General features: G+C 56.1%; 61 protein-coding genes and 1 riboswitch (2 of these 62 running past the window's edge). Of the genes, 24 read left to right on the top strand and 37 right to left on the bottom strand.

Features of this window, described 5'->3' with window-relative positions:
• Together H7849_RS26215 and H7849_RS26210 are read right to left on the bottom strand one after the other, a co-directional pair.
• On the bottom strand, positions 1-97 hold the start of the coding sequence (locus H7849_RS26215; protein ID WP_186743380.1) for a phospholipase C. Its footprint begins 1,514 nt before the window's first position; 97 of the gene's 1,611 nt are visible here — the first part of the coding sequence; it begins with the start codon at positions 95-97; its stop codon lies beyond the left edge, outside the window.
• A gap of 316 nt (positions 98-413) precedes the next feature.
• The gene (locus H7849_RS26210; protein WP_186743379.1) at positions 414-1,277 is read right to left on the bottom strand and encodes a GAF domain-containing protein; all 864 of its coding nucleotides are present in this window, start codon (positions 1,275-1,277) and stop codon (positions 414-416) included.
• A 249-nt stretch (positions 1,278-1,526) separates the two neighbouring features.
• Between H7849_RS26210 and H7849_RS26205 the strand changes: the two genes are divergently transcribed.
• From H7849_RS26205 to rplS, 8 genes are all read left to right on the top strand, one after another.
• Complete coding sequence (locus tag H7849_RS26205) at positions 1,527-2,066, top strand: TOBE domain-containing protein (protein WP_222439742.1); 540 nt, start codon at positions 1,527-1,529, stop codon at positions 2,064-2,066.
• 226 nt (positions 2,067-2,292) lie between these two features.
• Positions 2,293-3,261 carry a hypothetical protein gene (locus tag H7849_RS26200; RefSeq protein WP_186743378.1) on the top strand — a complete coding sequence of 323 codons (969 nt, stop codon included), beginning with the start codon at positions 2,293-2,295 and terminating at the stop codon, positions 3,259-3,261.
• A 217-nt stretch (positions 3,262-3,478) separates the two neighbouring features.
• Positions 3,479-4,651 carry an AAA family ATPase gene (locus tag H7849_RS26195; protein ID WP_186743377.1) on the top strand — a complete coding sequence of 391 codons (1,173 nt, stop codon included), beginning with the start codon at positions 3,479-3,481 and terminating at the stop codon, positions 4,649-4,651.
• 128 nt (positions 4,652-4,779) lie between these two features.
• The gene (rpsP, locus tag H7849_RS26190) at positions 4,780-5,022 is read left to right on the top strand and encodes a 30S ribosomal protein S16 (RefSeq protein ID WP_186743376.1); all 243 of its coding nucleotides are present in this window, start codon (positions 4,780-4,782) and stop codon (positions 5,020-5,022) included.
• 184 nt (positions 5,023-5,206) lie between these two features.
• A complete protein-coding gene (locus H7849_RS26185) occupies positions 5,207-5,494 on the top strand; it encodes a KH domain-containing protein (protein ID WP_222439741.1) in 288 nt (95 codons plus the stop codon).
• A 170-nt stretch (positions 5,495-5,664) separates the two neighbouring features.
• On the top strand, positions 5,665-6,237 hold the full coding sequence (rimM, locus tag H7849_RS26180; protein ID WP_186743375.1) for a ribosome maturation factor RimM: 573 nt from the start codon (positions 5,665-5,667) through the stop codon (positions 6,235-6,237).
• A gap of 72 nt (positions 6,238-6,309) precedes the next feature.
• Complete coding sequence (trmD, locus tag H7849_RS26175; RefSeq protein ID WP_186743374.1) at positions 6,310-7,122, top strand: tRNA (guanosine(37)-N1)-methyltransferase TrmD; 813 nt, start codon at positions 6,310-6,312, stop codon at positions 7,120-7,122.
• A 46-nt stretch (positions 7,123-7,168) separates the two neighbouring features.
• A complete protein-coding gene (gene rplS / locus H7849_RS26170; protein WP_349627445.1) occupies positions 7,169-7,522 on the top strand; it encodes a 50S ribosomal protein L19 in 354 nt (117 codons plus the stop codon).
• Positions 7,523-7,902: 380 nt separating this feature from the next.
• Here the strand turns inward: rplS and H7849_RS26165 are convergent, their stop codons facing one another.
• Both H7849_RS26165 and H7849_RS26160 read right to left on the bottom strand, forming a co-directional pair.
• The gene (locus H7849_RS26165) at positions 7,903-8,061 is read right to left on the bottom strand and encodes a hypothetical protein (protein ID WP_186743373.1); all 159 of its coding nucleotides are present in this window, start codon (positions 8,059-8,061) and stop codon (positions 7,903-7,905) included.
• Between the two features lie 33 nt (positions 8,062-8,094).
• The gene (locus tag H7849_RS26160; RefSeq protein ID WP_186743372.1) at positions 8,095-10,692 is read right to left on the bottom strand and encodes a serine/threonine-protein kinase; all 2,598 of its coding nucleotides are present in this window, start codon (positions 10,690-10,692) and stop codon (positions 8,095-8,097) included.
• A 296-nt stretch (positions 10,693-10,988) separates the two neighbouring features.
• Between H7849_RS26160 and rnhB the strand changes: the two genes are divergently transcribed.
• Positions 10,989-11,753 (top strand): ribonuclease HII, encoded by a 765-nt coding sequence (rnhB, locus tag H7849_RS26155; RefSeq protein ID WP_251106501.1) that lies wholly within the window; start codon positions 10,989-10,991, stop codon positions 11,751-11,753.
• A 46-nt stretch (positions 11,754-11,799) separates the two neighbouring features.
• The gene (locus H7849_RS26150; RefSeq protein WP_186743371.1) at positions 11,800-12,546 is read left to right on the top strand and encodes a PIG-L deacetylase family protein; all 747 of its coding nucleotides are present in this window, start codon (positions 11,800-11,802) and stop codon (positions 12,544-12,546) included.
• A gap of 67 nt (positions 12,547-12,613) precedes the next feature.
• Here the strand turns inward: H7849_RS26150 and H7849_RS26145 are convergent, their stop codons facing one another.
• From H7849_RS26145 to H7849_RS26080, 14 genes are all read right to left on the bottom strand, one after another.
• A complete protein-coding gene (locus H7849_RS26145; protein WP_186743370.1) occupies positions 12,614-13,678 on the bottom strand; it encodes an HlyD family secretion protein in 1,065 nt (354 codons plus the stop codon).
• Entirely contained in the window at positions 13,678-14,439 is a 762-nt protein-coding gene (locus H7849_RS26140; RefSeq protein ID WP_186743369.1) for an ABC transporter ATP-binding protein, read from the bottom strand. Before H7849_RS26140 ends, H7849_RS26145 begins: the two co-directional genes overlap by 1 nt.
• Positions 14,440-14,557: 118 nt before the next feature.
• A complete protein-coding gene (locus tag H7849_RS26135; RefSeq protein WP_186743368.1) occupies positions 14,558-15,682 on the bottom strand; it encodes an ABC transporter permease in 1,125 nt (374 codons plus the stop codon).
• Between the two features lie 2 nt (positions 15,683-15,684).
• Positions 15,685-16,365, bottom strand: a complete 681-nt coding sequence (locus H7849_RS26130; RefSeq protein WP_186743367.1) for a TetR/AcrR family transcriptional regulator — start codon at positions 16,363-16,365, stop codon at positions 15,685-15,687.
• Positions 16,366-16,568: 203 nt separating this feature from the next.
• Positions 16,569-16,919, bottom strand: coding sequence for a MoaD/ThiS family protein (locus tag H7849_RS26125; RefSeq protein WP_186743366.1), 351 nt, complete (start codon positions 16,917-16,919; stop codon positions 16,569-16,571).
• Positions 16,909-18,180, bottom strand: coding sequence for a threonine synthase (gene thrC, locus H7849_RS26120; RefSeq protein WP_186743365.1), 1,272 nt, complete (start codon positions 18,178-18,180; stop codon positions 16,909-16,911). The genes H7849_RS26125 and thrC overlap by 11 nt, the downstream gene beginning before the upstream one ends.
• A 166-nt stretch (positions 18,181-18,346) precedes the next feature.
• Positions 18,347-18,460: riboswitch (SAM riboswitch) on the bottom strand.
• Positions 18,461-18,648: 188 nt separating this feature from the next.
• Positions 18,649-20,133: a DNA sulfur modification protein DndB gene (locus H7849_RS26115; protein WP_186743364.1), complete on the bottom strand. Its 1,485-nt coding sequence runs from the start codon at positions 20,131-20,133 to the stop codon at positions 18,649-18,651.
• A gap of 639 nt (positions 20,134-20,772) precedes the next feature.
• Positions 20,773-21,174 (bottom strand): TA system VapC family ribonuclease toxin, encoded by a 402-nt coding sequence (locus H7849_RS26110; protein WP_186743363.1) that lies wholly within the window; start codon positions 21,172-21,174, stop codon positions 20,773-20,775.
• On the bottom strand, positions 21,171-21,428 hold the full coding sequence (locus tag H7849_RS26105) for an AbrB/MazE/SpoVT family DNA-binding domain-containing protein (protein ID WP_186743362.1): 258 nt from the start codon (positions 21,426-21,428) through the stop codon (positions 21,171-21,173). The genes H7849_RS26110 and H7849_RS26105 overlap by 4 nt, the downstream gene beginning before the upstream one ends.
• A gap of 46 nt (positions 21,429-21,474) precedes the next feature.
• Positions 21,475-21,678, bottom strand: coding sequence for a hypothetical protein (locus tag H7849_RS26100; protein WP_186743361.1), 204 nt, complete (start codon positions 21,676-21,678; stop codon positions 21,475-21,477).
• Positions 21,679-21,768: 90 nt separating this feature from the next.
• Positions 21,769-22,158: a VOC family protein gene (locus tag H7849_RS26095; protein WP_222439739.1), complete on the bottom strand. Its 390-nt coding sequence runs from the start codon at positions 22,156-22,158 to the stop codon at positions 21,769-21,771.
• A gap of 25 nt (positions 22,159-22,183) precedes the next feature.
• Positions 22,184-22,834 carry a cysteine hydrolase family protein gene (locus H7849_RS26090; protein ID WP_186743359.1) on the bottom strand — a complete coding sequence of 217 codons (651 nt, stop codon included), beginning with the start codon at positions 22,832-22,834 and terminating at the stop codon, positions 22,184-22,186.
• A gap of 901 nt (positions 22,835-23,735) precedes the next feature.
• A complete protein-coding gene (locus H7849_RS26085; protein WP_186743358.1) occupies positions 23,736-23,924 on the bottom strand; it encodes a hypothetical protein in 189 nt (62 codons plus the stop codon).
• A 244-nt stretch (positions 23,925-24,168) separates the two neighbouring features.
• A complete protein-coding gene (locus H7849_RS26080; protein WP_186743357.1) occupies positions 24,169-24,672 on the bottom strand; it encodes a DinB family protein in 504 nt (167 codons plus the stop codon).
• On the opposite strand from H7849_RS26080, the gene H7849_RS26075 reads away from it, so the two are divergent.
• Positions 24,671-25,123, top strand: a complete 453-nt coding sequence (locus H7849_RS26075; protein ID WP_186743356.1) for a hypothetical protein — start codon at positions 24,671-24,673, stop codon at positions 25,121-25,123. The genes H7849_RS26080 and H7849_RS26075 overlap by 2 nt on opposite strands.
• 977 nt (positions 25,124-26,100) lie before the next feature.
• Here the strand turns inward: H7849_RS26075 and H7849_RS26070 are convergent.
• Both H7849_RS26070 and H7849_RS26065 read right to left on the bottom strand, forming a co-directional pair.
• Positions 26,101-26,499, bottom strand: a complete 399-nt coding sequence (locus tag H7849_RS26070; protein WP_186743355.1) for a hypothetical protein — start codon at positions 26,497-26,499, stop codon at positions 26,101-26,103.
• A 71-nt stretch (positions 26,500-26,570) separates the two neighbouring features.
• Positions 26,571-26,885 carry a hypothetical protein gene (locus H7849_RS26065; protein ID WP_186743354.1) on the bottom strand — a complete coding sequence of 105 codons (315 nt, stop codon included), beginning with the start codon at positions 26,883-26,885 and terminating at the stop codon, positions 26,571-26,573.
• 311 nt (positions 26,886-27,196) lie between these two features.
• Between H7849_RS26065 and H7849_RS26060 the strand changes: the two genes are divergently transcribed.
• On the top strand, positions 27,197-27,847 hold the full coding sequence (locus tag H7849_RS26060; protein ID WP_186743353.1) for a hypothetical protein: 651 nt from the start codon (positions 27,197-27,199) through the stop codon (positions 27,845-27,847).
• Between the two features lie 29 nt (positions 27,848-27,876).
• Here the strand turns inward: H7849_RS26060 and H7849_RS26055 are convergent, their stop codons facing one another.
• From H7849_RS26055 to H7849_RS26045, 3 genes are all read right to left on the bottom strand, one after another.
• The gene (locus tag H7849_RS26055; RefSeq protein ID WP_186743352.1) at positions 27,877-29,010 is read right to left on the bottom strand and encodes an acyltransferase family protein; all 1,134 of its coding nucleotides are present in this window, start codon (positions 29,008-29,010) and stop codon (positions 27,877-27,879) included.
• A 63-nt stretch (positions 29,011-29,073) separates the two neighbouring features.
• A complete protein-coding gene (locus H7849_RS26050) occupies positions 29,074-29,382 on the bottom strand; it encodes a hypothetical protein (RefSeq protein WP_186743351.1) in 309 nt (102 codons plus the stop codon).
• 105 nt (positions 29,383-29,487) lie between these two features.
• The gene (locus H7849_RS26045) at positions 29,488-29,850 is read right to left on the bottom strand and encodes a response regulator (protein ID WP_186743350.1); all 363 of its coding nucleotides are present in this window, start codon (positions 29,848-29,850) and stop codon (positions 29,488-29,490) included.
• Between the two features lie 213 nt (positions 29,851-30,063).
• Here H7849_RS26045 and H7849_RS26040 point away from each other — a divergent pair, with 213 nt between their 5' ends.
• Positions 30,064-32,103 (top strand): M13 family metallopeptidase, encoded by a 2,040-nt coding sequence (locus tag H7849_RS26040; RefSeq protein ID WP_186743349.1) that lies wholly within the window; start codon positions 30,064-30,066, stop codon positions 32,101-32,103.
• 421 nt (positions 32,104-32,524) lie between these two features.
• Here the strand turns inward: H7849_RS26040 and H7849_RS26035 are convergent, their stop codons facing one another.
• Positions 32,525-33,817 (bottom strand): GRP family sugar transporter, encoded by a 1,293-nt coding sequence (locus tag H7849_RS26035; RefSeq protein ID WP_186743348.1) that lies wholly within the window; start codon positions 33,815-33,817, stop codon positions 32,525-32,527.
• Entirely contained in the window at positions 33,817-33,906 is a 90-nt protein-coding gene (locus H7849_RS26030) for a translocated intimin receptor Tir (protein ID WP_186743347.1), read from the bottom strand. Before H7849_RS26030 ends, H7849_RS26035 begins: the two co-directional genes overlap by 1 nt.
• 177 nt (positions 33,907-34,083) lie before the next feature.
• Here H7849_RS26030 and H7849_RS26025 point away from each other — a divergent pair, with 177 nt between their 5' ends.
• Both H7849_RS26025 and H7849_RS26020 read left to right on the top strand, forming a co-directional pair.
• Positions 34,084-34,938, top strand: a complete 855-nt coding sequence (locus H7849_RS26025) for an inositol oxygenase family protein (protein ID WP_186743346.1) — start codon at positions 34,084-34,086, stop codon at positions 34,936-34,938.
• Positions 34,939-35,043: 105 nt separating this feature from the next.
• Complete coding sequence (locus H7849_RS26020) at positions 35,044-35,613, top strand: hypothetical protein (protein ID WP_251106499.1); 570 nt, start codon at positions 35,044-35,046, stop codon at positions 35,611-35,613.
• An 89-nt stretch (positions 35,614-35,702) separates the two neighbouring features.
• Here the strand turns inward: H7849_RS26020 and H7849_RS26015 are convergent, their stop codons facing one another.
• Positions 35,703-38,519, bottom strand: coding sequence for a PIG-L family deacetylase (locus H7849_RS26015; RefSeq protein ID WP_186743345.1), 2,817 nt, complete (start codon positions 38,517-38,519; stop codon positions 35,703-35,705).
• 83 nt (positions 38,520-38,602) lie between these two features.
• Here H7849_RS26015 and H7849_RS26010 point away from each other — a divergent pair, with 83 nt between their 5' ends.
• Complete coding sequence (locus tag H7849_RS26010) at positions 38,603-39,985, top strand: APC family permease (RefSeq protein WP_186743344.1); 1,383 nt, start codon at positions 38,603-38,605, stop codon at positions 39,983-39,985.
• Here the strand turns inward: H7849_RS26010 and H7849_RS26005 are convergent.
• The gene (locus tag H7849_RS26005; RefSeq protein WP_251106498.1) at positions 39,973-40,779 is read right to left on the bottom strand and encodes a 2-keto-4-pentenoate hydratase; all 807 of its coding nucleotides are present in this window, start codon (positions 40,777-40,779) and stop codon (positions 39,973-39,975) included. The two genes, H7849_RS26010 and H7849_RS26005, sit on opposite strands and share 13 nt — an antisense overlap.
• Before the next feature lie 159 nt (positions 40,780-40,938).
• Between H7849_RS26005 and msrP the strand changes: the two genes are divergently transcribed.
• The 3 genes from msrP to H7849_RS25990 are packed head-to-tail and all read left to right on the top strand — an operon-like array spanning position 40,939 to position 44,656.
• Positions 40,939-41,910, top strand: coding sequence for a protein-methionine-sulfoxide reductase catalytic subunit MsrP (msrP, locus tag H7849_RS26000; protein ID WP_186743343.1), 972 nt, complete (start codon positions 40,939-40,941; stop codon positions 41,908-41,910).
• Positions 41,911-41,912: 2 nt separating this feature from the next.
• Positions 41,913-42,566, top strand: a complete 654-nt coding sequence (gene msrQ / locus H7849_RS25995; RefSeq protein WP_186743342.1) for a protein-methionine-sulfoxide reductase heme-binding subunit MsrQ — start codon at positions 41,913-41,915, stop codon at positions 42,564-42,566.
• Positions 42,567-42,604: 38 nt separating this feature from the next.
• Complete coding sequence (locus H7849_RS25990) at positions 42,605-44,656, top strand: DUF1800 domain-containing protein (RefSeq protein WP_186743341.1); 2,052 nt, start codon at positions 42,605-42,607, stop codon at positions 44,654-44,656.
• Here H7849_RS25990 and H7849_RS25985 read toward each other — a convergent pair.
• Positions 44,644-45,819 (bottom strand): pyridoxal phosphate-dependent aminotransferase, encoded by a 1,176-nt coding sequence (locus H7849_RS25985; RefSeq protein ID WP_186743340.1) that lies wholly within the window; start codon positions 45,817-45,819, stop codon positions 44,644-44,646. The genes H7849_RS25990 and H7849_RS25985 overlap by 13 nt on opposite strands.
• Before the next feature lie 93 nt (positions 45,820-45,912).
• Here H7849_RS25985 and H7849_RS25980 point away from each other — a divergent pair, with 93 nt between their 5' ends.
• Positions 45,913-47,001, top strand: coding sequence for a Gfo/Idh/MocA family protein (locus H7849_RS25980; RefSeq protein ID WP_186743339.1), 1,089 nt, complete (start codon positions 45,913-45,915; stop codon positions 46,999-47,001).
• Here the strand turns inward: H7849_RS25980 and H7849_RS25975 are convergent.
• Positions 46,998-47,405 (bottom strand): group III truncated hemoglobin, encoded by a 408-nt coding sequence (locus tag H7849_RS25975; protein WP_186743338.1) that lies wholly within the window; start codon positions 47,403-47,405, stop codon positions 46,998-47,000. The two genes, H7849_RS25980 and H7849_RS25975, sit on opposite strands and share 4 nt — an antisense overlap.
• A gap of 82 nt (positions 47,406-47,487) precedes the next feature.
• Between H7849_RS25975 and H7849_RS25970 the strand changes: the two genes are divergently transcribed.
• Complete coding sequence (locus H7849_RS25970; protein WP_186743337.1) at positions 47,488-48,330, top strand: glycoside hydrolase family 16 protein; 843 nt, start codon at positions 47,488-47,490, stop codon at positions 48,328-48,330.
• A 2-nt stretch (positions 48,331-48,332) separates the two neighbouring features.
• Here the strand turns inward: H7849_RS25970 and H7849_RS25965 are convergent, their stop codons facing one another.
• The 4 genes from H7849_RS25965 to H7849_RS25950 all read right to left on the bottom strand — a co-directional run bounded on the left by H7849_RS25965 (position 48,333) and on the right by H7849_RS25950 (position 52,355).
• Entirely contained in the window at positions 48,333-48,914 is a 582-nt protein-coding gene (locus tag H7849_RS25965; protein ID WP_186743336.1) for a dihydrofolate reductase family protein, read from the bottom strand.
• A gap of 9 nt (positions 48,915-48,923) precedes the next feature.
• Positions 48,924-50,576: an alpha-N-arabinofuranosidase gene (locus H7849_RS25960; protein ID WP_186743335.1), complete on the bottom strand. Its 1,653-nt coding sequence runs from the start codon at positions 50,574-50,576 to the stop codon at positions 48,924-48,926.
• A gap of 133 nt (positions 50,577-50,709) precedes the next feature.
• Entirely contained in the window at positions 50,710-51,402 is a 693-nt protein-coding gene (locus tag H7849_RS25955) for a lysophospholipid acyltransferase family protein (RefSeq protein ID WP_186743334.1), read from the bottom strand.
• Between the two features lie 98 nt (positions 51,403-51,500).
• Entirely contained in the window at positions 51,501-52,355 is an 855-nt protein-coding gene (locus H7849_RS25950) for a GNAT family N-acetyltransferase (RefSeq protein WP_251106497.1), read from the bottom strand.
• A gap of 289 nt (positions 52,356-52,644) precedes the next feature.
• On the opposite strand from H7849_RS25950, the gene H7849_RS25945 reads away from it, so the two are divergent.
• Both H7849_RS25945 and H7849_RS25940 read left to right on the top strand, forming a co-directional pair.
• The gene (locus tag H7849_RS25945) at positions 52,645-52,872 is read left to right on the top strand and encodes a hypothetical protein (protein WP_186743333.1); all 228 of its coding nucleotides are present in this window, start codon (positions 52,645-52,647) and stop codon (positions 52,870-52,872) included.
• A 23-nt stretch (positions 52,873-52,895) separates the two neighbouring features.
• Entirely contained in the window at positions 52,896-53,390 is a 495-nt protein-coding gene (locus H7849_RS25940) for a dUTP diphosphatase (protein ID WP_186743332.1), read from the top strand.
• 20 nt (positions 53,391-53,410) lie between these two features.
• Here H7849_RS25940 and H7849_RS25935 read toward each other — a convergent pair whose 3' ends face one another.
• Together H7849_RS25935 and H7849_RS25930 are read right to left on the bottom strand one after the other, a co-directional pair.
• A complete protein-coding gene (locus tag H7849_RS25935) occupies positions 53,411-54,106 on the bottom strand; it encodes an ankyrin repeat domain-containing protein (protein ID WP_186743331.1) in 696 nt (231 codons plus the stop codon).
• A 37-nt stretch (positions 54,107-54,143) separates the two neighbouring features.
• Positions 54,144-54,506, bottom strand: coding sequence for a cupin domain-containing protein (locus tag H7849_RS25930; RefSeq protein WP_251106496.1), 363 nt, complete (start codon positions 54,504-54,506; stop codon positions 54,144-54,146).
• Between the two features lie 70 nt (positions 54,507-54,576).
• Between H7849_RS25930 and H7849_RS25925 the strand changes: the two genes are divergently transcribed.
• Complete coding sequence (locus tag H7849_RS25925) at positions 54,577-55,365, top strand: SDR family oxidoreductase (RefSeq protein ID WP_186743330.1); 789 nt, start codon at positions 54,577-54,579, stop codon at positions 55,363-55,365.
• A 330-nt stretch (positions 55,366-55,695) separates the two neighbouring features.
• Here H7849_RS25925 and H7849_RS25920 read toward each other — a convergent pair whose 3' ends face one another.
• Positions 55,696-55,986 (bottom strand): hypothetical protein, encoded by a 291-nt coding sequence (locus tag H7849_RS25920; protein WP_186743329.1) that lies wholly within the window; start codon positions 55,984-55,986, stop codon positions 55,696-55,698.
• Positions 55,987-55,995: 9 nt separating this feature from the next.
• Positions 55,996-56,034, bottom strand: the end of a protein-coding gene (locus tag H7849_RS25915; RefSeq protein WP_186743328.1) for a Panacea domain-containing protein. Its footprint extends 495 nt past the window's final position; only the last 39 of its 534 coding nucleotides appear in the window; the start codon falls outside the window, past its right edge; the stop codon is at positions 55,996-55,998.

Genomic DNA, 56,034 nt, shown 5'->3' with positions numbered 1-56,034 from the left:
CGGTATCGCCGTGCCGCTGTGCGTTTGCAACAACGGGGGAGCCAAGCTGGCTCGAAACCAGCAACGCTGCCAGGGACGTGGCAACAAGCTTTTGCATGCGTCATTCCTCCATGCCGGAAGGGGATTTTTCCAGCACATCCTAAGTAAAGCCCGCAGGGTGTCAATTGCTTTACAGTTGCGTTACAGCCGGAACAAAATTCACCGCGATTTGGTAACGACAAACTCCGCGATACTTCAGCTTCAATTCTGCAAGTGCCACAGTGTCTTGTAGTTTGCTAACGCGCAGCCCCTCACTCGACTCGGCGTCTGTTTCGCCATCTTTGACAAAATCCATACAGCAAGATTTTGAAATAAGTCGCACCTTTGCTGATAGTCATTCGGCCATGGATCTGAGCCTTGAAAGTCGGACGGTATTAAGGGTTGGAGGGGAGGCCTTTTTCGTTCGTTTCGCGCTGAAAGGGTTTCGACTTGCCCTTCGTCAGCCAGTCGCCGTCATTGCCCACGCTGAGTAGACTGCTGACAAGTTCCGAGAGCGCGGTTAACTCTACGGTGGCTTGATTGATAAAGCGCGGCGCCCGCTCTCCGCCCTGTGATGCCAGGAAGAGGACATTGGTCAGGCTCTGTAGAGGATTGTTGATTTGATGGGCAAGCTCGTGAGCCCTCGCGGCAGAAGCCTCGTCTCTTTCCCGTCTCCGCAGCAATTCTTCCCGCCGCTCATGCCGTATTGCCATCGAAGCAAAATCCGCCAGGCTATTCAACAACCTGTAGTCCTCGATATCGAAGGCCTCCCCGGTATGGTGGGCCACCGCCCAGATCGTTCCTCGAATGTCGTCGGCGGTCCAGGGGATAAGAATTCCGTCCGTAATCGGCTCAGCTACGACGCCGAGAAAATCGTAATAAGGCTTGGTAACACGATAGAGTTGCGGCCTTCCTCTATCGAGGCACGTGCCGCAGGGACTGAAAAAGCGTGGCGTGGTTCCATGCAGGTAGTGGGCAAAGCTGCCGGCGATGGCGATCCAGCGAAATCGCAACTCACCAGCATTGTCTCGTTCCTCCAGACTGATGCCAGCACTGTCCGCTCCACAAAATTCAACAGCGATATCAACCAGTTGCTGAAGCCCAACATCCGGCGATTCCGCAAAAACATGCGCCAACCGATGTAAGGCTTCGAATCTTCGATCTTTGCGCTCCCCTGATATTCGCCGGAGAGCAAACTCGCCGTCGACCAGTAAGTCGCGAAGTTCCATTCCAGTTTCAGGCTCGGTACCTTCGCTCATGCTGCTTCTCTCAGCTTCACTCTTGAAAACAATCATATTCTTCGGTGTATTTGTAAAACCACTTAAAATAGGCCACCCTCGGATCAGCTTTTAGAACTCGGATTTGCCGCGAGCTTGTGAAGGGGGAAATTTCAGCGTAACAGCCGCGCTTCCGCTTAGAACCAGCGACCTCATTTGAGGGACTTCAGCCCGGCAGTTCCTCAACTTCCTCAACTGCGCTCATGGAGGAAATCGAAGAAATCGAAGTAAATGAAGTTAGATGCAAACCAGACGATTGTGGTAAAACTTCTGGGCGTGGAAATGGTCGACCTGAGTTTCATCCCATCATCTACGGACACAGTCGGCCAGTCCACAGGAGGTATCCGAATGAAGATCAGCGCGCGCAATGTGCTTGGCGGTACGGTCAAGAACGTCACCAAAGGCGCGGTGAATGCCGAGGTTACGCTCGCTCTCCAGGGTGGCGAAACGGTAGTCTCCATCATCACCAACCACAGCGTCGACTCCCTCGGCCTGCACGAAGGCAGCGCCGCCCACGCAATCATCAAAGCTTCTGAAGTCATGGTCGGGAAGAATGTCGAGAACGCGAAATTGAGCGCCCGCAACGTCCTCTCCGGAGAGGTGGCAAGACTGGAGCCCGGAGCTGTGAACAGCGAGGTAGAAATCAAGCTGGCTGGCGGAACTCCAATAGTAGCCTCCATCACAAAGGCCAGCGTCAGAGCCCTCGATCTGCAACTTGGCAATAAGGTAAGCGCGATCATCAAAGCATCGCATGTATTGCTGGGCGTTTAGCACACACTGCTCTGCTTGCGCCGATGTGTACGACGACCAGGATACTTCGAGATTTCGCATCCCGCGATCTCGTCCGGGTCATGTGATGCTCTGAATCAGAGATGATCAATAATCAGGTTTAAAATGCTGCGTCTTTCTTGTATAAGTCTTGTGCAGCTTGGACTAGCCTCCGTTTTGGTCTCTTTTCTGTGCCATTGCTGATTACAAGCAAGGAAGGCTATCTGTCATGTCACGAGAACTGAATAAAGCTTTTGTCGAGGATCCTGTCGGTTTCGCTTCACGAATGCCGGTTGTCCCTCCCGGCGCACAAGCAGGAGAGGGGCAAACAAAAACCTTTTCGGGTGGCGTATCCGAACAGTTCAAGGGAGTGCCCGGTCGCCTCCGGATCATCGCTGGTGACTTGACCTCCAAAGGGGGTCATGCCGAGCTCTCAGTTGCATTCAATAATCTCGACGAGCGCCTGAACCAGGGCTGGATGGCACTCTATTACCTGCCTTGGATTGAAGACCACGTCGTTCGTACGACGTTGCGTCCACGTTCCGAAACAACTCGCGATCACATTGCGAAGCAGCATGTTCTCGATCAAAAGTTAAATGGCCAAAATGGCTATCAAGCAGATCCCAATAACCCCGATATATTTTTCACCGCGGCTGTCGACGGATGCATGGTGATCGTAGACGGCTCTCCTTCGCAGCCTGTTGTGTATCATGCAAACCGCAAGAACTTGGAGACCGCAACCGATGTGGGAGCTCCAAACGATGCGCGAGTCCCTCAAATGATCCAGGACATGGGCAATCTCAAACAGGTTCGTCCCAAGAATATCCGTGGCCCGGCGCTTCCGGACGTTCGTGGCGCTGGAGCCACGGCAGCGATGTACATACCGCTTGCGCGCCGGCAGGCAATGGTGGGAACAACCGTTATCGAGCCAAACGTACAAAAGAAATCCTTTACGAAAGCCATGGGCGGCATTTTCGGAGCACGACGCGATAACACTTGGCGTTTTTACTATCAGCGTTTGCTACGCTTCAACTCGCATCTTTGGGAACAGGACACTGACCTTGACCGAGGACCGGATGGCAAGATACGTCAGGTAAAACTTGACACATGGGCATGGGGCCCGCCTGGCACAGGCTACCAAAAGGACGCGGATGTAACCGAGTTCTGGCCGGGCGGTAATGGGCACGTCTTAGTTTGATACAGATGCGTAGACAGCGGCCCTGCCAAGGAACCGCGCGCAATCGCCCCCAGGGTAGCAAGATTACCTATAGATTAATGGAGCGCCGGATATCTTAACGAGTGACCGGCAAACCGAACGTTTCGCTACGGGCAAACCGAGAGACGACAAGAAAGATCAGGTTGGCTGATAACACCCTAAGTCTCACGCCGCATCGCCACTACAGTATCCTGCATGGATGATCCGCACTGTCGCTGTCCAGGGGTATCGATCGCTCCGCGATCTGGTCTTGCCTCTTGGACAACTCAGCGTCATCACCGGCGCAAATGGAAGCGGCAAATCCAGTGTGTATCGGTCCCTGCGCCTGCTGGCCGATGTAGCGCAAAACGCCGTGATCGGATCTCTCGCTCGCGAAGGCGGACTGCCGTCTACCTTCTGGGCAGGTCCTGAGACCATTGCGCGAAGCGTTCGCCAAGGGACACATGCCGTCGAGGGGCTCGCTAAAAGGAATGTCGCCAGCCTAAAACTCGGCTTCGGCAGCGATATATACGGCTACAGCATCGACCTCGGCTATCCCCCGCAGCCACCACCGGCAACGATGTTCGAACTTGATCCGCGAGTGAAGCGCGAATGCATCTGGCACGGACCGCTGTACCGGAAAGCCTCCGCCATGGTCGACCGCAGAAACAATTTCGTCTGGCTCGCAACCATGAAAGACGAAGAACCCGTGATGCTGACGCAGCATCTAGCCGACACCGACAGCATGCTTGCCAGCGTCGCCGATCCGCAACGAGCACCGGAGATGCTGGAAGTCCGAGAAGCCGTTCGGGGCTGGCGGTTCTATGACCACTTCCGCACCGACTCTGAATCTCCCGCGAGAGTGGCCCAGATCGGCACATTCACCCCGGTGCTGCATCACGATGGCAGCAACCTTGCGGCTGCTCTTCAGACAATCCTTGAAATCCGTTCTGACGAGGCGCTCGCCACGACCCTCGAAGACGCCTTTCCCGGCAGCCGACTTTACGTAGAGTTGCAGAATGGTCGCTTCGAGTTGCAGTTGCAGCAGCACGGATTGCTTCGTCCCCTTTCCGCCGCTGAATTGTCCGATGGAACACTGCGATACCTTCTGTGGACGGCCGCTCTTCTCACTCCGCGACCGCCGCAGCTCATGGTGCTCAATGAGCCGGAAACCAGCCTGCACCCGGACCTGCTGCCAGCGCTTGCCAGGTTGATCCTTGCGGCAGCTGCTCACACGCAGATCATCGTCGTGTCACATGCATCTGTCCTCATCGACTCGCTGGTAGCCGCACCCATCTGCACACGCCTTCATTTGATAAAGGCCTTTGGCGAAACTATGCTGGAGGGCGCAACCCTCTTCAATACGCCGAAGTGGGCATGGCCGGCACGATAAGCTCCAATCGTTCTCGATCCCTGCTATACTTAAGCGTTGGGGTTTGTGTGTGCCCGCGCCTGTCGCTGCCGCCTCTTAAAACATCCCTCACCAACAACCAGGATTGAAAGGAATATTTACCTGTGCTGATGATTCGTTTGGCGCGTTTTGGCGCCCGCAAGCAGCCGTATTACCGTGTCGTCGTCATTGAAAAGGACCGCTCCCGCAACGGCCGCTCCGTCGAAGTCGTGGGAACCTACAATCCCCGCACCAGCCCGGCCACCGTCGATCTCAAGCGCGAGCGCATCGACTACTGGACGGGAAAAGGTGCTCAGCTTTCCGACACGGTTGCCAAGCTGCTCAAGACTCCGGCTGCCACTCCGGCGGCCTGAGCAGTATCCGCCCGGACACCTCCGGGCACTCATTCTTTCGGCTTTCCTCAAGCGAGTTATCTCCTTTGAAGTTCCGGAAGTAACGCGAAAACAGGACACCAGAAAGCACTGTCATCCCCCCTCGGCTTGCTGTTAGTATTGGCCAACCCGAGAGACAGCAAGCGTGTACTCAATGGGGGGTTGAATGACGCACGATCAAATGCCTGACAATATGCAGGAATTAGTCACCGAGATCGCGAAGGCTCTGGTGGATGACCCGAAGGCGGTAATCGTTGAAGCAGTGGACCGTGAGGAAAGTACGGTGCTGCGGCTGCGTGTTGCTCCGGGAGATGTTGGCAAAGTCATTGGGAAACAAGGACGTACAGCGCGTTCCATGCGCACGATCTTGGGTGCCGTCAGCATGAAGCACCACCATCGATATACGCTCGATATCCTCGAAGAGCATCTGGATAAGCAGATCCCCGGCGAGTAGCGTCGCCCGGCCGACAGCTGGTCCCCCCTCCCGGACATAAACCGTCTAAGAATAGATTTGCGTAAAGAAAGCGGCTCTTTGCCTGTCTTTCTCCCTGGGTAACCAATCAGAAGTTACCTTTTCCTCCGGGCTAGGATGACTAAGGGACACTGCCAGTACAATCGCTTCCAATGACCAGTGAACAGTCATGGGTGCTCGTTGCCCACCTCGTCCGCCCCCAGGGCCGGGAGGGCGAACTCATCGCCGACATCCTTACCGACTTCCCAGAGCGCTTCGCCGAACGCCGCCATCTTTTTCTGCTCTCACCCGATGGAAAATCATCGCGCCCCATCGAGCTTGAAGAGCACTGGCTGCACAAAGGCCGCGTCGTTCTCAAATTCGCCGGAATCGACTCGATCTCCGACGCCGAATCCTTGCGCAATCTCGACGTAGCCATCCCTCGCGATCAGCGCGCACCGCTCGAAGACGACTCCATATACATCGACGACCTGATCGGCTGCCACATCATAGATGTCGGCCCATCCGGCGCCAGAGACATAGGCCCCATCACCGCCGTCGACCGCGAAACCAGCAGCACGCCGCTGCTCGTAGTCGAGACCGGGAAAAAAGAGGAGTTACTCATCCCCTTCGCAAAAGCCTACCTGCGCAAAGTCGACATCGAACAAAAGCGCATAGAAATGTCCCTCCCTGATGGGCTCCTCACCATAAACGATGGCACACCTAACGACGATACAACTAAATAGGGTGTCATCCTGAGCGCAGCGAAGGATCTGCTTTATCTTATCTTTAAAGATGGCGCAAAGCGCCCCACATTAATGCAGTTCGACATCATCACCATCTTCCCCGACTTCTTCTCGAGCATCCTCGCCCACGGTGTGCTCAAACGAGCCCTCGCCTCGAAGCTGCTGACCGTCCATACCCACAACCTCCGCGACTTCGCCCATGACCGCCACCGCACCGTCGACGATCGCCCTTTCGGCGGAGGCGAAGGCATGGTCCTCAAGCCCGAACCGCTGGCGGAAGCCATCGAATCCCTGAACGTCGCCCCAAAAACAGACCGCAACCTGCAAAGCGAAACCATCATCCTGCTCTCCGCGCAAGGCGCGCGTTTCACTCAATCCACCGCCCGCGAACTCGCAACGCTCGACCGCGTAGCCCTCATCTGCGGACGCTACGAAGGCGTCGACGAACGCGTGAACGAACTCTTCTGCGACCGTGAACTTTCGATTGGCGACTACGTCCTCTCCGGAGGCGAACTCGCCGCCGCCATCGTTCTCGACGCCACCATGCGACTCATCCCCGGCGTCCTCGGCAACGAGGCCTCCAGCGCTTACGAAAGCTTCGGCCAGCCCGACCATATTTTCCCCGAAAGCGAAGACGGCCCACCCCGCTCCACCCACGGTTCTGGAGGGCTTTTGGATTATCCCCACTACACCCGCCCCGCCGAATTCCGCGGCCTTGCCATCCCCGAAGTCCTCAGCGGCGGCAACCACGACCAGATCCGCCGTTGGCGCCGCGAACGCGCTTTGGAAAAGACATGGCGCAACCGCCCTGACCTGCTCGAAAATGCTGATTTGACGCGGGAAGACCGCGCATTTCTCACAGCACTCAACCAGCAAAAATCCTGATTTTCATGTAAACTAAAAGTTCTGAAATCAATTGCAGGAAAGAACAATGTCTATTCATCCAGTCATGCAGCGCCTTGCCGAGAAGTTGAACCGCACGGACCTGCCTCCCTTCGTCCCCGGCGACACAGTGCGCGTGCAGGTCAAGATCAAGGAAGGCGATAAAGAGCGCCTCCAGGCATTTGAAGGCATCGTGATTGCCCGCAAGAATGGCCCGCAGGGCAGCTTCACCGTCCGCAAAATGAGCTTCGGCCAGGGTGTCGAGCGCATCTTCCCCTTAAACTCCAAGGTCGTCGACAAGGTCGAGACAATCCGCAGCGCCAAGGTGCGCCGCGCCAAGCTCTTCTACCTTCGCGGACTCCGCGGCAAAGCCGCCCGCCTCAAAGAAGTCGAGCGCACCTAAGCCTTCCCACAGCTACTAAACAAAGCCCCGGCCAAAAGCCGGGGTTTTGTTTGGTAGTAGATGGCAGGCAATAAAGTTGACATCCTGAGCGTAGCGAAGGATCTGCTTTTCTACACCTCGTTTCTAGTGATACAGATAAGACCAGCCGATATACGCATTTTCCTCGTGAGCAATCTGCCGGGTGCCCCATCCTTTGCGAAGCAAAGGGTGGGAAAGCACAGTCTCCAAACAAGCCATAACAAACCAAAAGAGGCGCAAAGCACCTGCATGTATAAAGCCGGGAACTTCGACCCCCGCGGAAAAATCGCGGTCGAAGACGGCGTACCTTGCTGCCGAGGCGCAAATCAGAATTCAATCTTCTTCTCGCGAAACAGCCTCAGCTATTCGCTCTCGCCTTCGCTGACCACCCCAGGTCCTTTCCCCCCGGTAATACTACGGCTCGCGAATCCCGCATTCATTTCGAACTCAATCTCAGGCTCTGCCTGGCCGAACAAAGACTCGGATTCCTGCTCATTCAACTGCTCATTCGGATTATTCATTTCTTCCCCCGAAAACCTTGGTTGTGGCAGCAACTAATGGGCCTTTACTCTGGCCAGCAGCGACTGCATATCTGGGTCAAGTTGCAAGTCCGCGAATGAAACGCCATTCTGGCGTGCTTTTTTTATCAGCTTCTCTGCACTGGTTTCATCCGCGCAGAGATTATATGCCTCCACTGCATTTACAACTACTTGAGAATCACCCGGCGCAAGCGAAAGCGCCGCATCGATATGCGGATTCGCCTGCCCGCACAGCCCTTTCTTCGCATAGGCCAGCCCCAGCCACGACTGATCCTGAGCGTTCCTGGGATTCATCGCCGTCTGCGCGCGCGCCACATTTTCAATCTGATTCAGAGCCGCATCCGCCCTCTGCCGATTCCCCAGCCACCGATACGCTAGCTCCGCAAACCGCCACGAAAGGATCTGCTGCGTATCAAGGGCGATCGCCTTCTCGCTCGCCGCCGCAGCCTCCGCATATCGCTTCTCGTGCAAATACAGCATCGCCAGATTGCCATATGCGCCATTCGTCGCCGCCAGCGCCAGCGACTTCCTCAACGCATCTTCCGCCAGCGGAAACCACGCAGCATTCCCGCTGTCCAAGTAAAAGCCGCCAAGGTTGAAATACAGCATCGGATTATCCGGGCTCGAAGCAATCGCCTGCTTCACCTGCTCGATCGCATCCGCATAGCGCCCGTGCCGGTCGTAAAACAGCGCCAGCTCATTCCGATTCGACCAGTCGCTCGCATTCAGCGCTGCAGCGCGCTTATACTCCGCCTCTGCCTCATCCAGCCGGGCCGCCTGCTCATACGACCACGCCACTCCAATCGCCGCGTCCGCATTGCGCGCATCCAGCGCAGCCGCTTTCTGAAATTCCGCCAACGCCAGTTCGTTGTGACCCGTCAGCGTATGCAGCGATCCAAGCGTCACATATGCGCTCGGCAATTCCGGATTCAGTTTCAGCGCCCGCTCGCAATTCTCGAGCGCTTCCTGCATCCACTTCGGATCCCTGCCAGCCTTGTACTTCAGCCGATAGGCCTCACCCAGCTTCGCATACGCCAGCGCAAACTCCGGATCCTGCGCAATCGCCTTCTGCAACCGATCCACCGCCAGGTCCAGATTTTGCGGCTTATCGAATCTCTGCAAATAACTCAGCGCTTCGAGATATAGATCGTACGCCGCCGGCACGCTGCTGCTGCCCGACCGCGCCACAGCATCGCGACCACCCGAAACATTGAGCAAATGCCCTAGCTGCGTCACCGCATCCTCCTCAGCCGCAGCCAGATCGCCATTCTCGTTCGCAGCCGACACCGCCCCGACCTGCCGCAGCGTCTCTGCATTGATCAGGTCGAGATCAATCGCCACACGCTGCCCATCGCGCTCAAGCTTGCCTTTCACCACCAGCGTCGCGCCCAGCTGCTTATAGGCCGCAACCGGATCACTCAAGTTCCCGCTGCGAACCACCGCTGCCGGAATCACCCACAACGACTGCCCGCCTGCATCCAGATTCGAAAGCGCAGCCGTCATGCTGTCCATCAGCCCCGCAGCCAGGGGAGCCGTTGCAGCATCACCGCTATCAAACGGAAGCACTGCAATATGCTTTTCCTTCGGCCCAAAGAGAAGCCCGCGCACATGCTCGCGCGGCACAGGAAAAACAATCACCGCCAGCACCAGCAGCAGTAGAGCCGCACCCGCAACCACCCACCCCTTGCGCGAAGACTCGCGCACCACGCCACCCGAAGCCGCGGCAACCGCGTTACTGAGAGCCTTCCTCTGTGACACCTTCGGCGGGTGCAAAGACGCAGTGTCGACGGCACCCCCAGACCCAGAAATAGATCCCGGATCCAGAGCCGCCAAATCCTGCAGCAATTCCTCGCAACTCAAATAACGAAGCTCAGGGGTCTTCGCCAGACACCTATAGAGAATCCGCTGCAAGCTCAGCGGCAGATCACCAGGAATCTCCGGCGGATCGACGCAAATACTGTGAGCAACCGCAGGCAGTGTATCGCGCCGGAACGGATGATGTCCGCTCAGTATCTCCACCGCCGTCACGCCGATCGCCCAGATGTCTGCCCGCTGGTCGATTGCCTCGCCGCACAATTGCTCAGGCGACATATAAGCTGCAGTTCCCGAAATCGTCAGGCTCAGCGTTCGGCTATCACCGCTGATCGCTCGTGACAGCCCGAAGTCCACAATCTTCGGAACACCCTTCCGCGTCAGCAAAATATTCGACGGCTTGATATCGCGATGCAGAATATTGTGCGCATGCGCCGCACCCAAACCGGAAACAATGCCGCGCAGAAGCTCAACTGCCTCAGACAGCGAAATCGGCCCGTTGGCAATCTTCCCCGCCAGCGTCCCACCATCGTAGTAGGCCATCGCCATAAAGAGTTGGCCGTCTTCGTTCTCCTCCAGCCCATACACAGTGCAGATATTCGGATGGTCAAGCGCAGAAATCGCGCGCGCTTCTTTCAGCAGGCTTTCCTTGTCGGCCTCGCCGCCATACATGTCGTGTGGAAGGAACTTGAGCGCGACAACGCGGTGGAGCCTAATGTCCCGCGCCTGCAAAACTACGCCCATGCCGCCTGCGCCCACCCGCCCCAGAATCTCGTAATCGCGCAGAAAGTCCCCAGCCACAGGCAAACTGCCTCCAGTGCGTGGAAGACCAGTCATCGAGAGACAGATTCAGCGGGCAACCGCATAGGGCCGAATAACTTTGGGGGATATCTACGTAAGCATACGCCAAACTGAGATGGATTCGTACAGAATCAGGCAGCTCGTTACTCAGAAGATAACGCGCTGAATTTCAAATGTTGCGAGCCAGCTACGAATCGGCCGACTGTACAAGCACGCATACGGGCTTAGACTATTCTCGACTACTTACCCACTTTTCCACCACCATCCACTACGCCTCCAGCGATAAACTCAACTCAATGCCCCGTGCGCCAAAATTCTCTCTGGAACCCGACGAAATTTCAGAGGAAGAAACTCTCTCCGCCGCCACCAGAAAAATGCGCATGCTGCGCTCGCTCGTCTGCGGCAACAAATACGAGAAGGCCGCGCGCACCCAGGGCTGTACCGTCATTGCTGGAGTAGACGAAGTAGGCCGAGGGTCTTTATTCGGCTGCGTCGTAGCCGCAGCCGTCATCCTGCCCGAGAGCACCCGCATCCGCGGCCTGCGCGACTCGAAACAACTCCTGCGCGAAGACCGCGAACGCCTCGCGAAAATTGTCGAGCAAAAAGCCATCGCCATCGCCATTGAAGAAGTCGACGCCGCCACCATCGACCGCATCAATATCTACCAGGCGTCAAAACTCGCGATGACCCAGGCCGTCCTCAAGCTCGCCCCCGCACCCGATCACCTGCTCATCGACGCGCTCCGCCTCGACCACCCCTGCGCGCAAACGAGCATCATCTATGGCGATTCGCTGTCGATATCCATAGCGGCGGCATCCGTCATCGCCAAGGTTTACCGCGACCAGCGCATGCGCGAACTCCACGATCAGTACCCCGAATACGGACTCGCCTCGCACAAGGGCTACAGCACACCCACGCATCTCGCCGCGCTCGACAAGTACGGCCCCACGCCGCTCCACCGCAAAAGCTTCCGCCCGGTAGCGCAAACCTCTCTGCCATGGGACGTGCCACCCGAAATTGAAATCATCGACGTCCCGTCCGCCGCCGTTCTGCCCGCATAGCATTCGCTACACTGAAAGCAGCGTTCTCACCACAGGAGCTACACATTTGTCCTATCGCATGATGTGCCTCACCGCGCATCCCGACGACGAAAGCGGAGCATTCGGCGGTGCGCTGCTCATGGCGCACGATAAAGGAGTCGAAACCAGCGTCATCTGCCTTACCGAAGGCGCAGCCGGCAGCTTCCGCGGCGCCGCCACCAGCGATGAAGAACTTGCCCAGCTCCGCCGCGACGAATTCTGCGCCGCCAGCAAGCTCCTCAACCTCACCCACTCAGAAATCCTCAACTACCCTGACGGTAAACTCGATCAGCAAAACTTCTATGAGCTGACCGGCATGCTCGTCGAAAAGATCCGCAAGTATCGCCCGCAGGTCGTCCTCACCTTCGGCGGCGATGGCGGTGTCAATCTACATCGCGACCACACCATCACCTCGCTCGCCGCAACCGCCGCTTTCCACTGGGCCGGGCGCGGACAACTTTTCTCCAACGCAGGCAAGCCTTACGCGCCACAAAAACTCTATTACGCCAGCACGCCCTGGATCTCCGTCTACAACTCAAACGAAGGAGCAACGACGGCCCGCGTCCCGTACTCCCTATCCCTCGAACTAGGCCAGTGGAAAGAGCGCAAGATCGAAGCCTTCAAAATGCACACCACCCAACGCGGAGTGCTAGAGCGCGTCCGCGACTTCATCGAAAAGTACATGAACGACGAGTGCTATCTGCTGGTAGCCACCCGAAGCCCGCGCCCACTAACCGAAGACCAAGCCCTCTTCGCCAATGTCATCGAAGACTAATTTCCACGCTGTCATCCTGAGCGAAGCGAAGGATCTGCCTTCAAAGCATAGCCGCGCAAAGCGCTACCTAATTCGCCACCCGTTCCGGCGAATGAATAAACACATCCACCTGTTGCCCCACATACACAGGAAACTGCGGCGGCTCAAAGCGAAACTCAAGCTGCAAAACTCGCACATCCACGCGCTCTGAATTCGATCCCGTCAGATTCTCCTTCGGAACCATGTAAGGAACAATCCGCACAAACTGCATGGGAAACTGCCGTGTCGAATCGCCCTTCAGCATCGCCATCGCCGTCGACCCCGGCAGCACATGCGACGCATTGATCTCGTCCACATCCACACGCACCATCAGCGAATCCGTATCGCCAAACAGCACCGGCGATGTGCCCGACGTGCTCGACAGATACTCGCCTACGCGATTGTTCACCTGCAGAATCTTTCCCTCCGCCGGAGACTTCACCGTCATCTTTTCCAGCAGCACCCGCTGCTGATCGCGCGTCGCAATCATCGTCTGCAGATTCGCCTGCTGTTCCGTAAGCGAAGCCTCCGCATTATGCAGCTGTGCTTCAGCCTGCTTGAGCTGCGCCTCGGCCTGCTTCCATCGCGCTTCGTCGGCATCGCGCGTCTTCGTGCTCGTCATATTCGCCTGGTCGGAAACGATGCCGTCCTTGTGCAGACCCTCATTGCGCTCGGCAATCTGGCTCGCATCGTCATACGTAGCCTTAGCCGTATCCACCGCAGCCTTGGCGCTGCTCAAATTTGCCTGTTGCGTAAAAATATCTGCCTGGGCCGTCTGCACCGTCGCCCGTGCCTTCGCGACATTCGCGTCTGCCTGCTCGACGATGGTGCGCTGCTCGCGATCATCGATCGTGTACAGCTTGTCACCACGATGCACAATGTCGTTTTCCTTGACATACAGCGCACTCAACTGACCCGAGACCGGCGGCGCAAGATTGTAGTTTCGATCCGAAGCTTCAACGATTCCCGTTGCCGCAATCGAGTTCTCATACGGGGCGGTCGGCGGCGCAGCGAGCGGATTCTCATGCGGCACGCGCCGCGCCGAAACCGTAACCCACACCGCAATCAAAACCACTCCCAACAGCGGTAGAAGAATACTCAGCCGCTTCGTCATCACACACTCTCCTTACTATGACCCGGCGCAAGTTCATTCTCATGAATCGAAAGAATTCGCCCGTCCAGCATCTCCGCAATGCGGTCGCCGTAGGGGAAAATACGGCTGTCATGCGTCACCACCACAATCGCGCGATCACCCGTCAGCGCCGTCGAGCGAAACATCTCCAGAATCATCTTCCCCGTATCGCCGTCGAGCGCCGCGGTCGGCTCGTCGCACACAATCAACCGCGGTTCTGTAATCAGCGCCCGCGCAATCGCCACGCGCTGCTGCTGCCCACCTGAAAGCTGCGAAGGTAGAAACTCTGCACGATCCGCCATGCCAACTCTGTCCAGATACACCCGCGCCTTCTCCACCGCTTCCTCAAATTCCACACGATGAATCAGCAGCGGAATCGCGACATTCTCCGCCGCGGTCAGAGTCGGGAGCAGGTTGTACTGCTGAAAAATAAAGCCGACGTTGTCACGCCGAAAAGCCGTCTTCTCCTGCTGATCAAGCTGATCAATGCGAGTCCCAAACACATCCACTTCACCCGACGTCGCATCCAGAATCCCCGCCAACACACTCAGCAGCGTCGTCTTGCCGCATCCCGAAGGCCCCACCAGCAACAGCAACTCACCCGTGTGCACGTTGAAGTCGACATTGTTTAACGCGTGTACTTCCGTCGTACCCACGCCAAACAATTTCGTCACACCCCGCAAACACGCCGCATGCGTGCCATTCTCTGTGTGGCATCCACCAACATTGGATTGAATCGACATACTCTTCCACTTAACTCAAACGTTTGTCATCTTGAGGAGCATAGCAACGAAGGATCTGCTTTCCTCAACACAAGCAAGAAAATGGGTTCCCCATGTCTCTTCGAGACATGGGATTCGATTACCCACGAAACACCACCGCCGGCTCCAGCTTCACCACTTTGCGAATACTGATCAGCGCCGACAGCAAACAGATCGCAATCACCGCCACAAAACTAATCACCACCATCGGCCAGGGAGTCGCGAACGCAATCTTGCTGTCCTGCCCACCTGCAATCAACCCAAAGATTCCACCCAGTCCCGCGCCCGCACCATAACCCACCAGTCCCACCAGCAGCGCCTGCAACAGAATCATCTTCGTCAGCGTCCCCCCGCTCGTGCCCATCGCCTTCAACGCGCCAAAGTAGCGCTCATTCTGAAGCGCGAACTGATAGAACGTCTGCCCCACAATCGACATGCCCACCAGAAACACCATCAGCAACGAAATCCCAATGCTGATCGGAATCCCCGTGTTCTCCAGGTAGTAATCCATCGTTAGCCAGCGAAACTCCTGCTCCGAATATGCCGCCAGCCCTGTTGCCTCACGAATCCGCTTCGTGACTTCGCTCACTGACACACCATCCGCCGGAGCGGCCAGCACAAAGTTCAACTGCTTGCGCTGCTGCGGCGCATACTGCAGCGCGCGATCATACGACGCATACACAAACGGATACGAAAAGAAGTCGCGCGGCACATCCGCAATTCCCACCACGCGCGCCTGGTTGTCGTTCATCTCGAAAACCTGCCCAGGCTTCGGATCATTCAGTTTCTCTGACTCCGCCCGCCCAATCACCACCGCCTGATCCTGCGCCAGCAATTGCCCATCGCCCGAGATCATCTTCGGCCGACCGAAGAACGTATCGTTGTCCAGCCCATACAGCCGCACTGTCTGAAAATTTCCATCCGGCAAATGCGCCGACACCAGTTGCAACAGCAGCGGCACAGCCCACTTCACACCCGGAACACTCCGCACTCGCTGCAGGTCGGTATCAAGCAGCGGTTTGCTCTCATCCACACTTCTCAATTGCGGATCGCTTACCCAAATCGGCGCTCCCACCACTTCAACCGGCCGCGCAGTCCGCAGTATCAACCCACAAAATATCGATCCCTGCTGCAAAAACAGAAACGAGACGACAATCAAACTACTCACCAGCGTGAAGTACTTGCTGCGGTCGCCCATCAGCATCTTGATCGCAATCTTCCACATCGCTAGCTCGTTCCTTTCTCGCGCTCCAGCCCGCGCAATCCCAGTGCCGTCAAATGCGCAATATGTTTCGAAACCATCTCGATGTACTCGGGACTGTGCGAATCCACGCCCGCCAGCACGCGGTACGAGACACGCGCTTTATAGACATGCAGGCACTGCCCGATAATCCCAGAGATCACCATGAACACCCGCATATCGGAAAGCCCCGGTGCCAGCAACAAAATCACGTCGCGCAAAATGACTCCAACCGGCTGAAAAAATTCCCGGATCACCGGCTCAAATCGCGGCTTTCCTTCAGATTGTTCGCGCATCACCAGATGACTATGCCTCGCCTCCGGCGACATCAGCACGTTCAGAAAATCCTGGATGCACCCTCGCAACGCTTCCTCCGCCGCTTTACGAGTTTTCGCGCGCTGCGCAACGTCAAGATGCACCTGCATCAAATCCCTCATCGTTTTGCAGGCCGCCAGGCAGGCACGCAGTGATTCGTGATACAGCTCATCCTTGCTGCCAAAGTGATAGCTCACCGCCGCCACGTTCACGCCCGCAGCCGTCGCCAGATCGCGCACACTCGTCCCTTCGTAGCCCTTCTTCGCGAACAGCTCGATCGCGGCCTCAATCAGCCGCGCCCGCGCGTCTTCCAGAGACGCGCCCTTCCCTTCGCGCACAGACTTCGTCCGCACGACTTTCCCAACCCTCTTCTTAGCAACCATGGTTTTTATTTAAACGATCGTTTCAAACAACTGTTTGAATCCTACGCGCACAAATTTACTCACGCAAGGGGCGGCGTAAAGCAAAACCGTCAAATTTTCGTCAGGAATTCAGCTACTAACAAAAATGCGCGGACGAAATCCGCGCATTCTTGAGTGGCAATTGGGGAGGGAACTTAGCCGCAGGTGCAATCTTCCTGCCCGCAATACGAACAGCAAGAGCAGTTGCCGTTTGGCGCGAAGTCCGGCCAGGACCCGCCGGCAATAGACGGAATCACCAGCACTTCATCGCCATCCTTGAAGGCATATTTCTCATTGCCCAGAAAGCGAATGTCTTCCTCGTTGACATAAAAGTTGATAAACCGCCGCACATTCCCCGTCTCATCACGCAGGTGTGTCTTCAGCGCCGGAAACGTGACCTCGATCTCATCAATCAGCTGCGGCAGATTCGACGCGCTCGACTGCAACTCCTTCGCGCCATTCGTGTGCTTCTGAAACGCATTCGGCAACAAAACTCTAACGGACATCGACACCTCCCGATACCAGCTCGTTCAATTCCTTAATTTCGTTGATGTAGTTCTCAAAATCCGTGAGCCGCGGACGAATCGCCTCCGACTGCTCATATGCGCCAGCGAGAACATCGGTCGTCTTCAGCCCGTTGCCGGTGATGCAGGTCACCGTCAACTCATCCGGCTTGATGCGCCCGTGCGCGTACAGCCGCGCCGTTACCGCAGTGGTCACGCCGCCGGCCGTCTCCGTAAAGATGCCTTCCGTCTCCGCCAGTTCCTGAATGCCGGAAACAACCTCGACATCCGAGACGTCCTCGGCCCAACCACCGCTCTCGCGAATCGCCTTCGCCGCATAGATACCGTCCGCCGGATTCCCAATCGCCAGCGAGCGCGCAATCGTCGAAGGCCGCTGCGGCTCAATGTGATCCGCGCCCGTTTTGACTGCGCGTGCAATCGGCGAGCACCCCGTAGCCTGCGCGCCAAAGAAGCGAACATCCTTCGCATCCACCAGACCCAGCGCAATCAACTCCTTGAACGCCTTGCGAATCTTCGTAATCAGCGACCCGCCTGCCATCGGCACAACCACGTTGTCCGGCAAGCGCCAGCTCAGCTGTTCCGCAATCTCAAAGCCAACAGTCTTCGAGCCTTCCGCGTAATACGGACGCAGATTCACATTCACAAATCCCCAGCTAAAGCGGTCCGCAATCTGCGACGAGAGCCGGTTCACGTGGTCGTAGTTGCCATCAATGCGAATCAGGTTCGCACCGTAAACTTGAGTGTTGAGAATCTTCGCTGCTTCCAGATCCGCTGGAACCAGAATGTAGGTCTTCAGCCCCAGCCTCGCCGCCTGCGCCGCCACCGAGTTCGCCAGGTTCCCCGTCGACGAGCAGCCGACGGTATCGAACCCAAACCGCTGGGCGTTTGCGAGAGCTACAGCCACCACGCGATCCTTAAAGCTCAGCGTGGGCATGCACACCGCGTCGTTCTTAATGTAGAGATTCTTCGCGCCGATCCGTCCGGCGAGCCGGGGAGCCTTCACCAGCGGCGTCCATCCCGCAGGCGTTTGCGGAACGTAATCATCGGGGACCGGCAGCAGCGCCTGGTAGCGCCACATATTGGTAGGACCCTGCGCAATCGACTCGCGCGTCACCGTCTTCTTCGCGGCGTCGAGATCAACCCGTACTTCCAGCGGCGAGAAACACTCGTCACAAATCGAGAGCGGTTGATTCTCATACCGCTTCCCGCATTCCCGACAACACAACTCGTAAGATGAAGCCATTCTGCCCTCGCATCCGAGAGCGGCATGGGAGCCTCATCGGAATACGCCCCGACGAGTGCAAAATGCACGGGCACCACGTGACTAAAACTCTGGTACAGCTACTGCAAAACTACCGGTACTGTTAACACCTGGGATTTAGCGAGATGCGATACAGCTTGCACCCCGAATCTCATGTACCCCACCACTGAAGGTGAGCGAGAGTTGACACCGATGTCTCAAATTGCTTGAGCCGGTTGTCGTGGCGTCACAGGGCCCGTCCCTCAGCCACTCTGCATGAAATTCAGGCTCGCTCACAAGGAGCAAACTTGAATGTTTAGTTTGTATCACAGGGTCTGTGGGATTGCAAGCGCTCAAGGAAAAAGAGCACCCGACGTTCAAATTGAATGAAGGTGCCCAGTCCTTAAAACAAAACGGAAGGCTTGAGCACCCACTCTTGAGAAGAGCACCGCGCTATTCTCCGACTTCTGTTTAATCTGCTGCTACCGCATCGGAATCCGATGATTGGTGACGATTCGGCAGTTGGAGCCGCCAACGAACCATGTCGCTGAGAAGCGGGAAAATGTCGTTATGCTTTGCGCCAAACCGCATCGTATGCTCAGTCGGATCGTAGCGCCCGATATCGCGGTTTGCGCCCCCGCCACCCGCAATCTCGTCGGAGGGTAAGTATTCCGAAAGCTCGGTAAGGCCCGAGGACTTCCGATCTACTTGATCCATTTCGTAATAACGCCACATCGGGTTCTTGTGCGATAGATCGAGGTGTGGGATGCCATCGAGTAACCTCTCCAAAATTTGAGGATCGTGGCTTCTGCCAAAAGCAAAATCATATGTGAGTTTTGCGAGTGCCTTTAGCATAACTGGCTGAGCAGCGACTGTTTTCTTTCGCGCCTGTGCCTGTCCGAAGTGGTCTATCTGATTGATCGATTGCCAAAATTTCCGAGCGACATCGATCCGATCGGCAACTTCCCCCGGTTGAGCACCTTTGATATTTGTTTTATTGAGGAACAGGATCGCGTTGATAGCAGTTAGATCCTTCCAGGTAATCGCACCAGGATCGTTGTGCCAGTCAACGATATCCTTTTCTATGACAGATGCGTTAAGTAGACTGCCTTCAACTAATTCATCCTTAATGAACAAATTGATCGGGTTCGAACTGTCGAACGCAAAGGCTAGGCTATTTTCGATCTTCTTGCCTAGGTTGTTCAGATCATGAAATAGCTGGCGTTCCTGAAAAGCATCTAATCCCAGGTGAACCTCTACCATGATTTTGCAAGTCGTGCGAGCCACCTCGTAGACGTCCATCCAGACAGCCAGTTCATCGGGTGTCATCATCTGGCCTTTTTCAAGAGGGTAGAGCTTCAGACGTTTTGGGTATTCATGGCTCATCTTGATTTCCTTTAAGAAATCGAAGACGAGTTCTAGGGCATAGCGACGATGCTGTCCGTCGATCACCCAGAGCACGTCCTTGTCTCCTAAGTACACGGTGATCACTCCAGGATGCAGCTCCTTCCAACGCAAATTCTCACCCGTCGGCGTGCAATTCGGTGGACGTAGATTGGCAACAACAGGCTGAAGCGCCATATACGGCTGTTTACCCAAACTCTTTTGAACTACCGCCAAAGCGTGGCTAGGCTCTTCTTTGAGAGCCTTCTTCCGTTCAATGAGCGTGTTTACGAGACCCTTTAGAATGTACGTTGCCAGCTTTGCTGCATGCTTCGGATCGAGCTTACGCTGAGCGATCATTCCCTCAGCAGATTGCTCTGCGAGACCTTGTTCGTTAGCCACTGCGGAAATCTCATAAAACTGATGCATTGGGACACTCAACAATAGAGTGTTGCTGCCGAGATTGAATCCAGTAAGAACGTTGTAAGGCCGCGCAGACGAGTCGGCAGATTGGAAAGCGTGAGTCAAATTTCCGAAATTCTCAGACGGTGTAAGAGTTGGTATACTAGACATTACTAATCTCTCTTTCTTCCACTTTTGCGGTGGTGGTTAGGGTTATTGATGAAGCCGATGACGCGACCTCCAATCGTGGCATCGGCTTAAATTTTGTGACGAGCAAAACTGCAAATTAATCTTGCAATGACTATCCTGGAGTGTCAATAAAAATATCCAGGATTATTTTTAATGTATCCTGGACGTTCCAATTTAGAACCCTGGATGCATTTAAGGTGTAAATATTACCAGACTGATCAAAATTGGCTGGGCGCCATTCAAAGACATCTTAGGCTTGATTGAGAATGAGATTTCCGCTCCCAAGACATACCTATAGGAAAGAGGCGCAAGCGCCCCCTCTAAGTATCTTGGAACGGAGGCTGCGCGCGATCTCTTTGAACGGTCTCTGGAAGCGATGCGGCTTCGATATGATTTCTTTCTCACGGGCTATGTACGGCCGTCGGTCGTAGCAACTGAAAGTGACAAAGTGCAGATCGCCCGCCTGCTGGTAGCGGACCAGACCCTTGGTCATGCCGACAGACTACAATCCCACGTCTCAAAATCGAGACGTGGGGCACCCTCGGTATCGTTGCCAAACCAAACTTTGGTGTATTAGGAACATTGAGTGTCCCATATCTCGCAGAGACATGGGATCATTTCCTATTTACTAAGCGAAATCACAAACGCGCCACGAATCCCGCCGTCCAACGTCGCAAGCACCGCGTCATTTCTCCGCGCAAGCTGCGCAAGATGACCATCCGTCGTCTGTTTCGCGCTCGTGACCCAGGCAGGCAGATAAGTAACATCCTGATCATCCGCAATGTAGCTGAACTCCATCACTCGGCTCTTCTTCAAACGAAGCAGCACCGTGCGCGCCTCGGCAATCGAAAGCCCGTAAGCGGAAGCCTGCGCAAGCACCCTGATAAAGCCCAACTCCGTAATCGAGCACGTAGCCACCGGAGGAAACTGCTCCGCCCGCAGCCAGTGGGCAACACGGTCATGAAATTCGTGGTTCTTGAGCCCCAGCGCAACCAGCGCGTTCACGTCGAGCAGGTATCTCATGGAAAGCTCGCCAGAATCTCCTCAACTTCCCTGCTCGTCAACGCCGGAGCATCCGCGCCCGCATCCAGAACCGGAAGCCCCGTCAGCGTATCTTTCGTGATCCTCACACGCCGCGCCCGCTTCGTTTCTGGAGCCAGCACAATGCGTCCGTTCTCAATGCTGGCCTCCAGCCGATCCCCGGTGCGGAGCCCCAACTTGCGGCGAAGCGGACCCGGAAGAACAACCTGCCCTTTTGTGGAAACTCGCGTCTGCATAGTAAGACAATCTTACCATTTCTGAATGGGCGCGGCCCATTTCGGCTCACTGATAAGCAGATGCACATGCTCCGGCATCACGACATAGCCCCGTGAGAAAGAAATCGTATCGAAGCTGCATCGCTTCCAGCGACCGCTCAGAGAGGTCGCGCGCTGCCGCCATTCCAAGATACGGCCGTCGGTCGTAGCAACTGAAAGTGACAAAGTGCGGATCGCCCGCCTGCTGGTAGCGGACCAGACCATTGGTCATGCCGACAGACTACAATCCCACGTCTCAAAATCGAGACGTGGGGCACCCTCGGCGTTATCACAGAACCAAACTTTAGTGCATTGAAGTGCATCAATAAATGGACCAGACACCCGGCGTCGCGATCTCTACCAGATGCCGGTCCGGATCGCGAAAGTACAGGCTCTGCCCACCCCGCTCCCACGTGCGCGTCTCTTCCACCGCGATTCCATTCTCCGCCAGCCACGCTTCCCAACTCGCCAGCTCAGAAGCCGGAATTGCGAAAGCGACATGAAGCTCACCACTGCCGTCATGCGGAGATTGGATCTGGAGCGAACCGCCCTTCCTAAACAGCAATAAAACCTGGCGATTGCCGGCCTGCATCGCGCATCCGCGATCTCCGAAATCGCTGATGACACGAAACCCGAAGATCTTCTCGTAGAACCGGGCTGAAGCGGTCACATCATCGACGTACAGCGAAGACTCGAGAATTCCTTCAGACATGGGAGGCATGTCGATCCACTACCCTTCAGCGCCCCATCGCCTTGACCGCTTCATCCGTTGTCAGAACCGCGTGTGCGAGAAATGCATAATTGATCAGTGCCGCCGTATAGCCATAGCCCCATTCAGGATGCTTAGGCGCTGCCGTTGCGTCTTTCACCACAGCAACTTCAAAACCCTGCTCCAGCAATTCCCGCAAGTGAGATTCGACGCACATGTTCGCCAGCATTCCGCCGAGGATGACCCTGCTGATCCTCCGTTTGCGCAGTTGGAGAACCAGGTCATTGGTCTCCGGTCCAAACACGCGATGCGGCGCGACAACGATGGTTTTGCCATCGTCAATGTAAGGCTTAAAGCGCTCCAGCCAGTCTGCGCCCGACCCTTTGAGACCGTCGACATTCAGAATTCCTTTGCGAGCGAACATGCCGGCGCTCACCTCATCGGCTTCGAGAGCTCCGTTGAACTTCCATCCTTTGTCAGTGGGATAAAAATAGTGTGGAGAGATAAAAACCTCGAATCCATACGACTTCGCGGCCTTGAAGATGCTCTCCATATTCTCAATGGTATTGTTTTCCTTAAGACTTTCGTGGAGCAGCGGCCACCCGAGGCCTGTTTCGCTTAACACTTCATTCTGCGGATCGATAAACACCACAGCAGTGTCGTTCTTATCGAAGATCATGGTTCTCCTTCTTGACTCGGATTCAATGGAAATCAGAAGACACTGTGGGAAAAGCGCGGCTCAACAAACAGAGAGCGATTCGCGATGCGTCGCATTATCAGCGAGCGCTCCCATTGTTGCACAAGCACGACGAAGTCAACCTTAGAGTGCCGGCTCCGTCCATTCTCCAATCTGAAGCCCCAAAAATGAAAAAAGGCGCGACAGCGCCTCCAGGGGTAGAAACACCGGCCATTCACGCCGGCGGATGGAACCCGGCTCGAAGAGCCGCACCTCACTGTCGCAGGGTAGAGCACAGTCCGAAGGACGCAGTGAGATTCAACTCTCAGCAACTCAATCCGCAAACTCCCGCACAATCACCTGCGAATTCGCCGCTTCGCGGGTCCCCAGCTGGACATCGAGCAATTATTTTTTCGCCGGCTTTGCCGTTGGCGTTTCAGGTTTAATTTCAACAGGCGGGGTCTCTGGCTCGTGCTTTACCGGAGTCGCATGGGCTCCATACGGACGCTTACTCTGGCGGCTCTCGCGCGATCCGGTAGAAGTATGACGTTGCACATCGGACTTTTTAATTAAGGTCATGAGAAACTCCATTCATTGACGCTGCCCGTTCGGTGGATGGCGCCACGTATACGAGAGTGAAAGTACGGCCCGTCTGGAGCAGATCGAATCTGGCTTGAGACGAGGAAGATTGCTGATCGAGGCGTCAGCTCTTGTCCGGCGAGGGCTTTCAGGCCGCGAACCCCGGCCCGGAATAGCAATCGCCGCATAACCAGAAATGCTGAATCTCAGTCGTGTTATCAACCTGCTTGATCGTTCGTACCACGCGGCCGTTGTCCAGATACAGAAGAGGCTTCCCGCATTCCTCGTTGCTGCATTGCGAAATCATAAACTGCCTCAAATCCGGTTACTTGCTTAGCGGGCTGGACCTGTTGCGCACCGCATCGATCCGCACAGGCGCTGCGCCCATGCGTTGCATGCCTGCCTCAGCCTGCGCATCAGGCGGCATGACGCCCGGGCTGCCAATCACTGGCTGCGGGCGAAACACAAGTACACTCTTTCCCGACTTGCTGATGTGTTTTCTGACAATGTCCATAGCCCTTCACTCGTGCGGTTGAAAACCTGAGAAGCGGCTCGTCTGGAGCGAGGGAGTGGCTGGAGGCGAGAGTAAGTTACATCTATGAGCATACGCTCATAGGACCGCTCGTGCCACGCGACCGTCAGAGTGGACTGCCGGGCGCCGGATGCCCCCAAATCCGAAGCCCCCCAAATAAAAAGAGGCGCAAAAGTGCCTCCCGGTAGAAGCCCCGGGCTCCAGCCCGGGGAATAAAAGATCGGCTTTAAGACCGCCCCTTATCCATCCAAACACCCCAGGTCACCGGCCCAATCTTCTCATCGTCGAAGGCATGCCCCGTCACCTTAAGAGCCAGCTTGATCTGCCCATGGTGATATCCCTCGTGCCAGATCATGTGCTGCAGGAACAGAATTGGGTGGTCGTAATGGAGATCCATATCCTTACCTGACTCGAGCCGACCCTTTACCGCCTCACGCACCACCTTGCCGCTCTCGTTCAGCATGTCGGCAATGCGGCTGCGGTCTCGCCCGTTCCTCCACTCGCCCTCCGGCACCGGTCCGGCAAACTCAGGCGCATCCTCGGAGACAAAGACCAACCGCACATAGTGGATGTGCATAAACATCCTCGCAACCGACGGGCTGCCCTCCACCACCTTTGCATCCAGCCCTCCCTCCGGCAGAGCGCGAAGCAAATTCACAAGGATGGTATTGTTCCGGTCCCACGAGTCCAGCAGGGCACTGAGCAGACTCCGATCGTCCGTTCTCGACATGACACCTCCATACGCCGCCATCATAAACGCAGTCACTCAAAATTCTCTGCCTCCTGGTTCTGTTTGCAGGTTCGCCCGTGTCGGCGACCGCCTGTATTTTCGGGATCTCGATCACGGACGGCTGCTCAGATTCGGGCGCGGCTTGTTGTTGAGTTTCTGCATTCAACCTGGCCTCTTCTGCTTTTCGGGCGCTCAGTTCTTCGGCTTGACGGAGCAGGATTTCGCCGAGGCTGGGCGGGCGTTTTCTGGCGGCGGCTTCTTCCGGTTCGGGGCTTTGCTTTTCCGGGCCGATCAGGGTGCCGTCTGCGTGCTCATGGGCTTCGCGAACTGTTTGCTCGGTCGGCGCTTCTTTTGCGGCTATGGCGGCGCGGTGGCGGTTGTTCTGCGAGGCCACTTGCAGTCCGTAGATGAGGATGCGGGCGCGGCGGGAGTCGATGCGGTTGGCGGCTAAGGCCAGGACGACGTCGGAGATGGCGAGTTGGATGGCGTCGGCGTCTTCGAGCGGCGACAGGTTGAGGGCGATCTCTTTTGGTTCGATGTAGGGCTCGTAGGGCTGGTTCGCGGGTGACGGGCGTTTGCGGGTGTTCGAGTGGTAGTAGCAGAAGTTCTCGGTTTTAAGCGCGGGTGATTGGCATTTTTTCCCGCTGGTGAAGATGTGTCGGCACTCGTTGTACATTGGGTCTGGCTCCCCCTATATTTTTTGTAAAGGCCCCAATATAGCTGACGCATCAGAATCGAACTGAGTGAACAGTAAGTTATAGAATCTGAGCGGCTTATACTTTTGACGGCACGTTCATTCGGTAAGTCGTATTTGCTTGAAACGCAATAGTTTAGCCCAATCTGATGCGTCAAATATATTGGTCCCTTTGTAAATTCTTCTTTTTGCTAGTGGTTAGGGCTTATATATGGTGCGCGCTGCGCGCGGTCTTTTTAGACCCACCCTACGTTCTCGAAAAGACGAGAACGTAGGATGGGGCACCCGTTTTCTTGCCTGATCGTGGCTTGTGGCTCTCCCGTATGTTTTCGCTAAATTCTTGTGAGGGCTTGGGTTAGATCCGGCGGTGTTTTCCCAGCCTTCATCGTTCAGATTCTTCCTCCCGTTGGTCGTCAGAATGACGGCTTAAATAGAGTTGCGGTTTTCACTGTGAATTGCGGTTTTCACGGAGATGAGGTTGAGGTTCTCCAAAAACACGAAAGCCCGCCATCTCTGGGCGGGCTCTTTTCTCTCTATATCCAGTTTAGCAATTCGGGCGGTAATAGTACGCCAAACTGGCGCGCGTTTTTGCGCTTTGGAATGTGTCAGTTAGAAGATTTTTTGCGTTTGAGGGGCTTGACAGGGCTCAGATGGCAAGCTCGGCCAACAAACGGCAAAACGTAATCGACTCAAAACTGACCGTCGGCGAGCCGACGACACCCCGAACAACCAACTCAGACGCGCTGAGCCCCGGCCTTCATTCTTGCCGGCCATGCTGCGCCTATGAATCTGACCAGAAACTGTCCGAACGAAGCGCTATCCTGCTTTGGCTTGGGCGCGGGAGTCAGCCCAAAGGCTACCGAGCAGATAAAGCAATCCTTGACGTGACTGAACTGCGCGCGCATGACCTCATGCCGCTCAACGACAGCCGCCTTCAGTTGCTCAAACTGCTCCTGATGACCCGCGGCATCGGCTGATTCAGTCATATTGGCATTTGCCGCGGCTTCTTTCGCCTGCGCTTCCGCATGCTTGAAATTGAGTAGATAGCCGTCGACGCAGAGCTTGTATTCGTTTCCGCCCGATAGCGGTTCCGGGGGAGCGCAGTCTTTCAACAGTTGATATGACGAGCCCATAAATCCTCTTCAATGTACAAGATAGACTACATTTACTTTCTAACCCCTTGCTCTTCTTGAACTTGCATTGCTTAACACTCGAGATACCGCGAAACCTGCGCGGAAGGTTCTTCTCCGCTCATGGCTTCAAAAAGAGGGCGCATCCATTGCTGCATCAGCGCTTCGGTTAAAGTCTTCTCCTGCGCTTGCGCCTCAACCTTGTTCTCTTTCGGATAGTTCACCTGAGGCTTGCCCAACCTCGTGTCGTCCACCATCTTTGTTGCCAGAGCCTTGGCAAGGACCCGGGCCTGAGCTAGATCCTCTGTTCCAAACAGAGCATCAGCCAGAGCATCGGCATCCCACGGCACATACATCAGCTTTGGCCTTGACCGTTTTACCATCCCCATGCCCCTCTCTTATCGCGTCGTATATCGCCGTTATCGCCTGTGTACGCTTGTTTACGTTCCTGCAGTGAAACGAGCGAATACTGCCAATACCAGCACGAGAAGTACCAAAACGGTTACATCCTGCGAAGATTTCGATCGCAGGTGTACACACGCGGAGCATGGAGATGCAAATCAGGAAGATGAAATTGGTCTCATTATCAGTCCAGGTGGACGATATTTTCCGCCATGAGTTCAGGATGTCGTTTGCAATCTGGCGGCTACAACAATCTGTTGCTCCGGGCCAACCAACCCTGCATGATGGGAACAGATCCATGAACAACGCTCCCAAGCGCCTGGAACCTCGCTGGCCCGCCATGGTTGCCCTGCTTGCCGTCGGCGGATTGCGGCTTGCCATGCCCGAATCCTTGTCAGCAGGCCCCGCGTGGCTGCTCATAGCCGTCGTCGCGGTATTGACGATCCCAACTGTTTGGGCACGCTATCGCGGACTGGACACAATGAATAAGGTCCTGGGATACGTGCTGACCTCGATCGTGACGCTCGACATGCTCTGGTCGCTCTACCTGCTCATCGCCGCACTGCCTTCGCATAAGGAAGCGCCGCAGGATCTGCTGCGCTCGGCCGCGGCTCTGTGGCTGGCGAACATCCTCGTTTTTGCATCGTGGTACTGGCGGCTCGATGCAGGAGGCCCACGCGCCCGCGAACTGCGCGGTGTCCATACCGACGGAGCCTTCCTGTTTCCGCAGATGATGCTCGACCAGCAGGCAAAACGCGAGATGGGCGAGCAATGCTGGAGCCCGGGTTTTGTCGACTATCTCTTCCTCGCCTTCAACACCAGCACCGCGTTTTCACCGACGGACGTGCCGGTCCTGTCGCGATGGGCGAAGTGCCTGATGATGGTCCAGGCGTTCATTTCGTTTACAACTGTGGCTTTGCTCGCCGCGCGGGCGGTAAATATTCTATAGTGGTAGTCGAATTGTCGCCGGTGGCCAGCTTACACCGGCCGGTTGGGCACAAACGTAAAGCGCTCCCTCCATCGCAGAAACGGCTTCTCAAGCCAGCGATAGGAAATTCCTGCAATCAAGATCGTCGAGAGCAGTGCAACGGCGAGACGCGCCACGAGGTATCCCCGTCCTGACGGAAAACCTGGCAAAAGCGCGAGAATGAGCGAGTGGTAAACATACAATCCATAGGAGATCTTGCCCAGCCACAAGAGCGGCCGTGGTAACCATCGCGGGGACATTCCGTAGAAACTGAGAAACAGAAGAACGCATCCCGCCAGGACGCAGCCATAGAGTGCGGACGGCCCCCACCACGCCGGGACAGTCTGCATCCCGGCTCCATAAAACCGGCTGAAGAGGCGAACTCCTGCTGCCCAGCAGCACAGGCCGGACAGAGCAATCAGAGGCCGGAGAATGAGCGGTATATCCAGGCCATCGCGTGGCAGCGTCGCCGCCAGCAGAGCGCCGCCGGCAAAATACTGCATCTCCACCAGCGTATTAAATCGCAGCGTCAGGTCCGAATAGCGCCCCGTCAGACCAAAGCCCAAAAGTATCAGATAAGAGCATGCGAGAATGCCGGCAGAGCTCAGCTTCCAGCTACGCCCCCGACCAAGCTGAATCAATAGAGGCCAAAGCAGATAGAACTGCTCCTCAATGTTTACGCTCCAGAGAATGCCCAGGCCGCCTGTCATCCCCCCAATCCGGGAAAGAAACCAGTTCCCGCTCAGGAAGGTAAACGCAGCCAGAGCCCATCCCGAAGGCCGCAGTTTGCTTACAACCGTCCCTGCAAGCAGCACGGCCAGGATAAAGCTGTAGTAAAGAGGCCAGATTCTTGCAATTCGGCGCCTGTAAAAGGCCGCCAGATGCACATGCCCGGCGGACTCTTTCTCCATTGCGAGGAGGGCGGTAATTAGGTATCCGCTGAGCAGGAAAAACAGGCTCACTGCAAACTTCAGGCTGTCCGTAAGGACATCCCTCAGATCGATACGCCCCGCAATCGCACCTATGTTCGCACGGCTCAGCGTGTGAAGAAAGAAGATGCAGAGAAATGCGAAGAACCGCAAAGCATCGAGTTCAGGCCGGTAGAAGCCACGCCGAGCAGGCTGGGAGAGTGCGGTGTCATCCATTTACAGTCCGGTCATCTTTCCTTGAATAGTGATTACGAAACCGTGCGACACCCGCGCTACCCCTCAACCCTCTCCGGCACACTCTTTCCCCCGTAAGCTGACAAATGCCGCAAAACCAGAACCGCTAGAAACAGCACCCAAGCAACGCGCGATCACCAGCAGTGACCGCCGCATGCTGATCGCATAAACGGTGAACAGAATCGCCAGCGAAAACAGCGCACGATAGACGTAATGGTGAATGGAGCTCGCCACCGAACAAGGATGGGAAAACAAAGCGCCAAGGAGAAAAGTAAACAGCCACATGAACTTGTTCTGGTATACAGCGTCTCTGTCCTTGGTAGCAACGCGAATCAGTCCGGCATCGGCGTACATAAACTCGGAAATACGCGCTCATGCCAGCACGATCGGATTCCCAATCAACTCTGACAAGTCGGCATGCCGGACAACTCAGTGAAGCAACTCAAACAGATGACAGAGTCAGTAATTTGTTCCTGATGCCCCAAAGGATTCCTCAAGTAAGGTAAGCATCATCTGCGGCTCGTGACTCGAAATCACATACTGAGCGCCCAGCCGTTCCGAATCCTCCACCGGCGACAACAGAACAACCGGCATCTTTGGATCGATCGCCTTTACCTGCCGGATTAACTCTTGCGGCGGCATGCCGGTGACGAAACGATGCACGACCACAAGATCGACGTTGGGGAAACGACGTATCAGCTCAAGACCATGACGCCCGTCATACGCAGTGAGCACATTATGTTTCGCACTTTCCAGCACCAGTTTGCGCGCAGAAAGCCCCTCGGGCTGCTCTACCTCAATCATCAGTACAACCAGCTTCACCTGCTACCCCCATGGCAAACACATCCGTAAAGACGGCGGTTTCGAAAACAACCAGTATGTGACGCTGGGATCTCTGTTTCGGGTTATCTGGAACCGGTCGAGATTACGCTCATCCCACGGTGCGCCCGCATCGTCACTCGCTGGCCAGCGTAGCAGCCCAGCGTGCTACCCTCAATGTTTGCCCTATCAGCACCTACGGAGCACATTGGATCCATGAACCGAACCCTGAAACTCGCCGCCTGCGCCCTCATTGCCCTACCCTTTGTTTCCGCTCACGCGGAGCATGGCATCGACGTCGCCAATATCGACAACGCAGTCAAGCCCGGCGACAATTTCTATCTCTACGCCAACGGCAACTGGATCAAGCGCACCGAGATTCCCGCCGACCGCGGCGGCATCGGCGTCTTCAGCGCGCTTGCCGACCTGAGCAACAAACGCACCGCCGATCTGATCGAGGAAGCGGCAAAGTCGAACGCGCCGGCAGGCTCCGGCCCGCGCAAAATCGCCGACCTTTACAACTCCTATATGGACGAGGCCGGCATCGAGGCGAAAGGTCTCGACCCGCTTCGCCCACACCTCGACGCCATCGCCGCCATCAAGGACAAGAATGATCTCGCCCGCGCCTTCGGTCAGAGCCTGCGCGCCGATGTGGACGCTCTCAACAACACCAACTTTCACACGCCCAATCTCTTCGGTCTCTGGGTTGCGCCGGGCTTTAACGATTCGGACCATTACACCGCCTACATCATGCAGGGCGGCTTGCAACTGCCGGATCGCGAATACTATCTGAGCGACAACCCGCATATGGTCGAGCTACGCACAAAGTACCAGGCGCACGTTGCCGCCATGCTCAAACTTGCCGGTTTCGATAACGCCGAGAAACGGGCTGAAAACATCATCGCGCTCGAACACGAGATCGCGGAGAAACACATTCCGCTCGATGAGAACCAGGACATCCACAAAGCCAACAACACCTGGGAACCGTCGGACTTTGCCTCAAAGGCTCCCGGCCTTAACTGGACGGAATTTTTCCAGGCCGCAGGGCTCGACAAGCAACCGAACTTCATCGTCTGGCAACCGACTGCCTTTACCGGCGAGTCTGCCGTCGTCGCCTCGGCCCCACTCGACACATGGAAGGATTGGCTCGCCTATCATCTGATCGAAAACTACGCCGGCATACTGCCCAAAGCTCTTGCTGACGAGCGCTTCGCCTTCTTCGGACAGATTCTTGGCGGCACTCCACAGCAGCGCCCACGCTGGCAACGCGGCATCTTCGTCGTGAATGGTCTGCTCGGCGATGAGGTCGGCAAGCTTTACGCGCAGCGCTACTTTCCTCCCGAAGCAAAAGAACAGGCACAGGCCATGGTCGCGAACCTTATTACTGCATTCCACAAGCGTATCGATGCGCTTTCATGGATGGCCCCCGCGACCAAAGCCGAAGCCGAGGCCAAGCTCGACACCCTCTACGTCGGTATCGGCTACCCCGAAACCTGGGAAGACTACTCCAACTTTGAAGTCAAGCCGGACGATATCTTCGGCAACCTCTGGCGCGGCAGCCTCGGCGATTATCAGCGTGAAATCGCGCGCCTCGGCACGGCAGTGAATCGCAAGCGGTGGTGCATGACACCTCAGACGGTAAACGCAGTCAACCTACCGCTGCAGAACGCGCTCAACTTCCCCGCTGCCATCCTGCAGCCGCCGTTCTTCGATCCGCAGGCTCCCGCAGCAGCCAACTATGGAGCGATCGGCTCGGTGATCGGCCACGAAATAAGCCATACCTTCGATTCCGAAGGGGCCGCGTTCGACTCGAAGGGTCGCGTGCGCAACTGGTGGACTCCGGAAGACCTCGCCCATTTCAACGCATCTACGGCCAAACTCGCTGCGCAGTACGACACCTACTTTGCCTTCCCTGATCTCCACGTTAATGGGAAGCAGACATTAGGGGAAGACATTGCCGACGTGGCTGGCATTGCCGCCGCCTATGACGGCTACCACGCCTCGCTCAACGGCAAAATCGCGCCGCAGCAGAATGGATTCTCCGGCGATCAGCAGTTCTTCATCGCCTTCGGTCAAAACTGGGGATCGAAGACGCGGGAAGCGGCGCTGCGCCAGCAGATCCTCACCAACGAGCACGCGCCAGGGGAGTATCGCGCCGATACGGTTCGCAACATCGACGCCTGGTATGCGGCCTTTAACGTGAAGCCGGGAGAAAAACTCTACCTCGCCCCACCCGATCGCGTTCGCATCTGGTAGCCGCCATCGTAGTCATGGTGGCGATTTTAATTCGTCGTCCTGAGTCGGAATTTCATGAAGGGAAGGCATCTCCTCTGACGAATCCACGGGCAGACAGGTCTGCGAACGAATCTGATCGCGGCCTGCATGCTTGTAGTTCCAATGGTTACGTGACTAGGGCCTGTTAACACTATTAGGACGACAGCGAGAGGAGCGGATTTTTCTGAGTGCGAGAAGCGAGGAGTGACAAATACCGGGTGTATTTTAGCGACGAGGGACGAAGCAATCTGGAAAATCCGCCCTCTCCCTCCGGGTTGCGGCAAGAATCAGGCCATACTTCGTTGTTGTCCTCGACGGTGGTCCCGCCACAGCCTTCGGACTCCGCCTCGTCTGGCCTGGTTTTTGCTCGCAACGCTGTTCGCCCTAATAGTGTTAACAGGCCCTAGCTGAAGCGAGTTCTCTTCCAAAGCAGCCAGCCGCATCCGACGACAGCAAACACCAACAGTACGCATAGCACTGCCGTCCAGAAAAGGTTCATCGCCAATGGAGGCACCTGCGCCTGCAACCCCAGCCAGAGAAAAATCGCAACGGCTACAGCAACGATTAAGAAGTCCCACCATGGCCGTTTACCTTTTTCATGGTCTCCATGCAGGGCTCCGAGTTGCGCCGCAACGCAATCTTCAAAACGCAACCCATACTTTTCGCACTCGCGCGAGATTGCATCGCGTCCGGAGGCCTGCTCGCGCGCCGGAGCAGCCGCCGAGCTGATAAACACCGCACCAACGATCATCAGAAAGGATCCCAGCAGAATCAACCAGCGTCCTGTATCGCTTACGCGTGCAAGTTCGCCAAAGACCAGGGCTCCCCACGCAAGCCCCCAAAGCTGGTTCGTGTTGGACAGCGGAATGCCACGACCGATGCCGATGTACTTGGTCGCGTACTGCTGAAACAGATCACCAATCACCCAGCAGAATCCGCCGAGAAAGATCCAGAACACAACATGCCGCGCCGCATACAACTCGCCATGCAGATGCGTCACACCACCACCAAACGCAGCTGCCAGTAGAGACATCGTTCCCAGTTCACCCAGCGTGAATACCGTCACGAACGAAAGCGGATTCATCCCGCTCACGTACGCCTTCCGGTAGGGAACATACATTGTCCCCCATAGCAGGCTCGCGCCCAGCGCGGCGAGAATTCCATGCACTGCGCGTGCGTGAGCCATATTTGTATGCTGCACTGTTACAAATGCCAGTACGACCGCCCCGGCTATGATCGCCAGGGCTCCGCCGAGAACTCTAGACCCTACGCCAATGCCCGCGCCGCGCATTTCCTGAAAGAGCAGCCAGCCCCAAAAGATGCCGATCAGACTGTTCGCATTCCAGAGCGGGAACGCGATCGCCAGGCCAACATCACGAATGGCAAAGACCGTCAATGTGTTCGCAACTGCCCACAGCGCACCGGCCAGCACCGCCCACACAATCAGATGCGGCTTGCTGAACAGGTCGGTGAAAACGTAGTCGGTCCCTTTCAACAGGGTGGGAAGCGTCCAACGCGCGACGAATACGCCTAGCACCATCGCCAGCGATACGGCAAAGGGTGAAATGCCCACATTCACCAGCTTCGTCGGGGCCTCAGCACCCCCCAGCCAGACCCCGGCTGCGAGGCCGCAGGCGACGCCTAAACCGTGCATGGAAGCCTGCGCCTTGCTTGTCGTGCTCGCGCGTGCGCTCATCAATGCAGCCACGCCAGCAACGCCACACCTATGGCAAGAACGCCTACCGGGATCCAGAACTGCACGTCGGTCAAGATTGCTTTCAGCATCTCGATTAACCTAATGGCATCGTTCCGAAGCTGTCAAAAGTCATATCCAGAGAAAAAATACCGGCCATTTCCGGGAAACATGTGGAATCGCTACCAGGCCTGAAAATCGGGTAATTTCGGGTGACGAACGTCTATCGACGCCCCTATAATATTGGCGTTAGCCGGAGGACTCTTCTCATGCACACCATCACGCCCGAAAAGCCCATGGAACACCTTGACGACTGGGATGATTTCGTCGCCAGCCGTTACAAGGAAGGCAAGGCAGAGGAAGAGTTCCGCAACTACGACGCCCAGGCCAATCCCGGCGTTGCTGAGTTCTATCGTCTGAACCACGCCAACCAGACAGTCGACTTCGTTCTCGCCAAGGAGAAGGAATTCCTTGGATTGGAGCGCGGCAAGAAGAGCATCTGGGAAGCGGCGGACTACCTCAATACGCTCGTTGACGACAGTGACCCTGACACCGACCTGACACAGATCGAGCACCTTCTGCAGACGTCTGAGGCCATTCGCAAAGACGGCCACCCGCGCTGGATGGTTCTCACCGGCCTGATTCACGATCTTGGCAAGGTTCTTTGCCTTTACGGCGAGCCACAATGGGCGGTCGTCGGCGACACCTTTCCCGTCGGCTGTGCGTGGTCCGACGAGATTGTCTTCCGCGACTACTTCGCTGCCAACTCCGACAGCAAAGTTCCCGAGTACCAGACCGAGTACGGCATCTACGAGCCTAACTGTGGACTCAACAAGGTCCATCTCTCGTGGGGGCACGACGAGTACATCTACAATGTCGCCAAGCCTTACCTGCCCGAACCCGCGCTCTACATGCTGCGCTACCACTCCTTTTATCCGGCGCACAAGCACGGCGCGTACACGCACCTGATGACCGCACACGATGAGGAGATGTTCGACTGGGTGCGCAAGTTCAACCCCTACGACCTCTACTCCAAGGGCGCTGCCAAGCCGAATTTTCAAGAGCTGAAGCCATACTACGACGATCTGATTGCGGAGTATTTTCCGGACAAAATTGCCTGGTAAGTGCGTCTCTTCAAAGGCATTCGAGCCAATTCTTTTTACTTGTATAAGGACGGGGCTCGTAGGTAATCTCCTTACACTCCTCCCAAAACTAATTAGGAAGTGTGTATGAAGAAGAGCCTTCGCTACTGGCCCTCGATCCTCCTCGTTGCCGCTGGCCTCCTTCACGGTCAGCAGACAACGACTGCGTCTCCAGTCGTAACCCCACCGGCTCCAGTGGCAGTTTCGGTTACGCCCGATGCATCGGGCAAATACATGCTCAAAGAAGGCGAAGATGTGCCTCTGACATTTGCGCAGGATCTCAGTTCCAAGACAGCCGCTGAAGGCGATCCGGTCGCTTTTTCTCTGGCTGAAGACTTGAAGGTTGGCAATGTCGTGGTCGCAAAAGCGGGGATCCACGCGTTCGGCGAAGTCACTAACGCCAAAAAGGCCGGCATGATGGGCAAGCCCGGCGACTTAAGCGTCCGTCTGGATTACCTCAAAGTCGGAGATACGAAGATACATCTGCGCGGAACCAAGGGAAAAGAAGGCAACAGTGCAACCACCAGCACAGTTGCACTTACAGTGCTATTTGGGCCAATTGGGCTGATCAAGCACGGGCATGATATCGACATCAAACAGGGCACTGCGTTAAAGGCATATGTTTCGGACGACGTCGCCCTGCCACCGGCACCTTAAGCCGAGAATCGGGGTACAACCGCAACAACCTTTTAAAAAGCCCTTCTTTCATAAGGCTGACCAACGCAAGATAGCCGGCCCTCCAATCACTAGCGTGGAGGGCGACCGGCACTCACTAAGTTCGCGAAAATCCGGTAAGCGCCGGGTACTGCTTCGGTCATCTGGCGGTAGAGGGCATAGGCAACATAGATATAAGCTCCCTTCCCGTATCGGGCGTAAAGCAATCCACCTTTTTGCGGGTCCTGATCGGGATCATTCGTCTCGGTGAGTGGCGTGTAGTGCGGATCCCAGGACTGCATGAAGGAGTGACCGCGCTCCTCGACCCAGCCATCGAAGTCGGCTTCGGTGATCTTGTTCGGCCACGACATGACAGGGTTGTTTGGATCCAGAATGGTGACTTTGGATTTTTCGTCGACCACTTTTTCCGGTGACCGACCGAGCGTATACGGATATGGGCCAAAGTTGCGGTCGTATTCACCGGAGTTGTACTGAACGATGACAGTACCACCGTTCTTCGCATAATCGAGCAGGCGCTGCGTGGCCGCAGCGAGCACTCGGCGCGCAGCATAGGTGCGAATGCCGAGAACGATGGAGTCGTATTGCGCGAGGTCTCCGTGGAGAATTTCGTCATCGGTAAGCAGATGCGGAACGACGCCGATCTGCTCCAGCGCCTGCGGAACATCATCACCAGTGCCCATGATGTATCCAACCTTGAGACCGGGGGCGATCTTCACATCTACGCCGCGCGCGCGATAGGTGGCCGGGTGATAGTAGTAATACGGTCGGACGCCCGGGTAACCGACCTGCTGGACGGCTTCACTGAACTCGAAGTTGCCACTGCGGGCGATGGCCTTAATGTTGTATGCCTCTTTCCCTAACGCCGTCGGGTGCACGGTGAAGGTAATTGCAGCTGGATCATTTATCGGCAGATGGAATTTTGCTGTAGCGGGCTCGGCGGTCCAGCCCTCCGGTAACTCAAGATGCAATTCGCCATCCGCAGCAGTTTGCTGCTCATTGCTAAGGGCGACGGTAAGCGGGAAGGATTTGGCATCGAGCGGCACAACACCGGCGCCTGCGCCGATGTTGACCGAGACTTGTGGAAGGACAACCAGCGGTTGATAGACGCCGCCCGGGCCATGCTCCCAATGAACGGTCTGGACCACCTGTCCGATGCGAATGGGCACGCCGTCATAGTTGAACTCGGCCCAGCCCTCGACGGGATAGGGGGCAAAGGAACGATTGAGCCAGCGCTTGTCATTTATGTCGTAGTATGGCTGCTCGATTGTAGGACGGCTGAAGTATGGACGGGTAGGTGCGGCTTTGCTTGGGACTTCAAGCTTGAAATACACGTCTGCTTCGGGCGCGCTGGCAGCAACTGGACCCCCCACCCGTTGCACTGGCCAGTTCTCACCCTCAGGCGTGACGAGCCATGTTTTTGCGAGACGGAGTTTACCGCCAGGACTCCACTGCCCCGCGCTGGTAACATGCAGGCGCACGTTGAAATTCATGCCGGGAGTAGCGTGCAGGAAAGTGAATGCGGCAGAGCTGCCGCCGAACGGGTTGCGGTCTGCTTGCAGATTCGGCGTAACGAGCGCGTTCACTTGCAACCCAAGCGATTCGGCAAGGGCGGTGTTGAACTGCGCAAGCTTGATATTGAGTTCGTGGTTGACGTTGGCTTTATCGTCAACGCTAAGCGAGCTGGCGTTGACCGCGTCAATGAGTTGCTGCGTTTTGAGGTAGCCATCGTGGAGGTCGGGGACGATCTTCGAAGGATCGGACGGGATATAGGCGTAGAGGGCTTTCGTAACGTAGCGGTCGATTTCGCGCAGGCCATCTTTAAGGAATTGCGTGTCGCCGTGCGCGAGAGTGGCGATGCCGGGGAGCGACACGTCGATCCCATCGAAGAAGGACGTTTCCTGATCTTTGGTTTCAATGCGTGATGCGTAGCGGTGGTAGTCGACGTCGAATGGACCGGGAAGCGGCGGATTACCCCCGCCGTTCTGCGACTTCTGCTCGCTCCAGCCTTCGCGCGACATCTGAACGTAGGAGCGTCCCAGTACGGGATCGAAGGCGCCTTCGGGGATGACGACGTTCGTTGCGGGGACGTCATCCATCCACCGCTGGTTGACGTAATCGCGCAAATGCAGCGGCGAAGACTTGCCGGTGGCGTAGTCGAACATGGTTTTGTGCGGGCCTTCTCCATTGATGGCGAAGCTGAAGAAGCGCGCATACATTTTCATTGGCGACCATGGACGGAGGCCTTCAGCAATCTGGTCGGGAAAGACGTTTGGATCACCCGCAGCCTTGAAAACTTCCTGCGCCATTTCGCCCGAGACCTGGTGATGTCCGTGGCCATCGGTGACATTACCGGTGAAGACTGATGTGATGACCAGAGGGCGGTTCAGGCGTACGGCACGGACAACATCATAGAGAACACGGTCGTGTCCCCACTTGTCGAAGGCCTCGTCGATGGTTTTCGAGAAGCCGTAATCGGTGACTCGCGACCAATATTGTTCAGTGCCGCTGAATTCGTCAGCACGCAGAAGTTCGTTGGTGCGGATGAGACCAAGCTCGTCGTACTCCTCCCCGGACATGGCATTCTGCCCGCCCTCGCCCCGCGTGAGGGTCAGCATGGCGACGCGCGCTCCGGCCCCGCGCGATTCGAGGGTAAGCATACCGCCATCTTCGTCGTCGGGGTGGGCGACGATCATCATAAGACTGGCCCAGGTATGCAGCTTGCGCAACGTTTGCCATAGACCATCGGCGCCGCGGTCTTCTGGCAGCGTTTGTGCGTCGGGAGTAGCCGCAATTTGCGTGGCCCAGGGAACTGTCTGGGTTTGCGCAGCGGTGGTCGCAGCGAGCGCGAGTGTAGCAATCAGCTTGAGTCGTCGTCCGGCAGGCTGCATCTACTTGTCTAGTCTCCAGGAAAGGGTTCAAGCCCAGTGTACAATCCACTGACTGCCTTTCACTCTTTGATGATGATCGAAGCATGCCGTCGCAACTGAAACGACAACTGAGCCTGGGAAACGCTGTCTCGCTGAACATGATGAACATGATCGGCGTGGGACCGTTCATTACGCTGCCCCTCGTGGTGGCTGCAATGGGTGGACCGCAGGCAATGCTGGGTTGGATTCTCGGCGCACTGATCGCTGTGTGCGATGGCCTGGTTTGGGCGGAACTGGGCGCAGCGATGCCGGAGGCGGGCGGGTCATACACATTTCTGCGTGAGATTTACGGTCGCAACGGCGCGGGACGCTGGGCTTCGTTTCTCTACATCTGGCAGCTTGGATTTAGCGCGCCCCTTTCCATTGCTTCGGGCTGCATCGGCCTCTCGCAGTATGCCGCATATCTTTGGCCGTCTCTTGGCAATACGGTTGCGGGAATGTCCCACCTTCGTTACACCAGCCTGCTTGCATCAGGAAGCTGTCTGCTGATTCTTGCGCTCCTCTATCGCAATCTCAGCACCATCCGGCGACTCGCGTGGGTGTTGTGGTCGGGAGTACTGCTAACCATCGGGTCCGTCATTCTCGCGGGAGTAACACATTTTCATGCGTCGCAAGTAGTCATGCCGGCAGGCGCATTTCATCTCACTCCGGCGTTCTTTCAAGGGCTGGGCGCGGCTACGCTGATTGCAACGTACGACTACTGGGGTTATTACACGGTCTGCTTTCTCGGCGGCGAAGTGCGTGATCCTGGACGGACGATTCCGCGCGCTGTGCTGATTTCGATTGCGATCGTCGCGGTGCTGTATTTGTTGATGAACATCAGCGTACTCGGCGTGATTCCATGGCAGGAACTGGTGAAAGGCGGCGATGGGCGTTACGCTGTGGTTGCTGTTCTTATGCAGCGGACTTTCGGAGTGACGGCAGCACGGGTGCTGGCTGCGCTGGTGATGTGGACGGCATTCGCTTCTGTCTTTTCTCTGCTGCTGACCTATTCGCGCGCGCCGTATGCCGCGGCTCTCGATGGTAACTATTTCCGTTCATTCGCAACTTTGCATCCGAGGCACGGCTTTCCTAACGTCTCGCTGATTGCGCTTGGGGTTGTCGCGGCAATCTTCTGCTTCTTTGATCTCTCGCACGTAATCGCGGCGCTGGTGGCGATCCGGATCATTCTGCAATACCTGTTGCAGCAGGTCGGAGTAATTTTGCTGCGGATCCGGCGTCCAGAGATGCCGCGACCCTTTCGTTTGTGGTTTTACCCTCTGCCGCCGCTTCTAGCGCTCGCCGGCTTTTTGTTCATCGTGTTCTCTCGGCCTGACGCCTCGCGCGAATTTGTGTATGCGGGAGTGATTGCGGTGACGGGCAGCCTTCTGTATTTCGCCCGCGCCTACAGACGCCGCGAGTGGCCGTTTGCATCTCAGGCAAAGTAAACCTGCACTGTTCCGAAGGTTGAGAAGGTGACGCGCACTTCCGATCCAGAATTTGCGTTGAACTTGCCGCACCAGCTTCCGGTGGTGATCCAGTCACCGGCTTTGAGGCCGGCGGTGCGATGCTGGCCTTCATTCGCCAGCCATGTAACAAGCCGCAGAAGATCGGTTCCGGCGGGGTTCGAAGCGGTGCCTGTGAAGCGAACGGCTCCGTCGATGGTCACAACGACAGTTTCCTTTGTGAGATCAGCGCTTTGCCAAGAAGGAAGTGCGGGGCCGTAGACGAAGCCGCCATTCATCTGCAAATCGCCAATCATGGAGAGCCGGTCGACGATATCGGGATTGAGGAATGCCGGTTCCATGAGTTCAATGGCCGGATGCGCTGAAGCGATCGCGTCGATGACTTCTTTGCGTGTATAAGCCTCTTTGCGAACAGGAAGGTCTTTGCCGAGGTGAAAGGCGATTTCGGCTTCGACGCCACGGTAACGGCGATACGATTCGCTCAGCGTCTGCCCGCTGTGCGCGAAGCCGCCGAGCAGCGGCATAGGGGCGTATGCGGGGGTTGCGTCGGGCGATGTGGCGCCGACTTTCCAGCCGCCAATTGGTCCCAAAGCGCGGGCGATGATGTCTTGCAGTGCGTAGGCCTCATCGAGCATGTGTGGACGCAGTGCTTCTGGCAGACTTTCGATAGGCTGCGAATCACGACGTGCCGCAAGCAGCAACTCGGACGCCTGCCGCATGCGGTCGTTTTCCTCTGGTGAAAGTTTCTGCGTTGCGTGCAGGTTATCTGTAACCATTCACCCCTCCTATGAATCATAAGATGTGGCTTCCAATTGCTTAGGTATCGCTTTTTGGAGCCATACAAGTTTTGGATTTATTTGTGAGCAGCAAAAACATCTACTCTCGCAGGTAAATGCGTACTTTAGTCTGTAATTAGAGAAACAGGGCACTGACCGATGTTGATCCGCAAATCGAGCGACATTCCTTCTTCTGAAATCACTTCAAAATCTGCCTACATGGACCGGCGAAAGTTTATGGCTGCAGCCGGAGCCGCTGGAGTCGCGGCGCTTGCCGGAGAGCGCATGGCGCGGATTCTCGAACCGAGTCGTCGAGTTCATGCTGGCACAAAACTCGATACGGTGAAGAGTCCGCTTTCCACTACCGGCGAAGACCTGACGCCATACCAATACATCACCAATTACAACAACTTCTATGAATTCGGCGTGGAGAAAGGCGATCCAGCAAAGAACGCGGGGAGGATGCAGACGCGACCATGGACGGTGACCGTGGAAGGCTTGGTGAAAAAGCCGAAGACCTTCGATATCGACACGCTCCTGAAGCTGCGTCCGCAGGAAGAGCGCGTGTATCGACTCCGCTGCGTCGAGGCGTGGAGCATGGTGATCCCGTGGGTTGGCTATTCACTGTCTGAGTTCATCAAGGAATGCGAACCCCTTGGCAATGCCAAGTTCGTACAGTTCCTGACGCTCGCGGATCGCAAGCAGATGCCGGGACTCAGCCAGTCTTCCATCAACTGGCCCTACTCCGAGGGGCTGCGCATGGATGAGGCGATGAACCCGCTGACGCTGCTCTGCTTCGGGCTTTACGGAGAGACGCTGCCGAACCAGGATGGCGCGCCTGTGCGCATCGTGGTGCCGTGGAAATATGGATTTAAGTCGGCAAAATCGATTGTCAAAGTGCGTTTCGTTGAAAAGCAGCCACACACAGCGTGGAACGATCAGGCCTCGAATGAATACGGGTTTTACTCAAATGTGAATCCCAATGTCGATCACCCACGCTGGAGCCAGAAGTATGAGCGGCGTATCGGCGAACCGGTCTTCAAACAACGCCGCGCGACGCTGATGTTCAATGGCTATGGCGACCAGGTGGCCAGCCTCTATAACGGTATGGATCTGCGCAAATACTACTAATCATGCCGAATCGACTGATCGTTTTCCTGAAAGTGCTGGTGCATATCGCGTGCCTTGCGCCGGTTATGTGGCTGGCCTGGAAGTTCTGGCAGGCCAGCACCACCGTACCGGATGCGCTTGGCGCTGATCCGATAGCTGCCGTTACTTTCTTTACCGGAAAGGGGACGCTCCGCTTACTGGTGACTTCCCTTGCAATTACGCCGGTGCGACGACTGATTCCGAAACTGAGCTGGCTCATCCGCTTCCGGCGGATGCTGGGTCTTTATGCCTTCTTCTATGCATGCCTGCATTTGTTGACCTATGTCTGGCTCTATTCGAACTTCAGCTTAAGCGCGATGATCAATGACATTACCCGCCGGCGATTCATTACCGCCGGACTCACCGCCTGGATGCTGCTCGTTCCTCTCGTCCTGACGTCAACGACGTGGTCGATCCGCAAGTTGGGCGGCAAGCGTTGGCAAGCGTTGCATCGGCTGGCGTATGTATCGGCAATTGCGGGGGTTGTTCACTATTGGTGGGGGGTAAAATCAGGCGTGCGCACGCCGCTTACGATCACCCTTGTACTTGGGGTTCTGCTCCTGGCGCGGCCAGTGCTTACATATTTATTCAAAACGACGCGATCGAGACAGGTAAAGGCACAACCGGCGCAACTCTAAGCCTGGATTCCGGTTTATACCGTTGTCAGGAGCATGGGTTGATCCGCACAACTCTATCACTAAGCCTCTTTGCCATTGCTCTGTTGCCGATCGCGGCGGTCGCGCAGAGCCCTTCACACGCTGCATCTCATCATAAAGTTCCGTCCAAAGCCGAACCGGTACTTCCTCCACTCACGAACGAGGAGCGCGCACAGCAAGTTCTTGCTCGCTTCACCTTTGGTCCGCGGCCTGGAGATGTGGCGGCGGTCACAAAAATTGGCTGGGAGGTGTGGTTTGAACAACAATTGAATCCCGACTCCATTTCAAATGCCGACCTCGACAAACGGCTAGCCGCCTTTCCATCGTTGACGATGGCTCCGCCGCAGGTGGCGATGAACTTTCCCGATGGGGGCGTGATTCGCCAGATTGATGCCGGCAAACTCGCCATGCCGCAGGATCCGATGCTCGCCGGAGCATACGAAGTCATGCTGGAACGCTACAAACGCAAGCAGGCACGGGATGCAGCGGCGAACCAGACTCAGAGTGCCTCGATGCCGGTAATGCAGACGAATGCCGAGCAGGCTCCTCCGCCGATCGATATGGAGGATGAGCCACAGAGTGGCCCAACAGCACAGACTCTGGCAGATCAGATTCTTGGCTATCAGAAAGGCCTGCGCATGCAGGCAATCATGCGTTTGCCGGCGGAACAGCGCATGATCCTTTGCCGTCGCGTTACCGACCCGCAGCGCACGATGCTCATGAACGACTTCACCCCACGCGAGCGCGAGATCTTTCAGATGATGGGTGGCGGCGCAGCAGGCATCGGGGTAGCGCAGAATGAATTGCAGCAGGCAAAGATTCTGCGTGCGATTCTGAGCGAGCGGCAGCTTGAAGAAGTGATGACCGATTTCTGGTTCAATCACTTCAATATCTTCCTGCACAAAAATCCCATCGAAACGTACTATCTCGCGGACTACGAACGCAATGCCATCCGCGAACATGCCCTGGGCAAGTTCAAAGATCTGCTGCTGGCAACCGCGGAGCATCCGGCGATGCTCGACTATCTCGACAACCGCACCAGCATTGGGCCTGATTCGCTTGCCGCCAATCGGCAGAAAGCCAATCCCAAGCAGCAAGACCGTGGCCTGAACGAAAACTATGGCCGCGAGGTAATGGAGCTGCACACGGTCAGCGTTAATGGCGGCTATACGCAGGCTGACGTCACGAACCTGGCAAAGATTTTTACTGGCTGGACGATTGATCATCCCGAACTGGGTGGGCCCTTTGTCTTTAATCCGCGGTGGCACGAGCCGGGCACGAAAAAGTGGTTTGGGCAGACGATCAAAGAAAATGGCTTCAACGAGGGCGTACTGGCGCTGACATGGCTGGCCGCGCAGCCGCAGACCGCTCACTTTATCAGTTACAAATTAGCGCAGCGCTTTGTCGCCGACGAGCCCCCTCCGGCACTGGTCGATCGCATGGCGCAGACCTATCTCTCCTCTGACGGCGATATCAAGCAGGTATTGCGGACCATGGTGCACTCCCCTGAATTCTGGTCGCGCACAAACTATCGCAATAAGGTAAAGACGCCGCTCGAATTCGTCGCCTCGGCGTTTCGTTCCACAGATACGAATCCCACGAACCCCGGCGCGTTGGTGGGCACGCTGGCTCGCATGGGCGAGCCGCTTTACCAGATGCAGCCACCAACCGGATACCCGATGACAGCCGATCACTGGATGAACTCTGCGGCGTTAGTTGACCGGCTGAATTTTTCCATGCAGTTGACCACGAGCAAGCTCGGCGGAATGAAGTTCGACGCTCCGCACCTGCTTGCCGACGGCCTGCTGGCGCGGCCTGCGACTTCGCCGGATTCTCTGCACCGCGTCGCTGTCGAACCAGCCATCATGACGCAAAAGGCTGCTGTGCCTAGCGGGCAGGACGAAGCTCTTGAGTTGATGGAGCAATTGCTGATTGCCGGAGATGTTTCTGCGAAGACAAACTCGGTCATTCGTGAGCAACTGGCTCAGACTGCTGCACCAGCAGATGCTACGCAGCAGCTGGATACAATGTCAGCGCTGATTCTTGGCTCGCCTGAATTTCAGATGCGATAGCTACGCAGGGCATCGCAGGCACGCTGCAGATCCTCGTCGCGCTTGGCGAAGCAGAAGCGCATGATTTCTTCGCCGCGACCTCCGGTGAAAAATGCAGTACCGGCAACCCCTGCCACTCCAGTCTGCGCTAACAGATTGCGCGCCTTCTCACGCGCAGTGGCGCCTGGAACAGCACTGACATCGGCCAGCACATAGTAAGCGCCCTGCGGAATCGAGGGCGTAAAACCGACGTCCTGCAATGCAGAGCAAAGCATATCCCGCTTGGCCTGATACTCAGTTGCCAGTTGCAGGTAGAAGTTATCGGGAAGCTCAACGAGCCCTGTAACAGAGCCGTATTGGAAAGGTGTTGGCGCGCAAACATAGGTCAGGTCGTGAAAGTAAGCAATCGAGCCGAGCCAGCGCTTGTCAGCTGCAAGATAGCCAATACGCCATCCTGTGATACTAAAGGTCTTCGACAGTCCTGAAATTGTGATCGTCCGCTCAGCCATTCCTGGAAGCGACGCGGGCGAGATGTGTTCCCTGCCATCGAAGAGGAAATATTCGTAGATCTCATCGGTAAGAAGAAAGAGGTCGTGTTCGTCCGCAAGGGCTGCGATTTTTTCAAACTCAGCGCGGCTGAAAACTTTGCCGCACGGATTCGATGGCGAATTGACAATGATCGCCCGTGTGCGCGGCGTAATGGCTGCACGCAGGACGCCGAAATCAATCTCCCATGTGTGCATTGCCATCGGCACTGCTTTGGGCTGCATGCGAAGGCTCAACAACGTATTGACGTGGTAGCCGTAGAACGGCTCGAACAGCACAACCTCATCGCCGGGGTCGAAGAGTGCCAGGCACGCGGCGTACAGCCCTGCCGTTGCACCGGAAGTGACCAGCACTTCCGATTCGGGATCAACGTGGATACCGTTGTAGTGCGCCATTTTTCGCGCGATAGACTCGCGCAGCGGCGTAAGTCCATCCATGCGCGTATAAATGTTGTGACCGTCATGAATGGCCTTGATCGCGCTCTCAATTACGACAGAAGGCACCTCGGTATCGCAGACGCCCTGCGCGAGATTCACTCCGCCAAGGCGATCGCATTCTACGGTCATCGAACGAATTTCCGACTGCATGATGCGTGGAGAAATCTCGCTGAGACGCAGCTTTTCCGTTGCTATTCCCATGCCTTCCATCTAATCACGAGTAGCGTGGGTATCACCACTGAGTTATTCGCTGCAATTGATGTCTAATCCAAAGTTATTTTACGGAGCTATGGCATGAATCTAAATCGCCGCCAGTTCACTACCCTTGCGGGTGCAACTCTTCTCTCGTCTGCCTTGCCGGAACTTCATGCGCAAGGCGACGATCACCGGATTGGCTATTGCATCGTTGGCCTTGGCCGCATTTCAATGGATCACTTTATGCCCGGCGTGAAGATGTCGAGCCAATCGAAGATCACCGGAATCGTCAGCGGCCATCCCGACAAGGCTCGCAAAATGGCGGCGCAATACGGAGTGCCTGACAGCTCAATTTATACCTACGAGAACTGCGATCAGATGCGCGATAACAAAACGATTGATGCCGTATACATCGCGCTGCCCAACAACATGCACGCGGAGTACAGTATCCGTGCAGCGAAAGCGGGAAAACATGTGCTATGCGAGAAGCCGATGTGCACGAGCGTAGCCGATGCGCATTCGATGATCGACGCCTGCAAACAAGCGAATGTGAAGCTGCTCATCGCCTACCGCTGCCAGTATGAGCCGACGAATCTGCGCGCAATTTCTCTGATCCGCGAAGGAAAGCTGGGAACAGTACAAGCCATTGAAAGTGCGAACGGCTTCAATATCAGCCCAGGCGAATGGCGTTTGAATAAAAAGATGGCCGGCGGCGGCCCGCTGCTTGATGTCGGGATCTATTCACTGAATGCCTGCCGCTATTTGACTGGCGAAGAACCGGTCGAAGTGAAGGCCTACTCAACCACCATTGATCACGATGGTCGCTTCGATCAGGTGGAAGAGAACACTTCCTGGACGATGAAGTTTCCTTCAGGCATTGTTGCCAGTTGCAACACTTCGTACGGCGCGAACATGAACGGTTTCTATCGCGTGCATGGATCGAAGGGGGTTCTCAACGTGGAGAGCGCCTTCCCCTATGAAGGGCAGCATTTGACGGCCAGCTTCAACGACAAGACGACTCTTGACGAGCCGAATCCTGCCAAAGATCCTTCTCACTTCGTTCGCATGGCCGACTATTTCAGCAACTGCATCATCAAGAACGAAGAACCGAAGACCAATGGCGAAGAGGGTCTGCGCGATATGGAATGGATAAGCAAGATTTACGAATCGTGCGGACTCAGTCTTTAGTTCGAAACCGCTAACGATGCGTGGTGCCGATCGATGGTTTCAATCAGGCGGTCGGCCATGCTTTCCGCCTTGCGCATAAAGATCGCAGCCGCTTCCGGTGGAAATAGCTCGGCTGTAGTCTGTTTCCAGATGCCGAGCCAGCGCTCGAAATGCGCAGAGCTAATCCGCGGCGCCAGCAGCAGATGCTTCACCATGGGATTGCCTTTATAACGACCACTGGCGAGCATCAGCGAAGACCAGAAAGATCGCATCGTTTCCAGATGGGGCTCCCAGTCACTGCCGATCTTCTCTGCAAAAACCGGGCCCAGAATATCGTCCTGCCGCACGCGCATGTAGAAACAATCGACGAGTGTGGCAATCGATGATTCGTTGATCACGTTCGCGACATCAAACTGCAAGTACATGATTCTTTGATACAGCCTTTATGCGTAAGGATGAAATAGATTGCCGCTGAACGGAGTGTTTTCCCCGGTTATTGGGCACAATATGACACTGAACAGATCGTGGCTCATGCTGAGCGCACTGTTGCTATTAACCGCTGGAATTGCGCAGGCGCAGGACCGGCATGAGCGCTTGATCTGGAGCGATGAATTCAACTCTGGCGCCCCCGCACCTTCACTCGCAAACTGGAAATTTGATACGGGCAGCAACGGCTTCGGCAATCAAGAGCTGGAAACTTACTGCAGCTATCAATCTTCGCAGGCACCATGTAATAGTGCAAAGCCGAATGCATTTTTAGGCAAAGACGGTTATCTGCACATCGTTGCACGCAGCGATGGCCAGGGACATTACACCTCGGCGCGCATCAAGTCTGAGGGGCTGAAGAGTTTTCAGTACGGACGCATCGAGGCACGCATCAAGATTCCCAAAGGCCAGGGATTCTGGCCCGCTTTCTGGATGCTTGGCGACAACATATCGACGGTACATTGGCCTGCGTGCGGTGAACTCGACATCATGGAAAACATCGGCAAGAAGCCGGATACGATTTACGGCTCCATCCACGGAACCGGATTTACCGGCACGAAGATAGGCCAGCCCTTCGCGCTGCCGCACGATCAGGCCTTTGGCGATGCGTTCCACACCTTCGGGCTGATTTGGTCGCCGAAAAAAATTGAGTATTACGTGGACGATCCTGCGAATGTCTATGCTTCGTTTACGCCGTCAAGTCTCCCGGAAGGAGCGGTTTGGCCCTTCGACGATGGCAAGTTTTTTCTTCTGCTGAATCTTGCTGTCGGAGGCGATTGGCCCGGGCTGCCGGATGCTTCGAGCAAGTTCCCCCAAGAAATGCTGGTTGATTATGTGCGCGTGTATGGCAAGAGTGCGCGATAGAGTTAGCTCTGGACAGCATAGTGCAACTCGACCACACCATCCGGGAATTTCTTCGAAGAGATCAATCTCAGAGGCACATTGCGACGATCTGGTGCGATCAAGGGAATGCCTTCCCCGATAAACGTGGGAATGACGTGGATCTTGAATTCGTCAATCGCTCCTGCATCGAGAAACGACCCGATAATGCCGGCGCCACCCATCATCCAGATGTCTTTGCCCTTTCGTTTCCGCAAGCGCGTCGCAAATGCTTTGACGGGCTCGGTCACGAACTCCACTCCCGCAGGTGGGTCCGACGGTAGCGGGCCGCGTGTGAAGACATAATTCTTGATCTTGGTATCGAATGCTGAACCGGGCACGCCTTTCTTTTGAAAATCCAACGCCATATCGTATGTCTTCCTGCCCCACAGGATTGTGTCGATGGACTGATAGAACTCGGCCATGCCGTAGCCGCCTTTTGGCGTTGGACGATCCAGCCAATCTACCGAACCGTCACTTCGAGCGATGAAGCCATCGGCGCTGGTGGCAGCCAAAACAATGATTCTGCGCTTGCGGGGCTTCACGGACTTGGATGACTTGGCCTTCATTGCGATCTGTCAACTCAGCGTGATTTCTACCTTTGTTACCGACATCGGCGGAAAAGCGAAAGCTACCGTCGAGCCACTGGCCGTTGCCTGCGCGGATTTAGTTGTAACGGCGTTGGGCTGCTCAAAGGTATTGTGCGCGTGAATGTCAGAGGCTGCAAGAACCGTTGCAGTGGCAGTCGCCACGCTACCGCCTCGAACTGCAATCTGCGTGTCACGCGCGTCTGTCAGACTCGGGTTCACGACGGTCAGCGTTAGCTGCTTGCCGTTCACGGATGCCGAGCCCATCAGCCCGTTCAGGCTTCGCTGTACAGAACGTTCGCCGCCGCGTGGAGGTCCCCACCGATCGGGTTTGACGATGTCTGTAAATCCAACCGACGGCGCAGAGAATTCCGCGCGCACAGCTTTCGCCCCCTGATGCGCTGCGTACATCTCGAAGACATTGAAGTTTGGAGTCACGATGAACTTGTCCTCGTGCGCGATGAAGAGTGAATCGATGCAGTTGATCAGTTGCGCGCAGTTTGCCATACAGACTTTTTCCGCGTGGCGATTAAAGATATCGAGCGTAAAGGCTGTAACAATCGCGTCCCGCATCGTGATCTGCTGACCGAAGATGTGCGTCGGGTCCACTTCCGTTCCTGCTCCGTACCAGGGACCGTACTCGTCGACGACCATGCGCGTCTGGTGGTCGCGATCAAAGACGCCCATCGCAGTCCACATGTTCTGGATAATTCTTTCCGTCGATGTTCCCTTATAGAAAAGCGAATAAGCATCCTGATCGTTGAAGTTCAGCGCTTCAAGAGCGTTGGTGTAGTTGTGCACCGACCATCCATAAGGCGGATGAATGGGACGGCGGTGCAAAATGTCTTCGAAGAACTGCGTCGTCCAGTCCACGTCATCCTCGTTCGGACCGGAAGCAACAAAGCGCGGATCGACGCCATAGTCGGGAACCCACGCGGTAAAACGACGATACTCATTCGAGTATTCTTCGGGCGTGAAGTTCCCACCGCAGCCCCAGCTCTCATTTCCGATGCCCCAATAGCGCACGTTATAAGGCTCGGGATACCCTGCGGCTGCCCGAATGTCAGCGTATGTCGTGCTGTGCGCGGGCGAATTGCAGTACTCGACCCATTGATCGAATGAGAGCGGGGGCAACGCGCGAAGGTTCGCAGCGATGTATGGGTCTGCATTGCTCAGCTTGCAAAACTGGACGAACTCATCCGTACCGAAAGTATTCGGCTCATACTTCTGCACAGCGTCGTTCGGCAACTTCTTAGCCTGCGGATCATCGACCCAGAAATTGGTTCGCCGTGGCCGCTTGTCCCTTGGACCGATGCCATCCTTCCAGTCATAGCTGTCGGCGAAACATCCGCCCGGCCAGCGAATCACCGGGGCTTTGATGGCTTTCAATTTCTCGACCAACTCTTTGCGAATGCCGTGGATATTGGGGATACTCGATTTCTCGCCAACCCAAATGCCGTCGTAGACCACTCCGCCCAGATGCTCGGTAAAGTGGCCATAAATTTCCGGCTGGATCGTTGCGATCGGCTCGTTGACCAGAACTTCGATGTGGGCATCCGCAGTGGCGGCGAGTGCCTGCTTGCGGAACAGGAAATAGGCAGAACCAGCCAGGGCGCTGGTTTTGAGAAATTCGCGTCGTTGCATGTATCCCTCGGAAGAGACGTGGCGGACTGCAGAAATTCGGTTGCCAGAGCATGAGAAAACATTTACCAGAATTCGTCAACTACTCTGCTAAGCCAATCATCAGGGGGATGAGAGAGGAATCTCCGCTGAAAAATCAGCGGGCCCCGCCAGCCATAGTCGTGTGCCAGGGTGAATCAGACAGAGGATCGAGGCTGGCGCGCAGACGGAGTCGCGCCACGCGCTCCCAGGTGTCATTCGCGGCGTGCTTGCGGCTGCTGTAGACGCGCGGCCTGCTATCGTAGCGAATCCTGCTGCGGATACCCTCGTGCTCGAACACTTCCACCAAGTTGGGCACGAACTGCATATCGCCGTAGTAACAAAGATCGCGCTCCTCCACCCCTTTGGCGTCGTAGTTCAGCGCCGACGCCGTTACGAGCGCTTCGGCCTCCACTGCTGGCTCGAAGAGGAAGGAATGGAATGGCAGCAGAGTGGTTCCGTCCGTGCTCGTGCCTTCCGGGAAAAGCACCACGGTCACGCCCGAACGCAGCGCATACTCAACGCTGATCGCCGCCTCCGTCGCTCCTGAGCGGCTGCCGCGGGTAATGAAGATCGTTCCGCCGCAACGCGCAAGCCACCCAAAGAGCGGCCATAACCGCACATCCGCTTTCGAGACGAAGATTCGCGGGCCGGCGGCCGCGTGGAGCAGGATGTCAAAGTAAGTGAGGTGATTGGAGACTACAAGTCCCGAACTTGGCAGAGGACCTTCGATCGTGAGTGCAATGGAAAGGCGGCGCAAAACCAGGGCACACGATGCCTGCATCCACTCAGCGCGATCGGCAAGGGTCAATCGCCTCTTTCGCACACGCAACCATGCAAACCGCACAAACAACTGCAGCAGCGTGAGCAACAGAACAATGAGGCGCCATCGGCTGCGGCAAAAGCTCTCTAATGTTCTTCGTCGGGTAGAAATCGGTTCCTCGCAGCGGGGGTCAGCTGTCGCAGATCCAGCAGGGTGAGAAAGTCGATCGTGCCAAATTCCCGGTCCCAGGCCGGCTCGCCACAGATTCGCGCCCCTACTCCAATATACGTCTTCAGGAGCCTCGGAATCTTGGGTGGATTTTGTGGCAGACCACTACCCGGCGGCAAAGTGTATGCGGAAGTTGGCCTTGTGATAAATTCTGCCGATGCGAGAAAGGGCTTCAGTTGTTCATAAATTGCCCAGCCCTCGGCTGGGTCCTGTGAATTGAGGGAAGAACAGCCAATCAAATAGCGCAGCCCACAAGATCTACTGTACTGCGCAATCCCCCGCCACAGCAGAGTAAGCACTTCACTCGAGCGATGATCGCGATCAATTGATGCACGACCAAGTTCCAACACCTGCTCGCGCACTGGCTCATAAGCGGCAAAGTCAAATTCCTGCGCGCTATAGTATCCCCAGTGCCGGCGCGCCTCGCTGCCGGACTGCATGCGGTAGGTGCCGACGACCTCGCCCGTCGACCGGTCTTCGACAATCAGATGGTCGCAGACATAGTCGAAACGGTCTTTATCGAGGCCGGTTGAGTAGGACGACATAAGTCCTTCACCCAGTTCCAGGTTAAACACCTTAAAGCGCAGCCTGCATGCTGACTCGCGCTCTGCTTCCGACGCAGCGAGCCGGATCTGGTACTTCCCCAGCTCGACGGAGATATGCGGTGTTAGAAGTCCCGCCGAGCCTCCGGCCGAAAGATCAAAAAGCCCGATGGAGGCTGACGCTGAGGCGGCTAACTTCCGGGGCCTGTTAACGCGTAGATTGGTGAACACGCCATCATCATGCTACGCATGAGGTAATTCAATTTTAAAGATCAGAGAAAAGACCGCGAATTCCTGGTGAATGTCCTTCTTTGATTCATTCGTAATAAAACAAGGATTATCGCGGTAACGTATGACCTAACTTGCAAATAACACGTATATTTCACAAAATTTTTGACTTGAAACTATAACCGCACTTATGAAAGCTTTTAACCGTTGGTTAAATTAAATTAATATTTACCAATGTTCCCGTTACCCAGTAACTGAACCACTTTTGTTTACAAAGTTAAGGATAAGAAATATGACAAGAGATGAAATCGTTGTTGCTATCGATGAAGAAATCGGCCGGTTGGAAAAAGTGCGGTCACTGCTACAAGGTTCCGCCGGCAGTAAGTTTCTCGCTGGAGGCCTTTCCGGCATCCGTAAGAAACGCTACCTCAGTCCCGAAGCCCGCAAACGCATTGCCGACGCGCAAAAGCGCCGCTGGGCGAAGCAGCGAAAGCAAGGCAACGGGAACGGCGCCAGCTAAGCAGGAAGGCTCCCCCGCAAGAAATGATCAAGGTTCAACTCCTCCACCCCGATGCGCGTGTGCCTACGGTGAACTACGCAGGCAGCGATCTTGGCTTCGACCTCTACGCGATTGAGGATGTCGTGCTCGAGCCCGGCGTCCCTGCACGAGTGCGGACCGGCATTGCGGTGGAAGGACCGGAAGGCTGTGGCTTTGTGCTTGGCGACCGTTCCTCGATGGCCGCCAAGGGAGTCACGTACGCGGGAGGACGCATTGACGCGGGCTATCGGGGAGAGATCCTCGTGTGCCTGGTGAACATCAATCAGCCGAAGTATTCCCTGCGTGTTGCTCGCGATGCGCAGGGAGCGTTAACCAACGCTGAGCTGGAACAAACCGACGCCTGCATAGCCATCCACAAAGGGGACAAGATCGCACAAATGTCTCCCTTTCAGTCGATGACTCATCTTGAAATCACGGCCGTCGACACCCTTACGGAAAGCTCGCGTGGAGCGAAGGGGTTTGGGTCGAGCGGCAGATGAACTTTCCGCGCCATAGGCCCTCAGACTTGAGGCTTCCCCAGCAGATAGGCTCGCATGCTCTGGCGTTGCGGGTGGATTCGGAAGTTTCCGTAGAGAAGTAGTCTCAGGATAGGATCCGGACGCAGATACCAACTGGCCCATCCTAATGGCGTATCGCCGTTCATGTCCCTGGCGTCGATCCTTGCGCCTGCGTTCAGCAAGAGGCTTATGGTGTCCGCTTCTCCGAAGGCGGCTGCGCGATGCAGTGGAGTCTCCCCTTTCGTTCTGCAATCTCGCATGAAGGCGCCTGTCTCGACGTCAGGCTTTGTTGCGATATTCGGGTCGGCTCCGAAGGACAAGAGCACTTCAAGCACACGGTCGTAGACCAGACGGTCCGTCTTGGATAGTGCTGCATGGAGAGGCGTTTCTCCTGTGTCGGTATCAGGCTGATTTACGTCTGCGCCATGTTCCAGAAGGAACTTACAAAGCCTCCAGTGTCCATGAAACGAAGCCGCATTCAATCCGAGGTTCGTGCCCAGGGAGTTGAGCGACTCGCCATGCGCAAGAAGATATCGGATCGCGCTTACATCGCCGTAGTAAGCGCAATGCTGCATCAGGGATACGCTATTTTGATCTCTGTACGCGGCTGGCTGCCCGGCCGCGAGTATGTCGAAGACCAGTTCTGTGCGCCCATCTGTGAGTTCGCTCATGATCTTGTCGAGTTGAGAGACGTTCATCTCGATTCCTCCAGGATGGCCGGACAATTTCAGGAGATTACTTTCGCAGGTATGCGTCCGTTCCGCCGATCCAGTCCGCACGCGGCGGCGCGAATACATCCAAATCGATCGTGTCTACCAGCGCCTCAGCACTGTGCTTGACGTTCGACGGAATCACTAACGTTTCTCCTGCATTGACGGTGACAACCTCATTGCCGTTGAGGGTGAAGCGGAGCGCGCCTTCAAGAATGTATGAGATCTGCTCGTTGTGGTGGCTGTGCTCGGGAACGATGCAGCCTTTGCGCAGCAGGAGGCGCGCGAGCATGGACTGCTCGCCATGCACAAACTGGCGTTCGAGAAGCGGGTTGAGATGCTCGACCGGAATCGCTGAGAGTGGCGTGTGCTTCCATTGAGATGACAAGGCAAAATCCTCCTTTAGAATGGCGGCGACCCAATCTTATCCAATCCTCGGATACTATGGAGCCATTGCCATGGAAACAGGTCTGAAGAACCGTGTCGCTATCGTCGCCGCGTCCAGCCAGGGGATCGGCAAAGCTACCGCGCTCGCATTCGCCGCTGAAGGCGCGCATCTTGCGCTTTGCGCCCGCCAGCAAGGCCCGCTGGAAGCTGTGGCTCGTGAGGCCGCTGAGCGCTTCGGTATTCAAACCTTCACCGTTGCTTTCGACGTGAGCGATGACAGCGCTGTGCGCAGCTTTGTGCAGGCTGCTCATCAAAAACTTGGGCGCGTGGATGTCTGCGTGACCAATGCCGGGGGCCCACCCGCCAAACCGTTTCTTTCGACGACGATGGAGGAGTGGGAGCGTGCCTGGCAGCTTAACCTGCGCAGCATCGTCTCTTTCGCGCAGGCGGTGCTGCCCTACATGCAGCAGCAGAAGTGGGGACGCATCGTCACCTTGACATCGTATACCGTCAAGCAGCCGGTGCCGGAGCTGGTGCTCTCGAACTCCATCCGGGCTGGAGTGATGGGGCTGGTGCGCTCGCTGGCAGGGCAGTTTGGCCCGGAGGGAATCACCGTCAACAACGTTGGTCCTGGATTCACCTCGACAGACCGATCCGTGGAAATCCTCGAGAAGCGCGCAGCCGCCAAAGGTATTTCATTCGAACAGGCGGAGCATGACCTGATGCAGGACATTCCTGTCCGGCGCATGGCTACTCCCGAAGAGGTTGCTGCAGCCATCGTGTGGCTTGCTTCGGCGCCAGCTGCTTCGATTACCGGACAGACGCTGCTGGTGGATGGTGGTTCGTACCGGGGGCTCTAAGCCCTTCCACCCCCTCCCCTATCTGCGGATGCTTTCTTTGTTTTCAATACTTTAGCGGGGATCATCCCCCGCTATGCCCATGATTTCAAAGAGGTTAAGTTGAGTCTAGTGTTTTCAATCACTTAGGCAATTCGTCTACCTGCTTGCGCTATTCTCTTTCGCGTCGTTGCATCCATCTCTTTGCATGGAACCGATAGAACACGGTCCACGAGATTCGTGAATGCGGCGTATTCTGTGGAACGCTTCTTCACTATTGCATCGCAGCAACCGCGATATGTTCGTAAATCTTGCGAATTCGGGGCTGTTTGGTGGTGTTTTCATGATACTGAGTTAAGAAATCTCCTTGTCGTACTCTGGGCCAACATCAACCGCCGTGATGTAGATGTTGTATTGGTCGTAATAGAAGTACATTCTGAGTGCCGGAATATCAGCGAATGATTCTCCGCAAAAGTCATTTGTGAAACAAACGCTCAACCTTGTTCCATCGATTACGTGAAAGCACTCGGGGTGCTTGCAAAGCACCTCTTCCAAGACGAGCATCATTTCATCGAAACGCTGGAAACCGCATCCGATGGCCCTGATCTGGTCTTCTGTAATGTGTTCCCAGCGAATCTGTCTCACGTGTCGTTTCTAGACCAATAGACCGTGTTCCTTCGCTAGCTCTTGACC

Origin of the sequence: Alloacidobacterium dinghuense (assembly GCF_014274465.1) — a bacterium.
Taxonomy (GTDB): domain Bacteria; phylum Acidobacteriota; class Terriglobia; order Terriglobales; family Acidobacteriaceae; genus Alloacidobacterium; species Alloacidobacterium dinghuense.
This window is presented reverse-complemented; position numbering and strand designations above follow the sequence as displayed.

Coding starts and splice junctions, on each gene's coding strand:
- H7849_RS26210 (WP_186743379.1), bottom strand. CDS start 1,277: ATGAGCGAAGGTACCGAGCCTGAAACTGGAATGGAACTTCGCGACTTA.
- H7849_RS26205 (WP_222439742.1), top strand. CDS start 1,527: ATGAAGTTAGATGCAAACCAGACGATTGTGGTAAAACTTCTGGGCGTG.
- H7849_RS26200 (WP_186743378.1), top strand. CDS start 2,293: ATGTCACGAGAACTGAATAAAGCTTTTGTCGAGGATCCTGTCGGTTTC.
- H7849_RS26195 (WP_186743377.1), top strand. CDS start 3,479: ATGATCCGCACTGTCGCTGTCCAGGGGTATCGATCGCTCCGCGATCTG.
- rpsP (WP_186743376.1), top strand. CDS start 4,780: ATGATTCGTTTGGCGCGTTTTGGCGCCCGCAAGCAGCCGTATTACCGT.
- H7849_RS26185 (WP_222439741.1), top strand. CDS start 5,207: ATGACGCACGATCAAATGCCTGACAATATGCAGGAATTAGTCACCGAG.
- rimM (WP_186743375.1), top strand. CDS start 5,665: ATGACCAGTGAACAGTCATGGGTGCTCGTTGCCCACCTCGTCCGCCCC.
- trmD (WP_186743374.1), top strand. CDS start 6,310: ATGCAGTTCGACATCATCACCATCTTCCCCGACTTCTTCTCGAGCATC.
- rplS (WP_349627445.1), top strand. CDS start 7,169: ATGTCTATTCATCCAGTCATGCAGCGCCTTGCCGAGAAGTTGAACCGC.
- H7849_RS26165 (WP_186743373.1), bottom strand. CDS start 8,061: ATGAATAATCCGAATGAGCAGTTGAATGAGCAGGAATCCGAGTCTTTG.
- rnhB (WP_251106501.1), top strand. CDS start 10,989: ATGCCCCGTGCGCCAAAATTCTCTCTGGAACCCGACGAAATTTCAGAG.
- H7849_RS26145 (WP_186743370.1), bottom strand. CDS start 13,678: ATGACGAAGCGGCTGAGTATTCTTCTACCGCTGTTGGGAGTGGTTTTG.
- H7849_RS26140 (WP_186743369.1), bottom strand. CDS start 14,439: ATGTCGATTCAATCCAATGTTGGTGGATGCCACACAGAGAATGGCACG.
- H7849_RS26135 (WP_186743368.1), bottom strand. CDS start 15,682: ATGTGGAAGATTGCGATCAAGATGCTGATGGGCGACCGCAGCAAGTAC.
- H7849_RS26125 (WP_186743366.1), bottom strand. CDS start 16,919: ATGTCCGTTAGAGTTTTGTTGCCGAATGCGTTTCAGAAGCACACGAAT.
- thrC (WP_186743365.1), bottom strand. CDS start 18,180: ATGGCTTCATCTTACGAGTTGTGTTGTCGGGAATGCGGGAAGCGGTAT.
- H7849_RS26115 (WP_186743364.1), bottom strand. CDS start 20,133: ATGTCTAGTATACCAACTCTTACACCGTCTGAGAATTTCGGAAATTTG.
- H7849_RS26110 (WP_186743363.1), bottom strand. CDS start 21,174: ATGAGATACCTGCTCGACGTGAACGCGCTGGTTGCGCTGGGGCTCAAG.
- H7849_RS26105 (WP_186743362.1), bottom strand. CDS start 21,428: ATGCAGACGCGAGTTTCCACAAAAGGGCAGGTTGTTCTTCCGGGTCCG.
- H7849_RS26100 (WP_186743361.1), bottom strand. CDS start 21,678: ATGACCAATGGTCTGGTCCGCTACCAGCAGGCGGGCGATCCGCACTTT.
- H7849_RS26095 (WP_222439739.1), bottom strand. CDS start 22,158: ATGTCTGAAGGAATTCTCGAGTCTTCGCTGTACGTCGATGATGTGACC.
- H7849_RS26090 (WP_186743359.1), bottom strand. CDS start 22,834: ATGATCTTCGATAAGAACGACACTGCTGTGGTGTTTATCGATCCGCAG.
- H7849_RS26085 (WP_186743358.1), bottom strand. CDS start 23,924: ATGGACATTGTCAGAAAACACATCAGCAAGTCGGGAAAGAGTGTACTT.
- H7849_RS26075 (WP_186743356.1), top strand. CDS start 24,671: ATGACACCTCCATACGCCGCCATCATAAACGCAGTCACTCAAAATTCT.
- H7849_RS26080 (WP_186743357.1), bottom strand. CDS start 24,672: ATGTCGAGAACGGACGATCGGAGTCTGCTCAGTGCCCTGCTGGACTCG.
- H7849_RS26070 (WP_186743355.1), bottom strand. CDS start 26,499: ATGGGCTCGTCATATCAACTGTTGAAAGACTGCGCTCCCCCGGAACCG.
- H7849_RS26065 (WP_186743354.1), bottom strand. CDS start 26,885: ATGGGGATGGTAAAACGGTCAAGGCCAAAGCTGATGTATGTGCCGTGG.
- H7849_RS26060 (WP_186743353.1), top strand. CDS start 27,197: ATGAACAACGCTCCCAAGCGCCTGGAACCTCGCTGGCCCGCCATGGTT.
- H7849_RS26055 (WP_186743352.1), bottom strand. CDS start 29,010: ATGGATGACACCGCACTCTCCCAGCCTGCTCGGCGTGGCTTCTACCGG.
- H7849_RS26050 (WP_186743351.1), bottom strand. CDS start 29,382: ATGTACGCCGATGCCGGACTGATTCGCGTTGCTACCAAGGACAGAGAC.
- H7849_RS26040 (WP_186743349.1), top strand. CDS start 30,064: ATGAACCGAACCCTGAAACTCGCCGCCTGCGCCCTCATTGCCCTACCC.
- H7849_RS26035 (WP_186743348.1), bottom strand. CDS start 33,817: ATGAGCGCACGCGCGAGCACGACAAGCAAGGCGCAGGCTTCCATGCAC.
- H7849_RS26030 (WP_186743347.1), bottom strand. CDS start 33,906: ATGCTGAAAGCAATCTTGACCGACGTGCAGTTCTGGATCCCGGTAGGC.
- H7849_RS26025 (WP_186743346.1), top strand. CDS start 34,084: ATGCACACCATCACGCCCGAAAAGCCCATGGAACACCTTGACGACTGG.
- H7849_RS26020 (WP_251106499.1), top strand. CDS start 35,044: ATGAAGAAGAGCCTTCGCTACTGGCCCTCGATCCTCCTCGTTGCCGCT.
- H7849_RS26015 (WP_186743345.1), bottom strand. CDS start 38,519: ATGCAGCCTGCCGGACGACGACTCAAGCTGATTGCTACACTCGCGCTC.
- H7849_RS26010 (WP_186743344.1), top strand. CDS start 38,603: ATGCCGTCGCAACTGAAACGACAACTGAGCCTGGGAAACGCTGTCTCG.
- H7849_RS26005 (WP_251106498.1), bottom strand. CDS start 40,779: ATGGTTACAGATAACCTGCACGCAACGCAGAAACTTTCACCAGAGGAA.
- msrP (WP_186743343.1), top strand. CDS start 40,939: ATGTTGATCCGCAAATCGAGCGACATTCCTTCTTCTGAAATCACTTCA.
- msrQ (WP_186743342.1), top strand. CDS start 41,913: ATGCCGAATCGACTGATCGTTTTCCTGAAAGTGCTGGTGCATATCGCG.
- H7849_RS25985 (WP_186743340.1), bottom strand. CDS start 45,819: ATGGGAATAGCAACGGAAAAGCTGCGTCTCAGCGAGATTTCTCCACGC.
- H7849_RS25980 (WP_186743339.1), top strand. CDS start 45,913: ATGAATCTAAATCGCCGCCAGTTCACTACCCTTGCGGGTGCAACTCTT.
- H7849_RS25975 (WP_186743338.1), bottom strand. CDS start 47,405: ATGTACTTGCAGTTTGATGTCGCGAACGTGATCAACGAATCATCGATT.
- H7849_RS25970 (WP_186743337.1), top strand. CDS start 47,488: ATGACACTGAACAGATCGTGGCTCATGCTGAGCGCACTGTTGCTATTA.
- H7849_RS25965 (WP_186743336.1), bottom strand. CDS start 48,914: ATGAAGGCCAAGTCATCCAAGTCCGTGAAGCCCCGCAAGCGCAGAATC.
- H7849_RS25960 (WP_186743335.1), bottom strand. CDS start 50,576: ATGCAACGACGCGAATTTCTCAAAACCAGCGCCCTGGCTGGTTCTGCC.
- H7849_RS25945 (WP_186743333.1), top strand. CDS start 52,645: ATGACAAGAGATGAAATCGTTGTTGCTATCGATGAAGAAATCGGCCGG.
- H7849_RS25940 (WP_186743332.1), top strand. CDS start 52,896: ATGATCAAGGTTCAACTCCTCCACCCCGATGCGCGTGTGCCTACGGTG.
- H7849_RS25935 (WP_186743331.1), bottom strand. CDS start 54,106: ATGAACGTCTCTCAACTCGACAAGATCATGAGCGAACTCACAGATGGG.
- H7849_RS25925 (WP_186743330.1), top strand. CDS start 54,577: ATGGAAACAGGTCTGAAGAACCGTGTCGCTATCGTCGCCGCGTCCAGC.